46 protein-coding genes and 4 pseudogenes (1 of these 50 running past the window's edge) are annotated in these 43731 nt (G+C 61.0%); 37 read left to right on the top strand and 13 right to left on the bottom strand.

Annotated elements, in window-relative coordinates; all coding sequences use genetic code 11:
• Positions 1 to 216 precede the first annotated feature (216 nt).
• The gene (locus CFB82_RS39585; RefSeq protein WP_175810128.1) at positions 217 to 921 is read left to right on the top strand and encodes an IS110 family transposase; all 705 of its coding nucleotides are present in this window, start codon (positions 217 to 219) and stop codon (positions 919 to 921) included.
• Positions 922 to 1011: 90 nt separating this feature from the next.
• Here CFB82_RS39585 and CFB82_RS39580 read toward each other — a convergent pair whose 3' ends face one another.
• From CFB82_RS39580 to CFB82_RS39570, 3 genes and pseudogenes are all read right to left on the bottom strand, one after another.
• On the bottom strand, positions 1012 to 1962 hold the full coding sequence (locus CFB82_RS39580; RefSeq protein ID WP_089487672.1) for an IS481-like element ISBcen26 family transposase: 951 nt from the start codon (positions 1960 to 1962) through the stop codon (positions 1012 to 1014).
• A gap of 257 nt (positions 1963 to 2219) precedes the next feature.
• Positions 2220 to 2477: pseudogene (locus tag CFB82_RS39575) on the bottom strand (transposase); the annotation flags it as partial.
• Between the two features lie 82 nt (positions 2478 to 2559).
• Positions 2560 to 2898 (bottom strand): annotated as a pseudogene (locus CFB82_RS39570) (integrase core domain-containing protein); the annotation flags it as partial.
• On the opposite strand from CFB82_RS39570, the pseudogene CFB82_RS42745 reads away from it, so the two are divergent.
• Positions 2891 to 3040, top strand: a pseudogene (locus CFB82_RS42745) (IS3 family transposase); the annotation flags it as partial. The pseudogenes CFB82_RS39570 and CFB82_RS42745 overlap by 8 nt on opposite strands.
• 3 nt (positions 3041 to 3043) lie before the next feature.
• On the opposite strand, the gene CFB82_RS39565 reads toward CFB82_RS42745, so the two are convergent.
• The 5 genes from CFB82_RS39565 to CFB82_RS39550 form a co-directional block, all read right to left on the bottom strand.
• The gene (locus tag CFB82_RS39565; RefSeq protein ID WP_089487671.1) at positions 3044 to 3802 is read right to left on the bottom strand and encodes a polysaccharide deacetylase family protein; all 759 of its coding nucleotides are present in this window, start codon (positions 3800 to 3802) and stop codon (positions 3044 to 3046) included.
• Positions 3803 to 3825: 23 nt separating this feature from the next.
• Positions 3826 to 3975 (bottom strand): hypothetical protein, encoded by a 150-nt coding sequence (locus CFB82_RS43595; RefSeq protein ID WP_175810067.1) that lies wholly within the window; start codon positions 3973 to 3975, stop codon positions 3826 to 3828.
• The gene (locus CFB82_RS39560) at positions 3966 to 5120 is read right to left on the bottom strand and encodes a glycosyltransferase (RefSeq protein WP_089487680.1); all 1155 of its coding nucleotides are present in this window, start codon (positions 5118 to 5120) and stop codon (positions 3966 to 3968) included. Before CFB82_RS39560 ends, CFB82_RS43595 begins: the two co-directional genes overlap by 10 nt.
• A 342-nt stretch (positions 5121 to 5462) precedes the next feature.
• The gene (locus CFB82_RS39555) at positions 5463 to 7325 is read right to left on the bottom strand and encodes a clostripain-related cysteine peptidase (RefSeq protein WP_226136174.1); all 1863 of its coding nucleotides are present in this window, start codon (positions 7323 to 7325) and stop codon (positions 5463 to 5465) included.
• A gap of 214 nt (positions 7326 to 7539) precedes the next feature.
• A complete protein-coding gene (locus CFB82_RS39550; RefSeq protein WP_143751045.1) occupies positions 7540 to 9261 on the bottom strand; it encodes a hypothetical protein in 1722 nt (573 codons plus the stop codon).
• A 496-nt stretch (positions 9262 to 9757) separates the two neighbouring features.
• On the opposite strand from CFB82_RS39550, the gene CFB82_RS39545 reads away from it, so the two are divergent.
• The 3 genes from CFB82_RS39545 (at position 9758) to CFB82_RS39535 (ending at position 14186) form a co-directional block, all read left to right on the top strand.
• Positions 9758 to 10495 carry a response regulator transcription factor gene (locus CFB82_RS39545; protein ID WP_089487668.1) on the top strand — a complete coding sequence of 246 codons (738 nt, stop codon included), beginning with the start codon at positions 9758 to 9760 and terminating at the stop codon, positions 10493 to 10495.
• Between the two features lie 218 nt (positions 10496 to 10713).
• Complete coding sequence (locus CFB82_RS39540) at positions 10714 to 11493, top strand: response regulator transcription factor (RefSeq protein ID WP_089487667.1); 780 nt, start codon at positions 10714 to 10716, stop codon at positions 11491 to 11493.
• Positions 11490 to 14186, top strand: coding sequence for a hybrid sensor histidine kinase/response regulator (locus tag CFB82_RS39535; RefSeq protein ID WP_089487666.1), 2697 nt, complete (start codon positions 11490 to 11492; stop codon positions 14184 to 14186). Before CFB82_RS39540 ends, CFB82_RS39535 begins: the two co-directional genes overlap by 4 nt.
• Before the next feature lie 109 nt (positions 14187 to 14295).
• Here CFB82_RS39535 and CFB82_RS44310 read toward each other — a convergent pair.
• Positions 14296 to 14745: pseudogene (locus CFB82_RS44310) on the bottom strand (transposase); the annotation flags it as partial.
• 51 nt (positions 14746 to 14796) lie between these two features.
• Positions 14797 to 15273, bottom strand: coding sequence for a hypothetical protein (locus CFB82_RS39525; protein ID WP_226136165.1), 477 nt, complete (start codon positions 15271 to 15273; stop codon positions 14797 to 14799).
• A gap of 586 nt (positions 15274 to 15859) precedes the next feature.
• Here CFB82_RS39525 and CFB82_RS39520 point away from each other — a divergent pair.
• The 16 genes from CFB82_RS39520 to CFB82_RS39450 all read left to right on the top strand — a co-directional run bounded on the left by CFB82_RS39520 (position 15860) and on the right by CFB82_RS39450 (position 26232).
• Positions 15860 to 16687: a DUF932 domain-containing protein gene (locus CFB82_RS39520; RefSeq protein WP_089487664.1), complete on the top strand. Its 828-nt coding sequence runs from the start codon at positions 15860 to 15862 to the stop codon at positions 16685 to 16687.
• A gap of 73 nt (positions 16688 to 16760) precedes the next feature.
• On the top strand, positions 16761 to 17426 hold the full coding sequence (locus CFB82_RS39515; protein ID WP_089487663.1) for an LPD29 domain-containing protein: 666 nt from the start codon (positions 16761 to 16763) through the stop codon (positions 17424 to 17426).
• Positions 17427 to 17449: 23 nt separating this feature from the next.
• Positions 17450 to 17731: a hypothetical protein gene (locus tag CFB82_RS39510; RefSeq protein WP_089487662.1), complete on the top strand. Its 282-nt coding sequence runs from the start codon at positions 17450 to 17452 to the stop codon at positions 17729 to 17731.
• Positions 17732 to 17839: 108 nt separating this feature from the next.
• Positions 17840 to 18301 (top strand): hypothetical protein, encoded by a 462-nt coding sequence (locus CFB82_RS39505; protein WP_089487661.1) that lies wholly within the window; start codon positions 17840 to 17842, stop codon positions 18299 to 18301.
• 460 nt (positions 18302 to 18761) lie between these two features.
• On the top strand, positions 18762 to 19415 hold the full coding sequence (locus tag CFB82_RS39500) for a DNA methyltransferase (protein ID WP_089487660.1): 654 nt from the start codon (positions 18762 to 18764) through the stop codon (positions 19413 to 19415).
• A gap of 23 nt (positions 19416 to 19438) precedes the next feature.
• A complete protein-coding gene (locus tag CFB82_RS39495) occupies positions 19439 to 19945 on the top strand; it encodes a hypothetical protein (RefSeq protein WP_089487659.1) in 507 nt (168 codons plus the stop codon).
• A gap of 49 nt (positions 19946 to 19994) precedes the next feature.
• Complete coding sequence (locus tag CFB82_RS43590; protein WP_175810126.1) at positions 19995 to 20162, top strand: hypothetical protein; 168 nt, start codon at positions 19995 to 19997, stop codon at positions 20160 to 20162.
• 53 nt (positions 20163 to 20215) lie between these two features.
• Positions 20216 to 20404 carry a DUF6900 domain-containing protein gene (locus CFB82_RS39490; RefSeq protein WP_006481578.1) on the top strand — a complete coding sequence of 63 codons (189 nt, stop codon included), beginning with the start codon at positions 20216 to 20218 and terminating at the stop codon, positions 20402 to 20404.
• Between the two features lie 699 nt (positions 20405 to 21103).
• Complete coding sequence (locus CFB82_RS39480; RefSeq protein ID WP_089487657.1) at positions 21104 to 23233, top strand: ParB/RepB/Spo0J family partition protein; 2130 nt, start codon at positions 21104 to 21106, stop codon at positions 23231 to 23233.
• 736 nt (positions 23234 to 23969) lie between these two features.
• Positions 23970 to 24260 (top strand): hypothetical protein, encoded by a 291-nt coding sequence (locus CFB82_RS39475; RefSeq protein ID WP_227745824.1) that lies wholly within the window; start codon positions 23970 to 23972, stop codon positions 24258 to 24260.
• Between the two features lie 14 nt (positions 24261 to 24274).
• Positions 24275 to 24541, top strand: a complete 267-nt coding sequence (locus tag CFB82_RS39470) for a hypothetical protein (RefSeq protein WP_089487655.1) — start codon at positions 24275 to 24277, stop codon at positions 24539 to 24541.
• A 46-nt stretch (positions 24542 to 24587) separates the two neighbouring features.
• Complete coding sequence (locus CFB82_RS39465) at positions 24588 to 25067, top strand: hypothetical protein (protein ID WP_244138048.1); 480 nt, start codon at positions 24588 to 24590, stop codon at positions 25065 to 25067.
• Positions 25055 to 25333 (top strand): DUF3717 domain-containing protein, encoded by a 279-nt coding sequence (locus CFB82_RS39460; RefSeq protein WP_373558927.1) that lies wholly within the window; start codon positions 25055 to 25057, stop codon positions 25331 to 25333. The genes CFB82_RS39465 and CFB82_RS39460 overlap by 13 nt, the downstream gene beginning before the upstream one ends.
• A gap of 56 nt (positions 25334 to 25389) precedes the next feature.
• The gene (locus CFB82_RS43585; RefSeq protein WP_176016870.1) at positions 25390 to 25533 is read left to right on the top strand and encodes a hypothetical protein; all 144 of its coding nucleotides are present in this window, start codon (positions 25390 to 25392) and stop codon (positions 25531 to 25533) included.
• A gap of 104 nt (positions 25534 to 25637) precedes the next feature.
• Positions 25638 to 25931, top strand: a complete 294-nt coding sequence (locus tag CFB82_RS39455; RefSeq protein ID WP_089487652.1) for a type II toxin-antitoxin system RelE/ParE family toxin — start codon at positions 25638 to 25640, stop codon at positions 25929 to 25931.
• Between the two features lies 1 nt (position 25932).
• Positions 25933 to 26232 (top strand): addiction module antidote protein, encoded by a 300-nt coding sequence (locus CFB82_RS39450; RefSeq protein WP_027811056.1) that lies wholly within the window; start codon positions 25933 to 25935, stop codon positions 26230 to 26232.
• Between the two features lie 162 nt (positions 26233 to 26394).
• Here the strand turns inward: CFB82_RS39450 and CFB82_RS39445 are convergent, their stop codons facing one another.
• Both CFB82_RS39445 and CFB82_RS43580 read right to left on the bottom strand, forming a co-directional pair.
• Positions 26395 to 26706: a hypothetical protein gene (locus tag CFB82_RS39445; RefSeq protein ID WP_089487651.1), complete on the bottom strand. Its 312-nt coding sequence runs from the start codon at positions 26704 to 26706 to the stop codon at positions 26395 to 26397.
• Between the two features lie 247 nt (positions 26707 to 26953).
• Positions 26954 to 27358: a hypothetical protein gene (locus CFB82_RS43580; RefSeq protein WP_176016869.1), complete on the bottom strand. Its 405-nt coding sequence runs from the start codon at positions 27356 to 27358 to the stop codon at positions 26954 to 26956.
• Positions 27359 to 28468: 1110 nt separating this feature from the next.
• Here CFB82_RS43580 and CFB82_RS39435 point away from each other — a divergent pair.
• The 5 genes from CFB82_RS39435 (at position 28469) to CFB82_RS39415 (ending at position 35785) form a co-directional block, all read left to right on the top strand.
• Positions 28469 to 28870 (top strand): hypothetical protein, encoded by a 402-nt coding sequence (locus tag CFB82_RS39435; RefSeq protein ID WP_089487649.1) that lies wholly within the window; start codon positions 28469 to 28471, stop codon positions 28868 to 28870.
• The gene (locus CFB82_RS39430) at positions 28863 to 30965 is read left to right on the top strand and encodes a type IV secretion system DNA-binding domain-containing protein (protein ID WP_089487648.1); all 2103 of its coding nucleotides are present in this window, start codon (positions 28863 to 28865) and stop codon (positions 30963 to 30965) included. The genes CFB82_RS39435 and CFB82_RS39430 overlap by 8 nt, the downstream gene beginning before the upstream one ends.
• 6 nt (positions 30966 to 30971) lie before the next feature.
• Positions 30972 to 33866 carry a MobF family relaxase gene (gene mobF, locus CFB82_RS39425; RefSeq protein ID WP_089487647.1) on the top strand — a complete coding sequence of 965 codons (2895 nt, stop codon included), beginning with the start codon at positions 30972 to 30974 and terminating at the stop codon, positions 33864 to 33866.
• Positions 33867 to 34328: 462 nt separating this feature from the next.
• Positions 34329 to 34805, top strand: coding sequence for a cupin domain-containing protein (locus CFB82_RS39420; protein WP_227745825.1), 477 nt, complete (start codon positions 34329 to 34331; stop codon positions 34803 to 34805).
• A 167-nt stretch (positions 34806 to 34972) separates the two neighbouring features.
• A complete protein-coding gene (locus CFB82_RS39415) occupies positions 34973 to 35785 on the top strand; it encodes a VUT family protein (RefSeq protein ID WP_227745826.1) in 813 nt (270 codons plus the stop codon).
• On the opposite strand, the gene CFB82_RS39410 is transcribed toward CFB82_RS39415, so the two are convergent.
• Entirely contained in the window at positions 35772 to 36389 is a 618-nt protein-coding gene (locus CFB82_RS39410; RefSeq protein WP_089487645.1) for a helix-turn-helix domain-containing protein, read from the bottom strand. The genes CFB82_RS39415 and CFB82_RS39410 overlap by 14 nt on opposite strands.
• Before the next feature lie 282 nt (positions 36390 to 36671).
• On the opposite strand from CFB82_RS39410, the gene CFB82_RS39405 reads away from it, so the two are divergent.
• The 11 genes from CFB82_RS39405 to CFB82_RS39355 all read left to right on the top strand — a co-directional run.
• Entirely contained in the window at positions 36672 to 36923 is a 252-nt protein-coding gene (locus CFB82_RS39405; protein ID WP_034192245.1) for a hypothetical protein, read from the top strand.
• A gap of 528 nt (positions 36924 to 37451) precedes the next feature.
• Positions 37452 to 38138 carry a lytic transglycosylase domain-containing protein gene (locus tag CFB82_RS39400; RefSeq protein ID WP_227745827.1) on the top strand — a complete coding sequence of 229 codons (687 nt, stop codon included), beginning with the start codon at positions 37452 to 37454 and terminating at the stop codon, positions 38136 to 38138.
• On the top strand, positions 38135 to 38524 hold the full coding sequence (locus CFB82_RS39395) for a hypothetical protein (protein ID WP_089487644.1): 390 nt from the start codon (positions 38135 to 38137) through the stop codon (positions 38522 to 38524). Before CFB82_RS39400 ends, CFB82_RS39395 begins: the two co-directional genes overlap by 4 nt.
• A gap of 179 nt (positions 38525 to 38703) precedes the next feature.
• Positions 38704 to 39102 carry a hypothetical protein gene (locus CFB82_RS39390; RefSeq protein ID WP_027811065.1) on the top strand — a complete coding sequence of 133 codons (399 nt, stop codon included), beginning with the start codon at positions 38704 to 38706 and terminating at the stop codon, positions 39100 to 39102.
• A gap of 12 nt (positions 39103 to 39114) precedes the next feature.
• Entirely contained in the window at positions 39115 to 39402 is a 288-nt protein-coding gene (gene traL, locus CFB82_RS39385) for a type IV conjugative transfer system protein TraL (RefSeq protein ID WP_089487643.1), read from the top strand.
• A 4-nt stretch (positions 39403 to 39406) separates the two neighbouring features.
• Positions 39407 to 40018, top strand: a complete 612-nt coding sequence (locus CFB82_RS39380; protein WP_089487642.1) for a type IV conjugative transfer system protein TraE — start codon at positions 39407 to 39409, stop codon at positions 40016 to 40018.
• The gene (locus CFB82_RS39375; protein ID WP_227745828.1) at positions 40015 to 40761 is read left to right on the top strand and encodes a type-F conjugative transfer system secretin TraK; all 747 of its coding nucleotides are present in this window, start codon (positions 40015 to 40017) and stop codon (positions 40759 to 40761) included. Before CFB82_RS39380 ends, CFB82_RS39375 begins: the two co-directional genes overlap by 4 nt.
• Entirely contained in the window at positions 40730 to 42076 is a 1347-nt protein-coding gene (locus CFB82_RS39370) for a TraB/VirB10 family protein (RefSeq protein ID WP_252996728.1), read from the top strand. Before CFB82_RS39375 ends, CFB82_RS39370 begins: the two co-directional genes overlap by 32 nt.
• A complete protein-coding gene (locus CFB82_RS39365; RefSeq protein WP_176016868.1) occupies positions 42069 to 42920 on the top strand; it encodes a hypothetical protein in 852 nt (283 codons plus the stop codon). The genes CFB82_RS39370 and CFB82_RS39365 overlap by 8 nt, the downstream gene beginning before the upstream one ends.
• A complete protein-coding gene (locus CFB82_RS39360; protein WP_089487641.1) occupies positions 42917 to 43345 on the top strand; it encodes an HNH endonuclease in 429 nt (142 codons plus the stop codon). The genes CFB82_RS39365 and CFB82_RS39360 overlap by 4 nt, the downstream gene beginning before the upstream one ends.
• Positions 43342 to 43731: the 5' portion of a hypothetical protein gene (locus CFB82_RS39355; RefSeq protein WP_089487640.1), read on the top strand. It continues 69 nt past the right edge of the window; the window shows 390 of its 459 coding nt (coding positions 1–390); the start codon lies at positions 43342 to 43344; its stop codon lies off the right edge, out of view. Before CFB82_RS39360 ends, CFB82_RS39355 begins: the two co-directional genes overlap by 4 nt.

Here is a 43731-nt window from a genome sequence, read left to right as displayed (position 1 = left end):
CCCGCCTCCACGCGCTTGAGCGCATCCATGATCTGGCTGTCCGTGAATCTCGACTTCTTCATTCTGTAGAACTCCCTCAACGAGAAAATTCTACTTCTGATCCCGCCGGTTCTGCGGGGGGATTACCCCCAATGAATCCGCCCACCGGCATGTCCTCGCCCGCGCCAGAAACACAGGGCGCCGCAACGATGACCGCACCGCTTTTCGATCGCCGCGGTGGGAGCTGTCAATCCCCTAGAGAGGGCCGCGCTCGCGAAACTCGTAGACCAAAGGAAAGTTGTCACCGTTTGCGAAGGAAAGATGTCACTTCGTCGGTCGTCGTTGAGCGAACGATGCGAAATCCACACCGGCATCGGCATGTTCCGACGCGATGCGATTCGCATTCTCGCGGACGATTCCAACGATCTGACGCCGAGTATGCGACAGCTGCTAACGGATCTGTGGTCTGACTTCCTGCGTATCGATGAGCGCGTCATCGCACTTTCCAGTCAGATCGAAGCCTCCGCCAAGCACGATGACGTTGTACAGCGCCTCACGACGATTCCGGGAATTGGCCCGCTTGGGGCAAGCGCTCTGTGCGCAGCCGTTGGAAACGGCAAGCAGTTCCGCAGCGGACGTGACTTGGCTGCGTGGATCGGCCTCGTTCCGCGTCAGCATACGACCGGCGGCAAGCCAACGCTCTTGGGCATCAGCAAACGCGGCAACACGTACCTGCGCCGCCTACTTGTATTGGGCGCTCAGTCCTGTCTGATGCATCTGGATCGCTCAAGAGATCGGCTCGGGCGATGGATCGATACGCTCGAGAGCAGGATGCATCACAACAAGGTCGTGATAGCGCTGGCGAACAAACTTGCTCGCGTCGCGTGGGTTGTGCTCACGCGTCCGGGGGCCCTGTACGAAAAAATGGATCCTCGCTTTTAGAACCGAACCGACCTCAAGTTTGCAGGGACGTGGAATCGAGATGACGCAACAGTTGACTGGCGTGCTGTAAGCCTTGGTCAAAAAAGCGGGCTAGGTGTGAAGCGTCAAGAGGTTGTTTCTCGACGCGGGAAGTCTGGCCATCGGCGCAACGCCGCCGATGGCGCTATGGGCACGATGCCAGTTGTAGTGGTGCTGCCAACTCGCCAAGGCTTCGATGCGATGGGCCGAGCTCTGGTATGTCCATGCGTAGGCCCATTCGCGTAACGCTGACTGGATGAAGCGTTCGGCCTTGCCGTTGGTCTGCGGACGATACGCCCGCGTAAATTTGTGCCGGATACCCAGTTCCTGACAGGCTCGCGCAAACTCGTGTGAGCGAAACGCCGAACCGTTGTCGGTTAGCAAGCGATGCACACGCACGCCGAGTCCGGCGTACCAAGCCACTGCATCGCGCAGGAACTGCACGGCACTGCGTTTCGTCTCGTCTGGATGCATTGCCGTGTAGGCAATCCGGGCGTGATCGTCCACTGCGACGAACAGGTACTCCCAGCCAACGCCGTCCACTGTATCGCGCCGATTGCCGGTGACACGATGGCCAGGACGCGCGATACGGCCAAGCTTCTTGATGTCGATGTGCAGCAAATCGCCCGGCGCCTCGTGCTCGTAGCGCTGAACCGGTTCACGCGGTTGCAGGTCGCTCAACCGAGACAGTCCGGCACGCACCAGCACCCGACTGACGGTCGAGGCCGACACTCCCACCTGTCGAGCGATCTGACGTTGCAGCAAGCGCTGCTGGCGCAATTCCACGATCAGTAAGGCCGTCGACGGGGCGATGGCGCGTGGAGAGCGAGCCGGTCGAGAAGAAGCGTCAGCCAGCGCAACCGCACCGCCGGCTAGGTAGCGTCCAAGCCATTTGCGCACAGTCGGTGCTGTCACGCCGTGATCGGCCGCCGCTTGCGACACGCTCGAACCGGATTCGGTGATCTCCTGAACCATCTCAAGTCGACGTGCGAAAGTGAGTCGGGCATTCTTATGGGTGTTCATCCGGCTGGGTTCCTGGAAGGTTGGGTGTTTGGCGACTTCCAGTCTCCCAGACTCAGTCCGGATGAACCATCGATACAACCTATTGAAGCTTCACAGCTAGGAAGCCCGAGCCAACTTATTAGGAACGGTACGCGCAGATCTCATCATGGCCTGAACGCCAAAAGCGTTCGACTCGCGAGAGGCCGGATACATTTACGCAAACTGACATGCGTCGGATTGACAACGCTCGCCTTGCAAAGCCGGGGCGGACCATACATTTTTGACAGCACATCCTGCAGCATGGCCTTGTCCAGCGACAGATCGGCCACGAGCCGCTTGAGCTTCGCGTTCTCTTCCTCAAGCTGCTTCAGCCGGCGCAGCTCTGAGGGCGATAGCCCGCCGTACTTCGTCCGCCAGTTGTAAAACGTCGCGTCGCTGATCCCCATCTTGCGGCAGACCTCCGCGACAGGCGTGCCCAGCTCGGCCTGCTTCAACGCATATGCGATCTGCTCTTCGGTGAACTTGCTCTTCTTCACGGCATGACCTCCTGGTCTCGATGACAACGTCATGCCGGAATCTTCAACTTCCAAATGGGACAGTTTTGTGGGCTAGGGTCATTTAAACCAACTCCTGGAAAGCGGCAGGAGCATCCGCGGTTGCCCGATGTTTCGCCGCAAACTCTGACGGCGCAGGGTAGTTCAGTGCGCTGTGCGGCCTTTGCTCGTTGTAGTCCTGACGCCATGCCGCGATGACAGCCCGAGCGTGCGCGAGTGTCGTGAACCAGTGCTCGTTAAGGCATTCGTCGCGGAACTTGCCGTTGAACGATTCGATGTACGCATTCTGCGTTGGCTTGCCCGCCTGAATCAACTTCAGCGTGACGCCGTTCGCATACGCCCACTGGTCAAGCGCCCGGCTCGTAAATTCGGGGCCCTGGTATGTTCGCACCGCCTTGGGATACCTGACGGCGCAGGAAGCACATCGGGACATCAGTCATTACCTGATGCACCGGTACAACTGGATACGGCCGCATCAGTTCAATGACGGACTGGCACCGGCTGTCGCGGAAGAAAAACTTAACGCAGTGTCCGGAATGAGTTGACCACTACACTTCTCGACGCGACAGAAACATTGCGCCCTGACCTAGCGATACCCGCACACACTTGAACCACAGCCTCGTAGCCCCGACCCCGCCCGCGACCGGAATCCGCGGCAACAAAAACGGATCGTCGTTCGCACCGGCGCATCCGCGCCGGGTCGTCGTCGCGTTGCCGTAACCGGCAGCGATGACCTCATCGCGCACGCGCGCATCGAGATCGCCGTACGGATAGCAGAACGATTCGACGCATTGGCCGCTCAGCATTTCGAGTTGCCGCTTCGATTCGGTCAATTGAAATGCCGAGACAGGTGTCGGCACATACGACAGCGCAACGTGATCGAGCGTATGCGAGCCGATTTCATGGCCGTGATCGCGCCACGCGAGCATGTCCTCACAGGTCATCAGCGGTGAGCGCTTGGTCGGCGCGCCAGCATCCCAGTCGTTCGCGCCGCCGAACCGGCCGGCGACGAAGTAGCAGGTCGCGGTGAACCCGAGCGCGTCGAGCACGGGCATCGCATGCGTGAGCACGTTGCGAAAGCCGTCGTCGAACGAAATGCCGAAGACCTTGCCCTGCTGCTCTCCGCGCAGGTATGGCTGTAGTTCGCGCACGCTCAGGCCACGGTAGCCGAGCCGCTTGAACAGCGCCATCTGGCGGCGGAATGCGTCGGGCGCGACGCTCAGGCTGCGCAGCCGGTCGGTCGTCGGCGGTAGTTGGCGGATCTGGTGATACGTCAGGATCGGATAACGTGGGGTGAGCGCAAGCATCGGCGGATCGCAGGAAGGCGGGATTACGCAGCCTCGCGGAAAATCCGCATGGTCTTGAAGTCTCCGACCTCAGTAAAATCGGCAGTGGCGGCCCACCGCGCGGTGATCGGTGCGGCATTCCAGTAGGCCAGCGGCTCCTTGTGGTGCAGGTCCCGGTACTTATTCACTGCCATTTTGTAGATATCAATGAAGTCACCCAGCGGTAGGGGTTGTGCCGAATCGATTCGTGATAAACGGACAAGGTCGCGTCGACGAACGCGTCAAACGAGAATTCGCGCTTGCCTTTCAGCCGCGCGCTGCGCCCCATCGCACGGACGCAGCCGGGTTCCTGCACGATCGCGCGCAGGATCGCTTCGATCGCCGCGGGCTCGCGCGGCGGGACGACCCAGCCGTCCACGCCCGGTTCGACGTTCTCGGGCAGCCCGCCCACGCGCGTCACGATCGCGGGGCAGCCGAGCGACATCGCTTCGCGGCACGCATACGACAGGCTCTCGTGGTACGACAGCACGAACGACACGTCGATGATCGAGAACGGCGCCCGCACATCGTCGAGGCGCCCGGTGAACGCGGTGCGCGACGCCATGCCGTGCCGCGCGAGTTGCGCGCGCTGCTCGCCGGACGGCTCCGCGCCGACCAGCAGCACGCGAAACCGCTCGCGCTCGGCTTCGGGCAGGCGGCCGAGCGCGGCGATCAGGTCCATCCAGCCTTTTTCGGGCGCTGTGCCGGCGCTGCTGCCCAGCACGATCGCATCCGCGCCGGACGCGCCGAACAGCGCGATCTTGCGGCGGCGGATTTCGTCGGCCGCGAGTCGTTCGGCAGCGGGCCGGCGCACGCCGTGCTTGACGACCGTGACGTTGCCGTACGGCGAGCGCAGCGCGAGCATGCTGGCGACGTAGTCGCTGACCGCGATCGTGTGGTCGGTGGCCAGCCGGGCACGCAGCAGGTTGCCCAAGCTGTCGGCGCGATAGGTGTTGTGCTTGGTCAGCACGACCGCCGGCCGATACCGGCAGCCGAGCAGCGCCAGCATCACCTGCCGGTGATCGGCGGACCCGTTCACGTGGATCACGTCGAAGCGCTCGGCGGCGATCCGCTGGCGCAGCCTGAGAATCTCCCGGCACAGCCGGTTCCAGCGCGGCTTGAATTCCATGTCGAAGATCGCCACGTCGGGACTGTCCTTCAGCAGTCGCGACAGGCGGCTGCCTTCTGGCGACGCCACGGTCACGCGGTGATGGCGGCTCATCGCGACGGCGAGATCGCGGACATAGGTGTCCTGGCCGCCGCCGTAATCGCCGTGGAAGTTGGTGTACAGAATGTTCATCATGCGTAGCACCTATTCACCAGTGCACATTACAGGACCCAAGATTCAGACAATGAATGATTCACCATCAAACTTGTCAATAACGCCATTTGCGCGCTACCAATTCACCATGGGAACGACGCGAGACGTGACAGATACGTGAAGCGGGGCCGTCTCGGAGTCTGATACCCGTTACAAAAACTTTGCGTGTCCAAAAGCAAATGCTATTTGCGTTTGGACACCCCAGCTGCCGTGGCACAGAAATACCCTGCTACACATCAATGGTGGATACATGGATTCGCTTAAGGCACGTGGCCCGCCTCTACCATTCGGCTTACGGCGGGCCGCACCACACTTTTCAGCTCAGGGGTTGCGCGGATAAATGTCCGTAAGCTTGACATTCCATGTCGAATCGGTCGCCATCAATGCCTGGCTCAAACTTCCGTGCACCGGGGCCAACTGGAGATCGAAATTCGCCAGGCTGAACACGGGCGTCGCCGGAACGAGATCGGTTGCCCTCCCTGTCGTCGTGTCGAGCTTTACGGCAAGGATGCGCACCTTGTCGTCCGCGGCCGGTAACGGCATCAGTCGGGGTACGCGATCCGAGAGCGAGGATGTCGTGCCCACCGCAGTCCACTGCGGCGCCGCATCGGCAGGATCGTCGTTGAGCTGATACAGGAGATAGGTCAGCTCTCCGTTCAGCTCGATGGGAACACCCCAGTATTTATTCTTATCGTCAGCATAGAGATAGCCGAGAATCACCGGGTAGCCATCGAGCGTGGGCCAGTCGCCCGACAGCGGCACATTGAACGACTGCGATGCGCTGAATCCACTTATCTCGCGCAGGGGGCTGCTGCCTACCAGTGTGGCCGTACCATCCGTTCCGACATTGGAAAAAAGAAGATTATCGAGAGAAAGAATCCCGGCGTCACTGGAGACGCTCCCGGTAATCGCCCCTCCCCTGACGACTGCATTGATATCGCTGATATGCGGCTTGGACGCGATGGCGGCAATATATTTGCTTGTGAAATCGCGGTACTTCGGCGAAAAATCGATCGCCTGATACTGTGACTGTGTTGCGCCAGATATGAACGATCGAGACGGAAAGTAGACCGACAGGCCAGACGCGTTGCTGTAATTCGCACTGGTGTTGCTATATACCACCGCCTGACTGATCGCATTGGCCAGCGCAACGGAACCCTGAACCTTGTCCGCGATGTTCCGGGAGAATTGTTTCAGATCGACCAGATCGAGGGACGGGTTACTGTCGGTGCCGCTACCATTGCCGCCAAAGCCCAGTGAGGTCGCCCGCATCCAGGCGACCCGGGCCCAACTGTCATCCGAACCGGAAATCGCCGAGAGCACGGTTCCCGTCCATGATTCGAGGGTAGTCTGAACGTTAGCGATCTTGCTCAGATCGATCAACGAGAGCGTACTGAATTCCCGCTCGCCGTCCTGTTTCTCGATGTACGAATCGGCAACCGACTTCCCAAACGTACGTGCGTCTTGCGTCGCGGAGGCCACGACAGTAGTCCAGTTCCAGCCGCTGCCGGGTTCGAGTTCCTGCGACGCCAAGAGATAGTCGGCATATGGGCTCAGCGCGCTCGCGACTTCAACCGTCGCCATCAGGCATGCGTCGAAGCCGATCAGATCAAAGCGAATATTCGCCGCTTTCTCGCCGTCCGCAATCGCCTTCGACAAATTCGGCAATGTCATCTGCGACTTGTTGAAATTCTCATCGCCACCATATCCCGTCCAGCCGCCCCCGTGATCCCACAACAGCAGCTTGTAATTGCCGGCCGGGTACTTGCTTTTCGTCCATGCAATGAAGTCGGACAGGGTTGACGGCGCCCCCATATCGACCTTGCCCAGATCCGCGACCTGCTGAAGCTTACCGTTGGCAATGACATGGCGCTTTACATTGATCCAGTTCGGCACGAGGCGGGTGGGGTCGTTGACGACATTCGCACCACCGGTTTCGATCACGATATTGGCATTGGGCGGCAGGGTTGCCTTCAACATCTCTTCGAGGTTCTTCGTAGCATTTCGACCCGCCTCGTCGTTTCCACCACCACTCTCAAGATCGGAGCCGAGCATATAAACCATCACGGTGGTAGCGGCTTGCGGCTGGGGCTTGGGTTGGGGCGACGCTGTATCGTCGCCACCGCACGATGCCAGAAACACGACAAGCGAGAATGCCGTCACTTTCATTGATAACGATTTCACGATATCTACTCCATTTTTTAACAATGAATTCGAACTCCAAATTGGAGAACGACATTTTTATTCAGTGATATTTTGCCGCGCGACCGGTTCATTATTAATAAACTGGACACGTGTTCAGATAGCTCGGTCAATATTCGTAATGATCGAGCCAATCCCGGAAATATTTCGCCTGCGAATGCGTTCGGCAAATGCGAACGATCGATGTCCCCGCCTGTTACTGGACGACCTGAATCGGTACGGCGATATCCTGGTTGCGCATCGACGCCGCGGCCGCACGCGGACTCGTATTGATCATCACGTAGCCGAGCACGCCCGGTGTCGCGTTCGGCCGCACCGTGACGGTGACACGTCCATTGCCGCTGTTGACGCTGCCTTTCTCGACCGACGCCACCAGCCAGTCAGGCAAATTGGTGACTTGCCAAGCCAGCCTGATCGGCGTGGAGTAATCGCCCGCGGAAATCTGCAGCTCCGTGGATTCCCCCGCCTTCAGGCGTATCGCGTTATTACGTCCGGCAGGGACTGGTCGGGTCGTGCCGTCGTCGTTCAGAACCTTTACACCGAATGCCGGAGTGGAATAGCTGACGGTGTAAGGCTTGGCCAGCTTGTAGTCGTACAGATAAGTTCTCGATATCAGGTCATTGTCGGCCCTCAGACCGAAGTTGCCTTCGAATTTCGAAACCTTGATCTGCACGCTCTCTTCGACGGCGGGATCTCCCTCGGGCACGCTGAACAATACCCAGGCAACCGTCCCGGCCGTGCCGACGGTAGTGGGATCGGTTTTCCAGATATCACTGGCCGATGTCGCATGGGAAGAAATAAATTCCGCGATGCCATGTTCGGAAGACGAAATCAGATTTTGTGCAGAATAAGTATACGAAGTCGCAATTTCGCCGCTTACCGACGCAGTTATACCCTTGTCTCCAAAAGAAAGAGATCCGCCCATTTTTTGCGTCACCGTGGTGTTTCTCTCGACGGTTTTGGGCATGTAATTATCGACATTCCCCGGGATCACCACACCGCCCCTGATGACCGACAAGGAAAATGCCATATCATGGAGGTTGTTGTAATAACCGCAGTAGTCGCCCTTTACGCACGCATCCTTGCGCGTCGGATGCGTCTTATTGATGCGTGGTTGCGGCGTCGTTTCCCAGTTCGCCTTCACGAGGTAATAGTCGTTCTGCGTGCTTGAATTCAGGCGATACAACGAAAACTGGAGTTTCGCGCTGCCGGCTTTTTGGTCGGACTGCCACCAATTGTCTGTGTACGACTCTAGGCTGACTTCCTGCGAGCTGTTGCCGAGCAGGGTCCATGCGGAAGGGTCGGGATTGGCATTGCCGGCGATGCCCGCCGGAGAGTCCACCGTCGCGCGCACCATAGCCGACTGCACTGCGGATTTTGTCAGACGCTGCCGCGCCTGGCTCGCCCGAACCGGGTCCAGGCAGCGATCGATGCCGTTCCCGTCCGTGGTGCCGTCCTGTATCTGGCACTCTACCGGCGCGCCGTCGACGGCGGATTTCGCCAGGATGAAGCCCGACGACTGCTCGCTCTTCGTGGCGACAGGGATCGATGAAGCTACCGGTACCGTGCTGATGATGCCATCTGTGCCGCTTGGCTCCATTGCGGCGACGCCGCTATCGACCTTGAAGACCGGCATATCGTCGGTCGGTCCCCAGATGTCGACATCGCCGTCGGCCACGATTGCATAGCCGGCATCGTAATGCGCAGCTATTGAGCATTTGTCGACATTCCCTGGCTGTACCCTGTATACCGGATATCCGTCGACGCTCGGAACGTGAGCGGTACTGCTGCAGGTCGGGAATGCTGAAGCCTGCACATTCGGAGAAGCATCCCCGCCGCAGCCGGCCAATGCCGCACTGGTCAACAGCCCCACACCTAAAACCCGCGTACAGAGGATCGTTGACCTCTCATTTTTCATTGTCGAAATTCTCTCCATTTTTCGATGCGCTATTCGCATAGCTTCCCCGTCGGTGATTGGCCGCTCGCCGACTCGCCATCGACTTGCGACGCAAGCGGCGTATGCAGTATCGATTCGGTTGCGGGATGTGGAGTAGTCGCCACATCGTTGGAGCGGACGATACCGCGGAGGAATATGCAAGTGGGGGTCAGGCCTTTGAAAGACTGTCGCTAAGGTTTGCCGGGCTCGATAAAATCTTCGTCCGAGAACAGGGCTGGCGACGGGATGCCGAGATCCAGGGCGAACTGGGGTCGCACTCGGTGCTCCAAGGAGCCGACCATCAACTGCGAGCTCAAGTTAGCGGCGGATGTTGCCGTTAACCCGGAAGAAGAGAAATCTCGCCCGTAAACAGTCCGGCGCTCCGGGTAGATAAAGCCATCGGACTCTCTCGCCAATCGATTGCGAAATTTACATGCCACAAGCAATTGAACGATCACGCTCCAGTGACATTTCCGGAATGCGGATCCTGATCATTGACGATAATCCTGACGATCGACTGCTGCTGGCGGAGTACTTCGGCGGCATCGGTTGCCGCATTTTTGTCGCATGCGACGGCCAGGACGGCTTTCGCAAGGCGCTGGCCATTATTCCCGACCTGATCCTGATGGATGTAGGCATGCCGGTATGCGACGGCCTGACTACCACACGCCTTTTACGATCTGTTCCAGATACGCGCGCGATCCCGATTTGCTTCCTGACGGCGGCCGGCCAACCCGCCGAGCGCGTACAAGGGCTACGGTTAGGTGCCATCGACTACGTGTCCAAACCCTTCGATCTGAAGGAGGTTCACCTGCGCCTCAGCATCCATGCGCGTGCAGGTCGTTACGCATGCGGCAAAAACACTGCCGCGTGTCCGGGCGATACGCTGGATACGCGCTTGTTTCGAGATGCCCGCTACCATCTACTTGCCCGTCTTCACGAGGCATCTCCCGTTCCGTCTCTCGCGCGTACGTTGAGCACGAATACTTTGCGGTTGAACCTGGTCTTCAAACGATGCACCGGCATGACGGTCTCGCAGTTCCTGTTCGAAGCGCGCATGCAATATGCGACAAGCCTGCTTACACAAACGACTATCGACATCCAGACGATCGCCGAGGCAGTGGGATATGGAACCCGGCAGAATTTCTCGACGGCGTACCGAAAACGATTCGGCGCTTCCCCAAACGAGTCACGGATAAAGCAATTCGATGTATGACGCAGTGCAATACTTTGCGAATCGGTCTGTTTTGTTTGGTGCCGGATATTATTTTCGCCCGCCGCCGACGGCTGCTGGCTTCCGAGATATCCTCCCTGCGGTACATTGCTCCGCCGACGCGATGGTGACATTGCGGCACAACGAATGATCATTATTATCGGCAACACAATATGCATCCGTCCGATCTCTCCGCACGCAGCACATCGAGCAGCTGATTTATGACCCGCGTCCTTGTTGTCGATGACCACCTCGACGATCGTAGCCTGCTCGCCGAATTCCTCCGACAACAGGACTTTCGCGTATTCATGGCGAGCGACGGCCTAGACGGGGTGAACAAGGCACGTGCCGTCCGGCCGGACCTGATTCTGATGGACATCAAGATGCCGGGTTGCGACGGGCTCACTGCGTGCCGCAGACTGAAAGCGGATCCGACCACTTCAGACGTACCGTTGATTTTCCTGACCGCATCAAGCCAACCCGAGGAACGCGTTGCCGGCCTCGAGGCCGGTGCGATCGACTACATCACCAAGCCGTTCCATTTCGACGAGGTAAAGCTGCGCGTTGCCATGCACTTGAGATTGAATGGCATTGCGACCGAATCGGAACCGACAGCAGGCGTCCAGCCGCTTAATCAGGATGCTACGAATATCGACCTCGCGCTCTTCCGTCAAGTTAAGGCCATCGTGCTCGCCAACTTCGCCGACGAACCCGACGTCGAAGCACTTGCCGCTCGGACCGGTACTTCACCACGTCGGCTATCGCAAGCGCTCAAACGTTGCATCGGGCTCACAATATTCGACTACATTCGAGAAGAACGACTCAACGAGTCGAGGCGTCTGCTGCTCGAGAGCAACAGCGACATCGTGACCATCGCGCGTAGAGTCGGCTATACGAACGGTGCGAACTTCGCGACCGCGTTCAAGACACGTTTTGGCGTCTCCCCGAGTATGCTTCGCCGCGCGGGCAGCCACGCGAATGAAGCGCTGACCAATCCATGATCGGCCGACGCACGCATGCGGGGAGCCAGCTGGCACTGGCGTGGTTGCTGATGTTTTTCGCATTGACCGCGTTTTCGGCTGACCTTCGATGGCCGCAGGCAATCGACGTCGCATCAGGTCCCGGGTACCGATCGCTGGCGAACGACGTCATGCTGTTCGACGATCGCACGGCAAACCTCGCAGCTGACGCCGTCTTGCACAGCGACGGCTGGCAGCGTGCGACCGCGCGCACGCTATCACGAGGTTTCACGTCGTCGACCATCTGGATTGCAGGCACACTCGCAAATCAAGGCGCGCAAACTACCACGCGATGGATCTCGGTCGATCCAGTACGTCTCGAAGACGTCGCTTTCTACGTGGTCGATCAAGATGGTAATGCGGCCAAGGTGCGCTACCGTTCCGGAATTGGAGCGCCGATCGCGAACCGGCCGCTCGAAACCGTCAGTACCGCGTTTCCGGTCACGCTGACACCTGGCCAGCAAATGCGGTATCTGATCCGCGTGCGAAGCCGTTCATCGTTGACGCTGACCTTGCATCTCTGGCACCCGAGGAACTTCCACGTGGAAGCCCAGCGCAGCATCACCGCGCATATGCTGCTGACAGGCGCCATGCTCGCGATGGCCGTCTTCTCGGCAGTGCTCGCAGCTGTGTGGCGCGACCGTGTCTTCGTGATACTGACGGCAACCGTGGTGTCCGAAGTCATCTACGAATTAGCCTTCGAAGGCTATCTTTACGCGCTGCTTCTTCATCAGGGTGGCGACTGGCTCGTGCGCCTGCCGAGCATCGCGGGCAACATCAGTGTCGCTCTGTTCTCGGCGCTGCTGTATTCGTTCATTGGACTCGATAAATTCGGTGCATGGCGCTGGTCTTACAAGATCATGATTGCGGCGCTTGTCGCCGCCGCCGCCTGGACCGCGTTCGGGGACTATCGCACAAGCGCAGCGGTCGCCATCCAGGGCACACTCCTCTGCAATCTGGTGTGGATAGCATCCGTGGCTCATGCGTACCGGCGCAAGGTGGCGAACGCGCGCCTTATTCTGATAGCGTTTCTTCCCGACTGTGCGACGCTCTTCATTCGCCTCGGTGTGCTATCCGGATTCATTTCCACCAGTTTTAGCGCAGGCACCGCACAGATCTGGGACAGTATCGGCGTGCTGGTTTTGCTATCGATGATCGTCGGCGGCAGGTCGCGTCAGTTACTGCTTGAGCAACGACAAGTGCAGCGGCTGCTTTGGGCTGAACGCGAGGCCACTCAGGAGCGACTCGAGAATGCGGTCGCTACACGTACCCGCGAGCTTCGTAGCGCACTTGAGCAGGCCGACGGTGCGATACGGGCAAAGAGCGACTTCCTCGCCCGAATCAGCCACGACCTCAGGACGCCGCTCACATCGATTATCGGCTTCGCCGATCTCATCCAAGCGGATGGTCGCGAGGATGCGGAACGCGGTCGAGTCATCCGCCGCAGCGCCAACCACATGCTCGGTATGGTCAACGACCTGATCGACTATGCTAGGGGGCGCGAAGCGGACACGCTGTCACCCCAACCTGTATACACCTACGCTCTACTGGACGCCGTCTCACAGCATGGCGATGCACTCGCGAATCGCAGCGCTAACGAGTTTTCTCTAAACGTCGTCGGAGATCTACCGCCAGTCATCGAACTTGATGAACAGCGTATGCACCAGGTGCTTGGCAACCTTCTGGACAATGCAGCCAAGTTCACGAACCACGGCAGTATCCGGTTGACCGTCAGCGCGGATCCTGTCGACAGCACGCAGCGGCGCTGGAATCTGCGCTTCTCCATATCCGACAGCGGGTGTGGCATTGCTGTCGTCGATCACGAGCGCGTTTTCGAGCCGTTCGTGCGCGTAGGGGAACACAACCATCGGCCAGGTATCGGCCTGGGGCTTTCTATTGTCAAGCTATGGACCGACCGGATGGGGGCGACCTTGACATTCGACAGTACCCCAGGAATCGGAACGAAGGTTGTCATCGCGCTTACGGTCGATGAGGTGGACGAAGCGGGAGTCGACAGTCTGCGCATGCATGAATCGGCCGATGCGCTCCCGCTCATAGACGGAGGTGGAAAACTCGTCCTTTTGGCCGAAGATACAGCCGAGATCCGAGAGTTGTTGCGCGGAGATTTGCTCAGCCTCGGGTTCGAGGTTGAAGCCTACGATAATGGCGCGTCAGCGGTCCGGAGACTGATCGCGAAGGATTGCCCGATTCCGGCACTCATCCTAACCGATCGACTCATGCCAGAGGCATCCGGGCATGACGTGTTGGCCGCTGCACGAAGCTGCCATCCACATGTCCCAGTCGTTCTCGTTTCCGCTGTGCCGTTCAGCCAGGCAGCACGGCCGGATGCGAGTGAATGTTTCGACGCTCAGCTTCTCAAGCCAATCAGTCTTGCCGATTTGCGTAACGCAATCGCTACGCTGCTGAAGATACAACGTGAACATCGATCGGCGCAGCCGGCATCGCAAGATCCACCGTGTCTCGAACCACCCGCCGCGGTATTGCTCGACGAAGCACGCGTGCTGATCGAACTGGGCGCGATATCCGATTTGCTTGACTGGGCGGAAAAGATTGCTCAGGCGGCACCGCGGCATGCACCCTTTGCAGCTAAAGTCAGTCAATTGGCAAGAAGAGGTGAGTTGCGGGAACTCCAGTCAATGCTTGACTTTCCCTGAAGCGCCAATGCACCAACGTCAATCTGACGCGCTGGTACAAAAGAGTGGTTAGGTTCGAATGTAAGCGATCGATAAACGACACACCTCGGTCATCAAACGTGTAAGAACGCTCTGATACCCGGCTACGCAGTGCCATGCGCTCGGCATCAACGCGTCGGGCTCGCCCTCGGTGTGCATACAGACAAGACCGCGACACGTCGAATACCGCGCAGATCAGCTCGACCGATTCGCTTGCGCCAATCTGATCAATTACTTCGTACGTTCGATGCCTTCCGACATCAAGAGCGCGGTAGCCATTTTTTCAAATGGCCTTCTCACGCTCGAGGCGTTCGATACGCGCCTCGAGTTCCTGTATACGCTGTTGATCCGGCGTGATTGCCTTGCCCAGCGGCGTGACGCCCTGGCGCTCCATCTGAAGCTGCTTCACCCGGCGGCGCAGCACCGTCTCGCCGACGCCGACCGAGCGGCTTGCTTCCATATGACTATAACCCTGATCGAGCACCAGACAGGCGGGTTGCTGTTTGAACTCCGGGGAAAACGTACGTCGTTGCTTGCTCATCTGACACCTCTTCATGGCGACCACTCTTGCCTAAATCAGTGTCCGGATTCATTAGACCACTACACTATTGTTCGGCCAGCTGCTTGAGCTCTTCGCCTTTGGCGAAGAAATCTTGCTGTCCGGGAAGCGGCGCCGGCGGCCGGCGCACTGCGCGCGGCCGCGGATGGCCGGACCCTTCAGCGTCCGTGCGATCGCCTGCAGCTGCGCCCACACACGGTCCGCCTCGTCGGCCGACATGGTGTCGGCCGCGACTTCGAGTGCACTGACGAGCGATTCCAGTTGCGCGGGCGCCGAGGCCAGCATCGCACGCACTTCCGTGCGTGCCTGGCCTTCCCGGTAGACCGAGAGCCAGCTCGCGAGTGCTTCGCGTTCGTCGGGAGTTAGTACGGCGAGCAGCTCATGCGGTGCAGGCTCGTCGGCGCGAAACGTGCCGAGCACGTGTTCGCGCCGACGTCCCCTTGCACGCGGTTGCTTGGGAGGCTCGACGCGCAGCACCTTGATGAGGTTTCCCTGTTCTCGAATGAGCATCGACTCGTCTCAGATTTCACACGATCACACCGAAGCATAGCGCAACCGCGTGTCGCGAACGACCGCGACACGCGGCACAAGCTTGTCCAGTCTTGCGGCCAGGGCCGCAAAAAATGGCGCTCGCCGCGCGGCGAGCCGGTGCTGTCTAAACTTTGCGCATGCCGCCAGTCCCCTAAGCTCGTCGCCCCAAACGCGACCGTAGCCCATCGTCGTTCGCATTCAAGGGTGCGCTTCGCCGGCCGCGGCACCCGTTCGGTGCTCGCCCTTCGGGCTGCGCTCCGCATGCGGCTTTGCGACCGCCCTTGAACACGCCCGCCGGCAGGCTCCTCTAGTCGTGGGACGACGAACTCAGGGGACTGGCGGCAGCGGGTCTGCCGAAGTCAAGCCGTCACCGGCCCGAACCCCTACGAGGGGAGCGCCGAATCTTGGGGCCCGGGCGGCCAGCAATGCAAACCACTCTCGAACGGAGGTCACGATGAAATCGACTCGGCTTAATAATTAAATAGTAATCCTTAGATGTTCAGCGTAATTACCGACGAATTCCTGATTGACTCGCATCGAAGCTGAATCTTAAACGGAGAGAACCATGAAACTCGCAACAAAGTTTGGCAGCAACGCCCCGATCCGTCGCTCGAACACGCCGCTCGCCGATGAGCAGATTCGTGAGGTCGCGCCGTCGATCTTCGCCGCCGACAAGCACGACTCGCGGTCGGACCGCTACACGTACATCCCGACCATTGAGCTCCTCACGAAGCTGCGCGCTGAAGGGTTCCAGCCCTTCATGGTTTGCCAGACCCGCGTGCGCGTAGACGCGAAGCGCGAGCATACGAAGCACATGCTCCGGCTCCGTCACGCGTCGCAGGTCGCGTCGCCGGAAACCCCGGAAATCATCCTCCTCAACAGCCACGATGGGTCGAGCAGCTACCAGATGCTGGCCGGCTACTTCCGATTCGTCTGCCAGAACGGTCTCGTATTCGGCGACACGACGCACGACATCCGCGTGCCGCACAAGGGCGACGTCGTCGACCACGTCGTCGACGGCGCGCACGAGGTGCTCGACGGGTTCGACCTGATCCGTGAATGCAAGAGCGAGATGGAAGCCGTGCAGCTCGATGAAGGGGAGCAACAGGTGTTTGCGCGGTCGGTGCTGGCGCTCCGGTACGACGTGACCGAAGCGCCCGCGCCGATCACCGAGGATCAGCTGCTTCGCGCGCGTCGTACCGAAGACAACCGCCCCGACCTCTGGACCACGTTCCAGCGCGTGCAGGAGAACGTGATCAAGGGCGGACTGCGTGGTCGCTCGGCCACTGGCCGCCGGATGTCGACACGCGGTGTGGCCGGCATCGATCAGGATCTCCGCCTGAATCGCGCCATGTGGGTGCTCGCAGAAGAGATGCGCAAGCTGAAGGCCTAACTCTAACGCGCCGGCGGCCGCCGCCGGCGCCCTCGCCTCACGTTGTCCGGTACACCATCATTCGAGGTTCAACATGATCCATCAGATTGCAGATCGCCGTACCCAAATTTCCGAGTCCGCCCGCGCGCGGGGCAGCCGGGATTCCGCCACCGCGCCCGCGGTGCTGGCCGACGTGCTGACGCTTGTCGAGACCGCGCAGTTGGTGCAGACCGTGTTGCGTGAAGGCTTCCCCGCGACGTCGTTCGCGGTGCGCGTCGCGAAGAACGAACACGGCACGCAGCTGACAATCGACTGGACCGACGGCCCCCGAGACGTGCAGGTTGCGCGCCTTGTGATGCCGCTGCAGGCCACGCGTTTGGCCGACGGCGGCAGGGTTGAGCGGGTCGAACACTTCATGTTGACGTCCAGCGGGCGGCAGACGGTTCGTCTCGCTGCAGATCGGATCGCGCTCTCGCGACAGTTCAGCGATCGCGCGGTTGAGCGTGCACTCGCGCGGCTCGCGTCGCGCTACGGCGATCGGCTGGCGCCGGATGTGCGCGCCTCGATGACGGTCGATGGATATCGCGCAGGCAACCTGCAGCTGCTCGAGGTGATCGGCGTGCATCGGGCGGGCAGCGTTCGCTCGGGATCTAACGTGCAGATGGATATCGCCGCAATGCTTGCCGAGACGTCCGACGTGCATGGCTTTCCCCGTTCGGCCACGGCCGCGCGTCTGTTTGTACGGCGCGATGTCCACTGACCAGAATCCACGAGGAGCGAAACATGACAGCGATCGCAACTGCCGCAATTGAAGCCGCCCGCGCGTATGGCCTTCAGCTGCGCACCGTGCCGGATTGGAACGACGAGGATGGAGCCGAGTGGGCTCGAGCGGCCAGGGCCGGCCGCGAACAGCTTCTGACGGCCTTGGCCGCCTTGAGCGACGCAGATGCATTGCGCGTCATTCGGGGGAACCTTGGTGTCGAGCCTGACGGCGAGACCCTGTTCGAGCTCGTGGCGGTTCACGAGGTGCAGGCGTGGCGGGAGCGTCCCGACAGTTCCCGATGAGCTGCCGATCGTCGCGCACATGGTGATGATGGATGGTGCGCGATCTCACATTTTGCGGGCAGCCAGCCGTCGTGGTTCGGCTGCCCCGAGCACGACCAGGACGCCCCAATGAATCAGCTTTTCCTGAAGATGCCTAATCTGCATCGCGTCATCGACCGAGCGCACGCCGATCTGATTGCGCGCGGCGCGGCGATCGCCGCTGAATGTGGTCTAGCGCCTTGCGGGCCAGCGGGCTGGTCCAACGGCCTGCGCGACGCCGATCGTATCGCTCTGGTCGTATACCGGCCGAGGCACGGCGGCGGAGAACGGTATGGCGTAACACGTTTCTTTGACGGCCAGTACGCGTCGGCCGACTGCGTGCTGCCCGAGCATGCCACGCGTGCCCTTTTGGCCGCTACGCGTGCAGAATTCGAGCGTATCTGTGCGGCCGACGCCACGCGACGTGCGGACATTCGACTCGACGCGAGCGTCGGAGATCCCGACGGTGCATCGATCGAGCTGCTCGCGAGCGACGTCGACGTGCAGCGTCGAGATGTGCGCCTCGAGGCGCAGCAACTGGCGCTGTTCTGACGCTGCCGTACCTCAACCTGCTCGGCCGTCGTACGGGCAAGTTTGCGCGGCGGCCGCTCTCGCGGCCGCGCTGACGGAATCGCGATCGCGCCGCGCGATCGGAGATCGCCGCGTCGCTCATGACCGGGACGCCGCACCGTCGGTCCGCTACGTCCTGCAGGTCCATCCCCTTCCGTCGGCATTCCACAGCCGTCGACCTTTCAACCCGGAGCCCACGTTCGCCCGCCGTGTCCTGGCGGACGGACCGCTGCGCCGTGCGCGACGAATGTCGCACGGCGCCCCGCTCCTGCAAGGGGCTTTCGCGGCATATCCTCGCGCGCTTCGCGCACTCCGGTATTCCACGGTCCCCTTGCCCGCCATTCCCCTGCGGGCGCTCGCCAGCTCCGGGTAGCACGGTTTGCGAGCCAGATCGTTCTGGCTGTGCTCCGGCTGCCCCTATCTCAACTCTGAGGAGCTGACCGTGAGCTATTTGTACAACGGCGACTGCCTGGTCGCCATGCCCAAACTCGCCCCCGAATCCGTCGACTGCATCGTGACGGACCCGCCTTACCTCGTGAATTTCCGCGATCGCAGCGGCCGCTCGATCGCGAACGACGTCAACGGCGACTGGCTGGCGCCGGCGTTCGCCGAAATGTTCCGCGTCCTGAAACGCGATGCCGTGTGCATTTCGTTCTACGGCTGGAACAAGGTTGACCTGTTTTTCGACGCCTGGAAGGCCGCCGGCTTTCGCGTGGCCGGCCACTTCGTCTTCACGAAGTCCTACGCGTCCAAGGCCGGCCTGGTGAAGTACCAGCACGAATCGGCCTACCTGCTCGCCAAGGGGCGGCCCGCGGCGCCGGCGGCGCCGATCGCCGACGTCATGCCGTTTCCGTACAGCGGCAATCGCCACCATCCGACCGAAAAGCCGGTCGCCGCGCTGCGCACACTCATTTCCGCTTTTACGCAGCCCGGCGACGTCGTACTGGATCCGTTCGCCGGCTCCGGCTCGACGTGCGTTGCCGCCCGCGAGCTCGGGCGCCGGTATATCGGCATCGAACTGGACGCGACCTACTTTGCGGCCGCCAAGGCGCGCCTGACGGCGCCCGTCGCCGGCACCGCTTTGGCCGCGGCCTAAGACCCGAACAGAGGATATTCATCATGCGACTGATCGTTTCAGCCTATTCCGGTCTCGAGCAGCTCGACCATCCCCGCACGAACGAAAACGGCGACCCTGTCGACGTGTTTTGCGTCCGCCTCGACGCCGCGGTGCGGTTCCCGCACCGCGCCAGCGACCTGGACATGGCGCGAATCTATCGGTACCGGAATTCGTTCGAATTCAGCGCCGGCACCTACGTCATGCACGACATCTTCCGCGAGCGCCTGGCCGAGATCGCCGATTACCCGGCGATCTCGATCGGCGCCGCGCGAATCTGCCATACGAACGGCGCCATCGCGGCAAAGGACGGCCCGTTCAAGGAACTGATCGATTTCTCGATCACATCGGGAACGATCGGCACTCGGACTTCCGCAAAGCTGGCCGACGATTTCAGCCGGTTCCTTGGAGCAATCGACGCCGATTGCGATCACCTGTTCGCCGAGCTGTACCGAAATTGGTATTTCGCCTTCTGCCTGGCCGAGAACTGCGGCGCAGTGCAGCTCTCTTGACCACACGAGCGCCGGCCGCGCGCCGCGGCCGGCACACCTGGAGAACAGCATGCCCCGATATTTGATTGATGCAATTTTGGCCGCGATCGCGGCAAACGCCTTCGGTCCCGAGATCTCGGACGTATGGGATTCCGACACGGAAATCGAAGTCCTGCCGGCGTCGTTGCGTTACGCGATGCTGGAAGCGTTCCAGGCCGGCCAGTGCGCGCGGCGATAAATCCACCCGCCGGCCGCGGCTTTGCCCGGGGGCCGGCCTTTCCAGAGACACCCATGAACAAAGGCGAATTCGAAATGTTGCTGTTTGCGATCGCGCGTATCCATCTGAACATCGACACGCTCGAAACGCGTTACAGCGACCGGCTGGATTTCCACGATTGTGCCGTCTGGTGTATCCGTGCCGCATTGACCGCGGCGTACGACGCTGGCGTTATTGAAGGGCGTCGAAACGCTTCGAAGTGACGCGCGGCCGCCGGCGCGCGCCTGGCGCCGGCCGCGTTCGTCGCTCGACCATGTTCCACCGCCGGCCTGGCCCCGCAGGCCCGGCCGGCGACTGGAACACGGAAGGCTGTTTCCGTACCGCGAAATGTTCCACTGATACGGGGCGGCCCACCCCGCCCGCATCGAGCGGCCGGCGCGGGCGGGGACTGCTCGCCCCAGCCGGCCGCGGTGGATCTTCACCGTTCCCAATATCCAGCCGGCGCGCGGCACCTTGCGCGCCCGGCTGCGCCAGGCACGCAAGCCGCACGCACCCGCGCGCCAGAGAAACGGGCTGTCCGCTCCTGGGGCTCGGCCGCCACCGGCGTCCGGCCCCGGCGCTGGCCGCCCCGTCAGCCGCGCGGCGAGCCGCGCGGAGTTCGCGCTCGGGCCGCGCGTGCGGCCCGGCGCCGACGATGTCCGGGTCTCGGCAGCCGTCCCCGCGTTCCAGCCTCTCCCGTCGGCGCATCAGCTGCCATCGGGCCGCCTCATCCCGACGCATAGTGCGGCCCGCCGTCACCGCAAGGGTTCGCGTTGCCGCGCGCGGCGCCCGGTCGCCGGGCCTGACGGCCGCGGCGCTGCGGCCTTGCTCGCGCCCTTGCAGTGCCTGCGCGTCCGCACTCCCCATGCGTCGAGGCGGCTCCGAATGGCAGCTTTTTCCACCCCGACGTAAAGGAGGCTTTTATGAACGCAGTGACCACCGAGATCCCGGCCCTCGCCCACGATGCGGGCGTTCCCCCCGCACCCCCCGAGGCTCACCGAACGGCAGACGAGCTGCGCGACATTCCGCTTAAACGGCTCGTCGCGTCCCCCTACAACGTGCGGCGCGTGCCGCCCACCGGCATCAAGGAACTCGCCCTCAATATCTGGAAAGTCGGTCTGCTCCAGAACCTCATCGTCCATCCAATGAAGGTCGGCGCGCGGAAGGCGCAGACGTTCGGCGCGGCCGCTGGCGAACGCCGCCGCCTCGCGCTCATCTACCTGTTCGAACACGACTACATCCCCGCCGACCACCCGGTGCGCTGCCGGGTCGTGCCGGTCGAGGACGCCGTGCTGCTGTCGGCAACCGAGAACGAAATGCGCGAGCCGATGCACCCTGCCGACGCGTGCGACGCTTACCGGATTCTGGTCGAATCCGGTCGGTCGATCGAGGAGATCGCGGACCTGTACGGCGTGCATCCGAAAACCGTGCAGCGCCGCCTCAAGCTCGCGCGCGTGTCTCCGAAGCTGGTCGACCTGTTCCGCACCGGCGAGATCAAGCTCGATCAAATGCAGGCGCTCGCGCTGTCGGACAGTCACGACGAGCAAGAGGCCGCGTGGTTCGACGCCGAGCCGTACAACCGCGACGCGCACGCGATCCGCCGCCGCTTCGTGCGCGACGAACAGTCGTTCGTGAGCAACCGCGTCGCGAAATTCGTCGGCGTCGAGGCGTTCGAAGCGGCTGGCGGTGCCGTGCGACGCGACCTGTTCTCCGCAGCCGAGGATGCGTGGTATCGCGATCATGCGCTGATGCTGCGCCTCGCGACCGAGCAACTGGAAGCACTCGGCGCGTCGGTGCTGGCCGAAGGCTGGGCATGGGTGAAAGCCATGCCGGAACGGGACCATGCCACGCGGTCGCAATTTCGCCCGGTGCTGCCGCGTCGGACGGAACCCACCGATGAGGTGGCGAAAGAACTGGCGGCGATCGATCAGCGGCTGGCCGAGATCGCGGCACAGTGGGAAGCCGACGACATGGACGACGAAGCCGCCGAGCGGCTGGAACTGGAAGAAGGCGCATTGAGCCTGCGTCAGGACGAGATCGAGGGATCATTGCTCGTCTACCATCCCGACGACATGGCGCAGGCTGGCGCGCTTCTCTCGCTCGATGCGAACGGCGAGCCCGTGATCGAGCGCGGACTCGTTGCGCGTGAGCCGGTTGCAGCCGCGACGACCGAAAGTGACGAGAATGGTGACGACGATGACGACGACTCGTCAGAAGATAAGCCGGCGCGCGTCGCCGCGCCGAATGAGAAGCCCGCGAAGGGCCCGCACTCCGAACGGCTGACGCTGCGCCTGAACGCGCATCGCACGGCGGCCGTTGCCGCCGCGCTTGCGCAGCAGCCGCACGTCGCGCTCGCCGCGCTCGTGCACCGGCTGCTGGCGGGGGAGTACGGCCACAGTACCGAGGGGAGCGCGCTGGACGTGACGTTCCGCGACCACTCCCACAACCTGACGAAGCATGCGCCGGAACTGGACGACGACCTTGCGTTCACCATGCGCCGAGAGCAACGCCGGGTTTGGGGAGGCGTAATCCCGAACGACAGCGACGCGCTGCTGCGCTGGCTGATCGAGCAGACCGACGAGCGCCTGCTGCTGATCCTCGCGCAGTACGTCGCGGCGAGCGTGGACAGCGTGCGCCCGGATGAGCGGCCGCACGCGATCAACGCGCTGATCCCGGCGCTCGGGCTGAATCTCGCGGATGCGTGGCAACCGACGAAGGCGGGCTACTTCGACCACGTTTCGAAGGATCGGATCGTGGACGTCGTGAGCGCGGCCGTGTCGCCTTCCGATGCGATGCGCGTGGCGAAGCTCAAGAAGGGGGACGCGGCGACGGAGGCCGAACGGCTGATCGCGGGGCGCGGTTGGTTGCCCGAGCATTTCGTCACGGCCGAAGCCGTGCGGATGAAGCTGTGGGACGTTCCGGCGAAGGCGTCGGATGCCGAGGCGAGCGCCGATGAAGCGGAGGGCGCCGCCCCTGCTCTGGCCGTGTCGGCCGACGACGTGCGCGACGATGCCGCTGTAGCGGAAGGCGAAGGCATGCCGCCGCGAGATTGACCGGATCGACGCCAGCGGGTGCGTTACGCCCGCTGGCGCAGCGTGCCGGCCGAAGTCCGTCGGGGGGCGGACGCCGTGATGATGATCCACTCCCGAAAGTTCTCACTTTCCGATTCTCTGCCGCTCCCGTAAAGGATCACCTTTCCGATGCCGCGCATGCGCTCGTCGCTGTGGCGCATGCACTGGTGGCACTTTCCTGACTCGCTGCCGGGGCGTCTCCCTCCGCTTCGCTCCGGGCCGGGCTTTCGCGCTGCGCGTCGAGCCCCGCTGCGCGTGTCTCGCCCCTGACGGGCTTCAATCCCTGACGTCTACGCGCCGTGCCGGCGCTGCGCGCGTCGCTTGCTTGTGGAATACGCGCCCGCTGCGCGCGGGCGGACAGCAGGTCTAGCGGCCGGCTACGCCGGCCGAGGGGGCGCGCGGCTGGCTGCCCCGCGCCGTGTGCGCGATCCGGTCGTGGAAACCGCGTGGCTGCGCTCCATCCTTTTGCGCCGGGTTAAGCGCGTGGATCTGCCATTGGGAGCCGCCCCTTTTCGACGCATAGCGCGGGCGGGCACGGGCGCAAGGGTAAAGGCTGCGCTTCGCTCCGCCCACGTCCTCACCCGTTCGGTGCTCGGCTACGCCTGCGCTCCGCATGCGGCCTCCGGGCGCGCCCTTGCACCCGTGCCCGCCCGCGCTAAACCCGCGTCGAGGCGGCTCCCAATGGCAGATCCACAACCCGACACAAAAGGACGAAATCGTGAGCACAACCACCCCCGACCGAATCACGCACACACGCGCGGGCGTTCCCCCCGCACCCCCCGAGGCTCACCGCCAGGCAGGCATTCGACACACGAAAAATCGCCTGCGTGCCACGGCCGCGCATTGGTTCGAATGCCCGTTCGACGCGCCGATTCGTGTCCTGCACCGCTGGACCCGTCCCGATGACGATGCGCGCGCCGTGCGACTCGAAACGAACGTAGCCGGTCGCGTGCAACGCATCACCCTGTTCCGCCTGACGTCCGGCGCTTGGTCGCCGGTTTGGCAATAACCCGGAGATTCACGATGAGCTACGAGACTGACGAACTGATGATCGACGGTATTACCGAAGGTTTCTTCGCAATTGCGTGTTCTGAACGTGCTGCGTCCTCCATCGCGGTACATCATGGCGACGATGGCGAACTGGCATTTACGCTGCCCACGATCGACTGGACTGCGTGGCAAATCAATGTCGCGATCATGATCTACGAAAAGGCGTACGCGCGCGGCGAGCGCTACGGCGCCGCGAGCGCTCAACGCGTCGTTCGTGAAGCGCTCGGCATCTTCCATTGACCCACTTGCCGGCGCGCAGAAGCTGGCGCGCCGATCGGAGCGAGCTGTGAAAAATGATCGCCCTCCCATCGACAGTTTCGATTTTGCCCTCGAAGCGCGCATACCGCTTGCGCTGCACGGCATCGCCGCGATTGCCGGAAACCAGTGGAACGCGGAGCAGCACTTGATCGACGCCGTTATCTGCGCCCGAGAGAGCGGTGTGCGCGCGTGCCGCGAAGGGTCCGACATGTCGCTGATGCTGGCGGACGAGCCCACTCTGCTTCCGTATTGGGATGGCGGCTTCGAAGCCGAGGAACGCGGTCGGGTCGTCTGGTTTGGAGAATGGCTCAGCGACATGGACGGATTGAACGAAACGCGCCCGAGCGTGAGCCTGACCCGGCACGGCTATGTCCCCGCCCTCGAAGTGTCTCATCGTGGCGGCGATTGCGAGCCGAACACCGGCCATCCGCGCGAGACGCTTCAGGAGGCGATCGGTGCCGCCAAGGAAATGGAGTCGCGCTGGCACTTCGACGAATGTATCGACTAACCTGCGTGCGCCGTGTACACGGCGCACTCCACGGAGCGAAACCGATGAACAGCACAACAGTTTTGCATATCGAGCAGATCGAGCGCGCGATCAACATTTGGCGCGCACGCCAACCGAGCGTAGACGGTGATCCAATCCTGTGCCGCGAAGCGCGGATTCTTGCCGAACCCTACGCGCTGATGATCGTGAAACGAGCGACGCAGATCGACGCGGCGCACTTGTCGGACACGCAACGCGCCGCGTTCGACGGCGCGTTTTCGCAATAACGCGTCATCGACGCGACCCGCATTCGATTTAGCCGGAGTTCGCGAAGGAGAATGACATGCAGGCACAGTGGGCGATCACCTACAAGACAGAGACAGGATTCGACGTCGAGATCATCGACGCAAGCAGCTTCGAAGAGGCTTGGAGCCGTGCGGAATCGCTTTTTGGGTCGCAGCTTGTAGAAGTCGAGCGCGTCGCGTGAAAACCGTACCCCCTTCGACGGGCGCATTTCGTGTCGCCGGGGCGTTCAGCCGGCACCCAGAATGCACCTTGAAATCGTGTATCCTATGGGATACTATATAGGATATGAGAATCGAGCAGACAGACGACTTCGCGAAATGGTTGCGCGGCCTACGCGATCACATCGCGCGCGCGCAGATCGCCAAGCGGATTCAACGGCTCGCGCGCGGCCAGTATGGGGACGTGAAGCCGGTGGGTGCCGGAGTGAGCGAAATGCGCGTGCACGTCGGCCCCGGCTATCGCGTCTACTTTGTCCAACGAGGCTCAACGCTCGTCGTCCTGCTATGCGGTGGCGACAAGTCAACGCAGCAGCGCGACATTGAGCGTGCTATCGCGCTTTCGGCGCAATTGGGAGATTGACATGGGTATCAAGACAACGCCGTTCGATGCGGCCGAATACCTCGACACGCCCGAGGCGCAGGCCGAATATCTGCGGATTTCGTTCGAGACCGGCGATTCCGCCGACATTCAGGAAGCCATCGGCACCGTGGCGCGTGCGCGTGGCATGACGCAGATTGCGCGCGACGCGGGCGTCGGCCGCGAAAGCCTCTACAAAGCGCTGGACGAGCACGGCAACCCGGAATTCGCGACGATCCTGCGTGTTGTGCGCGCGCTCGGCCTCACGTTGACCGTGACGACGCCCGTACACGAGCACGCCTGAGCCGGGATTTTCGCGGCGTCGCGGGCTGGCGGGCGCTCGCCGCTACGCCGCGACCACCCGCCAGCCCGCGACCAATGCGTTAGCCAGTTTGCGCGCTGCGCAAACGAATCGGGGCAATCCCGCTCCGCGCACACTTCGTGCGGCGCCGGATTGCCCCAACGATTACACCGACGCGCCGTCGGCGACAGCGGCGGGCGGCACGCCCTGGGCGGGTTTCGCCGGCACCGGGGTCTCGCACGGTTTCGCGAGTGCGACTTTTACCGCATCAAGTCGCTCTTTCCACTGTTCCGCCGGGATCTCGTCCAGCCCTTCCGCGCGCAGCAGCTCGAGCACCGCCTTATGATTCCGCTCGCGATCCCTGCGGATCATCTCGCGCTGTTGGTCCTGCAGCTTTCTCAGCTTCGCCGCCGCCCTCGCGATCTCGTCTTCGATCGATCGCGGCTTGCGCGCTGTCTTCCCTGCATCTGCCGTCATGGCCTCTATCACTCCATCTTGCCCCTCCCCCTTGCCGCGAAGTGTAACGGAATTCGGCCGCGCAACGTAAAGCACTGAGGCCTGATACCCCGCTGTCGCACCGCTGCCCCGCGCGTCATCCGTCGCGGCGCAATTGCCCGCTGCGCAACTCGCGCGCAGCGGCCGGCACCGTCGCGGCCGCCGACGCAACCGCTCCGAGCGCTGATCCGGCGCCCCCGCATTTTTCCTGCTGTCGCCGCGCGGGGCGTCACCCGCGCCATTCCGCGGCCACCGCCCCGCGCGGACCACCTAGCCAGAGCGCAATGCTCGCATAGCGCAGCTCGAGCACGGCGGCCGCCACCGTCGCGACCGCCGGCCCGACCAATCCGCTCGCCGAGCCCCCGGCCCCGCGACTTTCATGCTGTCGCCGCGCCGGGCGTCGCCCGCGCCATTCCGCGGCCGCCGCCCGGCGCGGACCACCCATCCAGTGCGCAATGCCCGCATTGCGCAGCTTACGCACGGCGGCCGCCACCGTCGCGGCCGCCGACTTCACCGACCGCGCGCCGAGCCCCCCTTCCGCGTTTTTCCGGCCGTCGCCGCGCGGGGCGTCGCCCGCGCCCTTGCGCAGCCGTCGCCCCGCGCGGACCACCCATCCAGTGCGCAATGCCCGCATTGCGCAGATTTCGCCCGGCGATCGCCTCCGTCGCGACCGCCGGTTCGGGCAACGCCGCGCTCCCTCACAGCGTTTTCTCTCTGGCTGCTGCTTCTAACCCCATATATCCTCGACCGAAATCAGCGCACGCCGGCAGGTTTCCCACATACCCACCGGTCCCCGCGCTTCTCCCGTTCCCCACAACCAACACCGTTGTGGAAAACGGCGCGCGGCCGACGCTCTTGCGATGTAGATGCATCGCTGCGTCGGTCCGGACCCGTGGATATGTGGAAAACCTGCGTGGCATAACCACCCTCGTCGCTCCGAATTTCCCCCTGTCCGCTCCCTGCCTCCGTTCGACCTCCCTATTCCGTTTTTTCCCTGTGCGGAACGGATCGACGCTCGCCTCGTTTTTCTCTCTTTCGTGTCGGTGACTCAACCTTCACTTTTCTGCAAAATTTTCGCGGTGCTCCACCCAGGCGAACGCCTCAACGGAACGAAATCCTCGCTCTTGCTGGCTGCGATGCCGATCGCCACGCCTGCTGAAAAACCGGTGGTGCCCGGACCCGTCCGGGCACCACCATCCAGATACCGTCCGTTCAGGGGGCGACCCGTGGGGCAAGCCCCACCCCCCGACCAGACGGTCACACACCACGCAACTCCGTTGCGGGTGCTTAAAGCCTTGCTGCGCAAGCCTTTAAGCGGTACGACGCCTAAAAGCGCAATATCGCTAAGCTAGCGCCGAAACTCAAAGCTGGATAAAGCGTATGCCGGTATGACGCCCGTAAAACCCCTTTAATACCGTTGGACCTACGATCGAAAGCTCGCGTGACAACGGCTATATGCGTATTACACCATTGGCGTCACGGTAGTACACCTAAATTCAATGAAGATCCAGATATACAGAAAACGATAATTAAATCAGTGCTTTAAAGACGCGAGGCGGATGTTGATGGAGAAAACAATGCGAAACGGCAAGATTGTCGCCGTTCCCAGAAAAACACATAGCCGTATGACGAAACAGCGTGACCATGTGCTAACATCTTCACACGACGGAAGCGCGTATCGGCAGCTCAATCCGCAACTAACCACGGCCACAAAAAGGTAAGGATCTCTCGCTACGAGGTCTTCATGCCGCGTCTCAAAACGCCGGGAAAAGGTGCGTCCAAACCCATCTCCTTCAAACTCGATCCCGAGTCGGAACGCTTCTATCGGCGCAAGGCCCAGGAGAACGGTGTCTCGCTGTCCGACTACATTCGCAAGCAGCTTGCGCTCGGCGTCGTCACCGAAAATGTCTCGCTCATCGACCAGCGTCTCAAGGCGCTCATTCAACAACTGAGTGGGCACACGCCGTCCGATGGCGGCCCAGGCAAATCCGTCCAATCGCTACCGTCCGAACTGGTTCAAGCGGTGTTCTTCAGCCGCGAAGTCCTGACCAGCATCATCAGCGACAGAAACATCCAGTTCTTCCATCAGGCACAGGATCGCGCCGAAGCCGCTACCAAGAAACTGCTGGGAGAGCTCAATGGCTGATCAACGCTCACCCAGCGGACTCGCCACCTTTTCGCGAGGAACTGCCCTCTGGTGGCAACAGGCAAAGCTTCTCACCAGTGCGATTGTGGCGGTTTTCATCGCGGCAATTCTCGTCGGTGCGCTGGCCGGCGGTGCATACCTGTATTTCGTCACGTCGGCCGAAACTCGCTATTTGACGATCAAGCACGTTGAGGCGGAAATCCTCACCGTCGTTCCGATGGCGAATCCGAACGTCTCGTTCCATCTCGGCAACGACGACACGGCACTGCCGCCCGGTGCGGCGCTGTCGTTTACCGAGGATGCGGCCGACGAGTTCTTCGTCTATGCGCGCAATGCTGCCCTGTACGCTGTTCTAACGGCTATTGCCGTCACGTTCCTTTCCGTCCTGTTTTGGATGGAGTACGGCCGCGGAAAACTTACCGACAAGCAGGTGCGCGGTGCCAAGCTCGTGAAAGCAAAGGAGCTCATCAAGGAACTGGAGGCTCGAGACGACGCCAGCCCCTATCGCATCGCCGGCGTGCCGATGCGGAAGAAGGCCGAAGTGCTCGGCACACTCTTTTCTGGTGCCCAAGGCAGTGGCAAGTCCCAGCAGTTTTTTGCGCTGATGGATCAGGTGCGCGCCCGCAAAAAACGCGCGATCGTCTATGACCCATCAGGTGAATTCACCGCTGCGTATTACCGCGAAGGGAAGGACGTCATCCTGAATCCCCTCGACGCGCGGAGCCCGAACTGGAATGCCTGGCGCGAAATCCAAAGCGAGATCCATTACGACGGGCTGGCTGAGGGGCTCATCCCAATTCCGCCGAATGTTGCGGACCCATTCTTCGCGATTGCGGGGCGCATGGTTTTCAAGGGGGCGATTCGTGCGCTTGGCGGCGACAACAAACGAACCAACGCAGCGCTGTACAAGGCTATCGCCCATAGCAATCTCGAGGAATTGCACGCGATCCTAGCGAACGAGTCCGCGGCGACCTACGTCGATCCAGTCACTGAGCGTACGGGCATGAGCCTCAAGATGACCGTGCAGAACCAGCTCGATTGCTTTCGTTACCTGCACGACGAAGGCGAGCCATTTTCGATCCGAGAATGGATCCAGAATGAGGATGAAGAGGACGATTCCTGGCTGTTTATTACCGTCAACGAGGAGCAGAAAACCGCCCTGCTTCCGCTGATCAGCCTCTGGTGCGATATCGCGATCCGCTCGCTGTTGACGCTCAAGCCGATTCATCGCGAACGTCTCTGGTACTTCTACGACGAGCTCCCCACTCTGCAAAAGCTCGAGATCATGAAGCTCGCCGTCACCAACATTCGGAAATACGGCGGTTGCTTCGTGCTCGGCATCCAGGACTTTTCCCAACTCTTCCAGATCTACGGCGAGCACTTGGCGCGCACGATCATCTCCGGATGCCAGACCAAGCTCCTGCTTCGCGTGACAGATGGTGATGCGGCCAAGGCGTTGGCCAACGCGATCGGACAGGCCGATTTGGACGAAAAGGAAGAAAGCCTGAATCTCGGCATCGACGAGCGGCGCGACGGCATGAGCGTTTTTGCGCGACGCAATCTCCGTGATCTCGTCCTCTCATCCGAAATTCTGCACCTGCCCGACATGCAGGGCTATCTGGTCACACCGAGCGACTATCCGGTTGCCCGGGTCAAGTACGAGTACGTCCCCCATCCCCAAACGGTGACGCCGTTCGTCCCGCGCCAAACGTACGATCTCTGGCTACCGGCAAGCGCTGCTGCTGACGGTCCGGCTGCCTCGGAGCGGCGATCCACTGTGCTGCCTCCCCCGCCCAGCCCGACGGAGAAATCTGGTACGGACCCGTCCCGCTCCCCGTCACCCAATCCTTCGGACGCTCCGACTGCGACCGCCGAGTACTCGTCGACCAACCCCGCCTCTGCCGGCCCGGATGTTGATCCGGCCGCGCCGAGCACTTCTCGTTCCGTAGCACAGCCGTCCAACGTGATCTCGCTGTCGACTGGCGAAATCGTGGACGGTGACACCGGCGAGGTTCACGATACGTCGGCTTCCCGCGAGCCAGGCGCCGGCGAACGGCCCACCGGCCGCGCCGGCCTCGGTGACCTGTTGGGGTGACACGCCATGATGAGCATGCACAATGTCGGCAGCGCCAGCCAGGCGCTCCACTATTTTTCGAAAGACAACTACTACACCACCGATCAGGGACTCGAACATTCCGCCTGGTTCGGCAAGGGGGCGGCCACCCTCGGTCTGAACGGGCAAGTCGATCGGAACGTGTTTTTCAAGCTGCTGTCTGGGCAGGTCGGCGATCAGCAACTCGGTCGCGTCGTCCTGGACGAGAATGGCGAGCCCGAGGTCGTGCATCGGCCCGGCATCGATTTGACGTTTTCGGCACCGAAGAGCGTCAGTATCGCTGCCGAAGTTTTCGAAGATCGCGAGGTCCGTCTCGCCCACGAGGAAGCCGTCAAGGAGGCGCTCGAGTACGTCGAGGCGTATGTGGCGCAGGCCCGCAAAACGGTCGATGGCGAGACGCTGGTCGAGCCGACCGGCAATGTAGTAGCCGCCCTCTTTCGACACAACACGAGCCGAGATCTCGACCCCGATACGCATACCCACGCCCTGGTCATGAACGCGACCCAACGCGCCGATGGCGAATGGCGATCGCTCACCAATGACGAGTTGTACGTGCAGCAGAAGGTGATCGGGGCAATCTACACGTCCTCGCTCGCGCGCGGGTTGCAGAAGCGCGGCTATGCCATCACGGCACCCGACGAGAACGGGAATTTCGAACTGGTCGGCGTCACTCGAGAGCAGATCGAACACTTCAGCCAGCGCTCGGCAGCGCGCGATCGATGGCTGCGGGCCAACGGAATCGATCCTGCAAACGCCACGGCCGCCGAGAAGGAGCGTGCCGTGCTCGCGACCCGCGAACGCAAGGTCGGCGTCGACCATGAGGCCTTGTCGGTTCAATGGCGTGAGCGCGCACAAGCAGTCGGCCTCGACTACAGCGTCATCCAGCAGAAGGCTCGGGAGGCGCGGGAAGCGGGAACGGATGCACGGGTCGTCAAGTTGTCCGGTATTGAAGCCCTACGGTTCGCTGCGTCTCACCTCGGTGAGCGCGAAATCGTGCTGAACCAATATGACCTCGTCCAGACCGCGCTCGAACATGCGGTCGGCCGAACGTCTCCGAATCAGATTCTCGATGCCTACAAAAAGCTGGTCCATCAAGGCAAGATCGTCGACCTTCCGGACGGCAACATTACCACCGAGAAGATGCTCAACACGGAGCGCTGGACGGTCGAGAACGCGCTCGCGCAGCGAGATGCGACGCCGGCGATCGCGCCTGCCGAATTAGTCCGGTCCAGAATCGAACAGGCCATCGCCACCGCGCGTGCGGAGCGGAACGATTCCACCTTCGACTACACCCCCGGCCAGCGAGGCGCGATCGAGCATGCGCTGACGAGCAGAGACCGGATCGTCGCGGTGCAGGGGCTCGCCGGCGTGGGCAAAACCACGATGGTCAAGGGAACAGTCCAGGTCGCGCACGAGCAGGGTTGGCTTGTACGAGGGATGGCCGCAACCGGGCAGGCTGCCAAGCAGCTCGAGAACGACTCCGGTATCCAGGCCGATACGGTTACGATGTTCGAGATTCATGAGCAGCGGCGCCAGGATGATTTGAAGGTCCTGCGCGAGTATGTGCCGGACCTATCACGAGAGCGCGAGCTCTGGCTCGTCGACGAGTCATCGTTCCTCGCCCAACGGCAAATGGCTCGCCTATTTAAGATGGCGGAACGAGCGGATGCGAAGGTCATCCTCCTTGGCGACCGCCTCCAGCTGCAGGCCATCGAGGCGGGCAAACCGTTTGAGATCCTGCAGGACGAGGGCGTGACCACCGCTCAGATGACCCAGATCCAGCGCCAGAAGAATCCCGAGTTGCAGCAGGCAGTCGCGATCACCGTGGGCACCGCCGACCTTGCACCGGATGAGCCCCTCACCGACCTGAACCTCGCACGTAACGCTCGCGCCTTCGACTTTCTCGAGCGAGCTGGGCGCGTGACGGAACACGAGGATCCGCGAGACCTGATCGACCTGTTGGCGCGCCAGTACGTCGACCGGGGACCACGAAGAAATCAGACGATCATCATCACCCCGTTTAACGAGGACCGCGTCGAAATCAACAATGCGGTTCGGGCGGAGCTGCAGGAGCGTGGCGATCTCGATGTCAACGACTCGGCACACACCATCTTCCGGTCCGACGGCGATATGACCCGGGCCAAGCAGAAGGAGGCGCAGTACTACAGCAAGGATATGACCGTCCGGTTTGGTCGTGACTATCAGAAAATACTCGCCTCCCGCGGCGAATACATGCGCGTTGTGGGCACTCGACCCGACGAGGGTATCGTCGTTCTGCGGAAGTCCGACGGGTCTCTAATGGAATGGGAACCGAAGAAGTACAACCGGGTGGAGGTGTATCTCTCGGAAACGAGGAATCTCGCCGCGCGTGACGTCATCCGCTTCACCCGCGGCGACGAGCTCGTCAAGAATGGCCACGAGGCGACCGTCGTTTCTGTCAACGAGAACCAGGCGGTCCTGCGGCTCGCGGATGGCAAGGAAATTCCTTGGGATCTCGACGCGCAGCGTCATTGGGATCACGCGTACGCGGTGACGGTTCACGCAGGCCAAGGCGCGACCCGCGAGCAAGCCATGCTGCATATCCCTTCACACAAAATGGAGCGTGATCCGGAAGATGCTCGGCGCCAGTCAGACGTCGCGATGACGGTGCGTAGGATCTTCGGCGACCGGAGCTTCTATGTCGGGCTCACCCGGGCGGTCGAGGATCTCCAGATTTTCACGACCGACGCAATTCTCGCTCGAGCGGCCGTCTCACGCCACCAGGACAAGTCAAGCGCCATCGAGACGCTGCGTGAGCATGAGTTGGGCGAGCAGGCGAATACCCAGCCGCAGCGCCAGCGACGTCAACAAGCTGCGCAACAGATGCAGATCGAGCCGGACTGAGGTTGCGGCGCGCGCCCGCGACGCACGCTGTTCCATCGCCTCGCCGTTACGGTTATAGGGACGTTGCTCGGTCGCCGGCGCGCTGCGCGTTCAAATTAAATCAAATCGAAAGAATTCTGTTGGAGTCTCGAATATACCTTTCGATTTGTTGACATCTGTTCGCCGCGGGAACCTCCGTATTGCAAAGCGGTAAAGAATTTCAAATCGATGTCGATATCATCGTGTAGGATCAGCAGCGGTACTATTTCCCCGTGCACCTGCGGTCTCGCGATGTAGTAGAAATTTCAACTAAAACCACATCGTATGTTTGCGAAAAACAATAAATTTATGTGTAGAGGGCCGAAGGGGGTGATTCCAAGAGTCACCTTCGTTTCGATTTTTGTAATAATTTTCATGATATCTGCGGGAAACGTTATGTCAAATTCAAATCGCAGCAGACCTCACGAATCTAGGGAATTCTGGATGGGGAAACTCGGTCTGGAGCCTCATCCGGAAGGAGGCTATTTTAGATACGCGTTTGGTTCTGACATTTATCGAAAAACGGCGAGCGGCGCTGAAAGGAAAAATTATAGCGGAATCTATTTCATGGTGACCCATGATAGCCGGTCGCACTTCCATCAGATGATATCCGATGAAATATGGTACTACCACGCTGGCGACCCACTTACCATGCACGTCATCGATGAAACGGGAGCATATCGGACGGTCCGTCTCGGCCCGAACGTGGAACATGGGGAGGTACTTTCTGTAGTTATGCGCGGAGGATGGATCTTTGGGGCGTCGGTCGATTCAGGTGATTACACTTTGGTCAGTTGCACTGTTGTGCCGGGATTTGACGATGCTGATTATAGAATTCTTACTCAGTCCGAGTTGCTGGGAAAGTATCCGCAATATCGAGATATCATATTGAAGATGGCGTATCAGAATCTGCCCAAGTGACGTGAGTGTTCGGCTTTCCATGGTAGGCCGGTGGTGCTATTGGTTGTTTGGTGGATCGATTTTGAACAGGCGCAATTATGGTAACGGCAAATAGTATCCCGAGATGCCAGGTAGAGGCGATTCTTCCGAAGGATGGTGAAAAGCGATTTTCGGTCGCGAGAGTGCGCGTGAATGATACGGGTATTTCGATGAAGCTACCCGTTGGTGAACTGTTAGAGGCGGATTGGATTGGCAAATTCTCTGCCAACGATGTCGCATTGCTCGCTACGGTGAATGCTAACGACGTCAATATCCAGAACATCACCGAGCGAGTGCCGCACTTCCCTTACGGGATTATTTATCTTACGGCACTTTTCAGCGTCATGTTGGTCACTACCAATTTAATTGGAGATAGTATCACCACCATCAACCTGCCGTTCCTGCATGGGTACAGCGTCCTCTTTCCGACCGCGCTAGTCGTTTTTCCGTTGACGTATTGCTTTGGGGCTTGCATAACGGAGACGTATGGATTTGTTGTAAGTCGCCATGTGATATGGGGTGCGTTTTTAGTGAACATCCCGGTTATTATGATTATTCTGTCGCTCGAGAAGGCGGGATGGCTGGGCGGTAGCGTTCTCGGAGTGTCCCATCAAATGATGAGGGCGCTGGGCGCGTCGGCTGTCGGCTACTTCGCAGGCGAGTTATCTAATTCGCTGGTCGTATCTAGGCTGAAGATCGCACTAAGAGGCCGCGCCCTGATTCTTCGTTTTCTTGCGGCCAATGCAGTCGGAGCAGTCGTCGATAGCGTTCTATTTGGGACACTATTGTTTTACGGTGTTGTGCCGTTGACTGTGCTTCTCAAGATCGTCCTTGCACAAATCACGATAAAGATGCTGTACGAAATGGCGTTCTCTGTCTTGTTTTCCAGAATCGTTCTCTGGATAAAGTCGCGTGATGGTGTCGATCATTACGACTATAAGGTGAATTTCATTCGGAGCTAGCGCCCATTATGATTTCCACAACTTTTCCGATGATCGCTTGCTCATTTATCAATATGGGCCGGCGCTTTGAGGTTGATTCTATGTCGTAACCGATGAGTTTTTCGCCATCCGTCAACTTGACGAAGGTGTAAGTTTGTTCATCTACTTCGACAAATGCAAAATCGCCTGAATCAAGAGAGGCATAATCTCCGATGACAAGGATGGCATTGTGCGGAAGCGGTTCGGTGCGGCTCTTGGGGGCGAGTGCAATCGCAAATCGACTCGAATTTGCGTTCGATACCCTGATCCACAGCTGACCGTGGCGCGGCGCCGCGGATACTTTTCGCGCGTCGCGCAGACTCCGCTGCTCATAGACAGGCACGAACCCCCTGCTCTCTTCGCCGAAGAGGGACGACATCGGAACGGCGAAAAACCGGGCGATTGCTGAAATCGTGCTCAATCTCGGATCGATAGTTTCACCCGACAACAGGCGGCTGAGCGTGCCCCGGTCAAGATCGATCGCGCGCGACAGTTCCGAGTCGTTGACGCCGGCCTCCTGCTGCAAATGTTTGACCGTTGCCACAAACGTGGCCGCTAGGCTTGCAAGTTCTTCCTTTTTCTTCACGCGTTTTGTCCGACCCTAATTTTTGTTCAACGAAGGAGTTGAAAATTTTCAACATCCTGTTACAGTTGGTAACGTCATTTGCTGGTCAACCGATCGGCGCTGGTCAGGGTGAGAGGAAAAGATCGTAGTCTCCCGCTGCGTCTTGCAAAATATGTTGTTTTGCAATGCAATTCATGTTCTAATGCAGTGCAATACAGGTAATGTTGGTAGAAATTGAATCGAACCATCCGAATCGGTAGCTATCGCTTTACTATCCTCCAGTTGAGCACATTGGAGGGTGGGTTGAGCAAGATTACTGAGGCGGAATTTCGGGATGCCGCGAAGAACAACGCTATCAAGCACGCATCGGTTTTGCGCACGGATAGGGGCTATCTCTTCGTCGTCGAACTGTCTTGGAAAGAGGGCTTGCACACGTTGTATACGTTCCGCAATGAACCGAGAACATGGGCAAGCCTGGATAGCATGATGAAGTACTTTGAGAAGCACGAGCTGAACGTTAACGTGATCACCCTGCAGTGGAATCCAAAGGGATGAGCGGTACGAACCTGGTAGATCCAGGTAGCGGCAGTCGCCAGGTTTACCGATGCGAAGTCGGCCCGGCCTCTGAGCCGCTCGCGCGAAAGCGTAATGAGTTCTGAGCGCTGCCCACGTGTGACTAGCTGTTCTGTACGCGATCTTGGTCAATTGACCGCCGTGGGTTTTGAAGTGGACAAAAAAACATGTGCGGCGCTTCGAATATCGTCACGCCGCAGATTCGGAAAGTCTCCGAACATTCATGTCTGTGTTGTGCAGTTGTAGTTAATTAAGACGGACATACAGGGTGCGCCAACACCCCATATGTCCTGACCACAAGCAAATAGCTGGGAAAGCTGAGAGAGACCACTCGTGGCTACAGATATTGTACGTCAATCCTTCGGGGTTGACGCGTTCGATGCGTCCCTTTTTAAGGCGACGGCGATACGCCTTGTCCACCGCACTGGAATATCACGCGCGAGCAACACATTCGATCGCTGTTCCGCGTCAAACCTCCTCCGCAGCGGCATGTCTTGCCCTGCGGGTTCGGTGTCACGCATCTATTCGGACAGACCCCCTTTTTGCTCCATGTTGCTCTTTCGGTACGAGCAGCTTTCGCTCGTATCCCGCCTGTCGCTTTTTTCTCTCAGTGCCTCGACTGCAGGCGGTCTCGTAGCGAACCGGGTTGACCCGGTTCGCTACGTTTTTTATTCCGTGCGTCGCCACTCATCGCGTGCGATGCGCACCTTCTGCGTGGCAGCTGCTGCCACGATCGCCCTGCTCTCTGCTGCGCCAGCGATCGCGGACGTTTGCACGGGGAATATCTTCAATGAGGCTGCAGCCCTCTATCACCTCGATCCCGATCTCCTGCGGGCGATAACCTGGGTCGAATCCCGTGGCGTGCCCAGCGCCATTGGGCCGCGCTTGCCGGACGGCCACAGGGCATGGGGAGCAGCGCAAATCAACGATGTCCATCTTCCCGAACTCGTCAGCTACGGCGTCACCCAACGCGACCTCCTGAACCCGTGCGTGAACCTTAAGCTCAGCGCGTGGGTGCTCGCCAACTGCATCCAGGCCAAGGGCGCGACCTGGGCCGCCGTCGGTTGCTACAACACAGGGCCCGGTTCCACGAACATCGCCGCCCAGGCGCGCTATGTCCGGCTGGTGCAGCGCGCATATGCGGGCTATCGCGCCCGGTCGGCGCTCGGCAAGGTCGCCGAAGGAGGCGCGCGATGATGCGCCTCGTCCCTCTTCTTGGCCTGATTGTCGGGACCCTTACGCAAGCCTGCTTTGCGTCTTCCCGTCTTCCGGACTACGACGTCACGCAGATCGGCGAACCCGGCTCCGGCCGCTACGTGTTCTGTTCCGGCGACTCGTGCCCTGAACCGACGATCAAGCACCTCGCGGCGCCGACGCCTGTCGTTCAAGAGAATCTATCGCTCCCTGTATCGGCCGCAGAAACCCGGCCCATTCAAGCGCTTTCCACGCCGATCGCCAAGCGCCACCGATCCCTGCATGCGCGAATCCGACATGTCCACCGAGTCGCGAAGGTGGCGAATCGAACGCTTTGCACCGCGGGCGCCGCGGTCGGGACGGCGTCGAAGCACCTGGCGGGCCGTTAGTCCGCGCAGCTCACCGATTCACCACTCGACCAAGGAGGAAACACAATAGTAAGTAATCCGTAACGAAATTTCGATTGTTCGTTTAACTACTTTCCCCCTGAATCGTGCTCGCGCTGCATATAGCGGCGCGAGCACAACCCCCGGCCCGCGCTGCTGGCTAGCTACCACATGAGGACTAGATGAATACCGCTCAATTCAACCAGCTCGAGATGCTCGAATATCGAGCCGCGAGCGCCCTCGTTGCTTTCGAGGATCGCGCGAAGGCGCTTCTGGAGAAATCCGAAGTGCGTGAAACGCTGAACTTCGTCGTTGCCGTGATCCTCGCGGTCACGCTAATGATGGTCGCCCGTTACGCATTTGGAACGGACGGCGTGGAGTTCCAGCAAGGGTCGACCACCCTTGAGGGATGGGTCAAAGGCAATCCCGGAAAAAGCTGCGCACTCGCTGGTTTGATGTTCGGGAGTGTGCGCGCGATGTTCGTGAAGGACTACGGTGCTTTCGTTGTCCCGTCGGGAATCGGCATCCTGACCGGGATAATCGTCGGCATCATCGACGCCAGCTATACCGCGACGATTTGACCGGGAGCGGCGATGTCGGATGATCTCAGTCACTACGTACCCAGTCGCCTTGACGACCCGGAGAAGTTTCTGTTCTTTCGCAAGGATGTAGCAGCGATCGGGCTCACTGGCACGATCGGCGGTGTGTTGCTTAACCACACCCTGCTTGGTCTAGTCGCGGGCGTTGCGGTCGCGGCGCTTTGGCAGAAGTTCAGCTCGGGCCAGCATCCCGGTATGTCGGCTCACGTCATGTACTGGGTATTGGGTCAGCCAGCGCCGAAGAAGTTTCCGCCGTCCGATCTTCGCGAACTGAACGGGTGATTCGATGACACCCGGTAAAGCCGCCCAATCACGCGAACAGCTGCAGGCCGAGAACCGCTTTCTGAAGAAAGTGCTGCTCGGAAACGGCACCACCAGTGTGGTCATCGCGCTCACCTGTGCATGGCTGGTCGTCACGCAGCGCGTCATCATCATGCCGCCAGCCGTTCGCGGCACCTACGTCGTCGGAGCCCGGTATGCAAACGACCAGTACCTCGCCGATCAGGCCGCGTACGTGCTTTCCCTTTCCAAAAGTGTCACGCCGACCACCGTCGACAACAACGTACGGATTCTCCTGTCCATGGTCGACGACGATCGGCGCGCCGCGCTCAAGACCGAATGGGAGGCCGACGCGCTGCAGATCAAGCACGACGGCGTGACGAACGTCTTCGAGCCGATGGGGGTAGGTGAGGTGGACTTCCGCAACAAGGCCGTGAAAATCACCGGCACCTTGACCACCTACATCTCCGGCAAACGCACGAGCTCGGAACAAAAGACTTATGAGGTCTATTTCGGAATCACCGTCTTCGGCCGCTTGGTCCTCCTCGACATCCGAGAAGCCACGCGCGGCAAACAAGGCGTCGAGCCGCTGGTCACAACGGAGACTCCCGCATCATGAAATTTGCCTTCAATCGACAGTCGCCGAAATTGTGCACGGCCTTCAGGCCGCGTCTCGTGTTTGCCGCCGTGCTGTTCCTGACTACCGCTAGTGCGCATGCGATCCAGGTCGTCAAGGGAGCGGATCGGCAAGCGCAGCAGGTCTCGATCTCCGCGGCGGAATACAACGTTCTGTCAATGTCCGGGGGGCGCAGCTTTTCGAAGATCGTGCCAGCCGTACCAGGCTCGATCTCGTGGACGCAAGACGACGGGAAGCTCTGGCTCATGCCCGCGAATCCCACCGCGCTGAATGAGTCGATCACGGTGTTCGTGATCGATGACGCTGGCACCACCTACCGTTTGTTGCTCGTACCTGGTCCGCGACCGGCCGAAGATATCCGTATCGAACCGCCTGCAGCGCGCTCGACCCAAGCGCTCCAAGCATCGGCCTTTCAACGACGGGTGAAACTCATGATGCTGGCGATGGCCGGTGGTCGGGGGGCACCGCAGCTGTCGTACACGTCGCTCGACACTGTCGTGCCGCTCTGGAAGGAGGCTGTATTGACGCTGGTCCGTCAGTACAGCGACGGCGATTTCATTGGCGAGACCTACACGCTCTCGAATACCTCGCACACCGACATGGCCATCGACGAGCGCGAACTCTACGCGCCAGGTGTGCTCGCCATCGCAATCGAAAACGCAAACCTGCCGGCCGGCGCCAGCACGATCGTCTATGTCGTTCGTGAGCGGGGCGACCATGAGTGATGTCAATCAAGCAACCAAGCGCCGCCAGCGGATCCTGACCGTGGCCGGTTTCGCCGTCCTCGCTGGCCTCTTCGCCGTTGGTATGTTTTTCACGCAGAGCGGGCCGGCCAATCGTCAGTTCACCACGAAGGTGCCGTTTACGAGCCTCGGCGACCAGAACGATCGCAATGCCTGGCGGGCTCACTCCGAGGCGCAACTCGCAGATCTTACGCGCAGGATGTCGAGTATAGATTCGCGCGCCGACGATGCCATGTCGCAGATGAAAGCCTTGTCGAAAGCCCAGGACGAGCTCAGCAAGCGGATCGACGCGATGAAGAGCACGCCGGCAAGCGCGCCCGCGCCCGCGTCCGGAGCGACGGCAGACCACGCGGCCCTGGACAAGCCAATTCCCCTCAACGGGGCCCCGGCCAAGACGGGCGCAATCCTGAATTCGCCATTCGGCAAATCCGGCAAGCCCGGTGTCGACATGGCTGCCGCCCCTCCAAAGCTCGCCATCATTCAATTCAATACACCGATCGGCAACGGGGCCGACTGCGTCGACCCCCGCTACTCGTCGTTGCCGTTGGATCAGGCGACACGCGCACAGCAGGACTGCCTGAAGGCCAACGGCAAGAAGAAAGTCAGCTTCATCCCGGGCTCCTCATTTGTTCGCGTATTCATGATGAACGGTGTCGACGCCCCAACGGGCGGTGAGGCGCAGCACGACCCCCTTCCCGTGTTCCTCCAGGTATTGGACCCAGCCAATCTGCCGAACAGCCGGAAGCTCGACATCACGGAGTGCCGGATTCTGACGCAGGCGTATGGCGATGTGTCTAGCGAGCGCACTCACATGCGCGGCGAAACGCTCGACTGCATCTTGAAGAACGGCCGAACCGTGGAAATGCCGATCAAGGGCAACGTGATGGGCGAGGACGGCAAGGAGGGTGTGCGAGGGCGGCTCGTCTCGAAGGCAGGATCGGCATTGGCCATGTCGGTGTTCGCCGGTATCTCGTCCGGGATTGGGCAAGCGTTCAATCAGTCCGCCAACACCCTCAGTAACACCGCCCTTGGGTCGACCTCCATTATCAATCCGAGCCAGGTCGGCCGTGCTGCTATCGGCAGTGGCGTCTCTGGAGGCGCCGACGCTCTTAAGCAGTACTACATCCGCACGGCTGAGAAGCTTTTCCCTGTGATCGAAACGGACGGTGGTCGCATTGTCGAGTTCGCCGTGACAAAGGGAGCCGAATACGACGGCGCCCTCTCCGATATCAGCAACATCAACGATGGCTTGGCCAACGATGGCCGTGCTAACGATGGGGGCTACACCGATGATTGATGAAACGAAGAGCGTGACCATGGCCGCGTTCGAGGCCGCAATGCAGCGGTGTGCGGACGAAGCGGACCACGAAGCGTCGTTCAGGCAGGATGGAGACGGCAACTACCACCAACCGGAAATGCGCCGGGCGCTTGCCGGTTGGCTCGGTGCGGCTTTGCTCGTTGCCGAGCACGTGCGGGGATTCGCGGATATCGGTGCCGATCGATTTCGCGGCGATCCCGCGTTTCAATCGGGCTTCCTGGAATTTCTTAAGCAAGCTGCGGATCTGCTGGACCTCTCCAGCAACGAGCTTGGGTCGTCAGCCGTTACCGACGTGACCGACGCGAATCCGCTGACCAGTGCGGCAGCGTTCGACGACGCGGCACTCGACGGGTTCACCAGCGAGTTGAAAGCAAAGATGGCAGTGGGGAGAGCCCAGGGGCGTACCGGCTGGTGGGGCGCGCAACGGGATGACCTGTCGACGATGTTGCGCTCGCACGTCGACAAGGGCGACCCCATCGATATCGGCCTGCTCGCCATGATGCACTGGTACAAGGGCGAGGCCATCGCGCCTGCCCCTGCGTCGCCCGAGATCGTTGCAGGTGGCGAGCTCACGAAGATTTCCAGCAGTCCGGTCATGGGCGGCCAACTCGACATCAGGACGCCGGCCGGTGCCATTGGCATTACCGGCTTTCCGAACGAACTTGCGCGCGACTGCAAGCCCTGGCTCTGGGAACAGGTGGAGATTGTGATCCGTTCCACGGCCGAAGCGCGCCGCGCCGGCGCCGTCAAGCTGGACGCAGGCGCGGATCGTGGGGTCGGCTGCCAGGATGCTGCCGCACCTGCCGTGGAGCATAAAGCGTGAGCCGACTGACGAAAGCACAGCGCGATCGGCTCCGGCGCAAATACGACGGCCGCTGCGCGTACTGTGGAGTGCCATTGCCCGATCGGTGGCATGGCGACCATGTAGACCCGGTTGTACGCGCGGTCGAGACCAAGCGAACCGCGGATGGCCAATGGAAGCTTGTGAGCGGCCCGTCGAGGCATCCGGAGCGTGACGTCGAGTCGAATTACATGCCGTCCTGTCCGCCTTGCAACATCAGCAAGGGGCAGATGTCGCTTGAGCAGTGGCGCCAAGCGCTCATGAAGCATGTCGCCTCCCTCAACGCGTATCACCCGATCTATCGCCTGGCGAAGTGCTACGGGTTGATCGAGGAAACCGGGGCGCCTGTCGTCTTCTATTTCGAGCGGGTCGCTGCGCGCGCGGCCGTCTCTGGAGAACTTCAATGAACTCTCCCCGCGATTATCAACTTGTCCCGTGTCCGTACTGCGACCTTGACGCGGTCATGCGTGTTTCCGAGGCGATGTTCGGTGGGAGTTGCGTCGAACTCGCGTGCCCCGGCTATCAGATGGTGCTGCTCTTCAACGACGCCGCTGCCGCTGCAGCCGCCTGGAACCGACGCGCTGGCTCAGTACATCCGGACGATGTCGCCGTTGACCTCTTCGCTGCGCGGATGAAACGCAAGCTCGCCAAGAAGCGTCAAGAAGGCCGTAGCGGATGGCGCGACCCCGCGACCGTCTCGGCGATGACGCTCGCGAGCGAGCTTATCGAGGTCGTCGCGATGGGCGATCCCGTGGATGTTGCCAACGTCGCGATGATGCTCGACCAGCGAGGT

It is taken from the genome of Burkholderia sp. HI2714, from assembly GCF_002223085.1.
In the GTDB taxonomy this organism is placed as follows: domain Bacteria; phylum Pseudomonadota; class Gammaproteobacteria; order Burkholderiales; family Burkholderiaceae; genus Burkholderia; species Burkholderia lata_D.
The sequence above is the reverse complement of the archived record's forward strand: the minus strand, read 5'-3'. Positions and strand labels throughout refer to the sequence as shown.

Bases quoted from the DNA above. Each gene is read 5' to 3' on its own strand.
- CFB82_RS39580 (WP_089487672.1), bottom strand. From the start codon at position 1,962: ATGAACACCCATAAGAATGCCCGACTCACTTTCGCACGTCGACTTGAG.
- CFB82_RS39565 (WP_089487671.1), bottom strand. From the start codon at position 3,802: ATGCTTGCGCTCACCCCACGTTATCCGATCCTGACGTATCACCAGATC.
- CFB82_RS43595 (WP_175810067.1), bottom strand. From the start codon at position 3,975: ATGGCAGTGAATAAGTACCGGGACCTGCACCACAAGGAGCCGCTGGCC.
- CFB82_RS39560 (WP_089487680.1), bottom strand. From the start codon at position 5,120: ATGAACATTCTGTACACCAACTTCCACGGCGATTACGGCGGCGGCCAG.
- CFB82_RS39550 (WP_143751045.1), bottom strand. From the start codon at position 9,261: ATGAAAAATGAGAGGTCAACGATCCTCTGTACGCGGGTTTTAGGTGTG.
- CFB82_RS39545 (WP_089487668.1), top strand. From the start codon at position 9,758: ATGCGGATCCTGATCATTGACGATAATCCTGACGATCGACTGCTGCTG.
- CFB82_RS39540 (WP_089487667.1), top strand. From the start codon at position 10,714: ATGACCCGCGTCCTTGTTGTCGATGACCACCTCGACGATCGTAGCCTG.
- CFB82_RS39535 (WP_089487666.1), top strand. From the start codon at position 11,490: ATGATCGGCCGACGCACGCATGCGGGGAGCCAGCTGGCACTGGCGTGG.
- CFB82_RS39525 (WP_226136165.1), bottom strand. From the start codon at position 15,273: ATGCTCATTCGAGAACAGGGAAACCTCATCAAGGTGCTGCGCGTCGAG.
- CFB82_RS39520 (WP_089487664.1), top strand. From the start codon at position 15,860: ATGAAACTCGCAACAAAGTTTGGCAGCAACGCCCCGATCCGTCGCTCG.
- CFB82_RS39515 (WP_089487663.1), top strand. From the start codon at position 16,761: ATGATCCATCAGATTGCAGATCGCCGTACCCAAATTTCCGAGTCCGCC.
- CFB82_RS39510 (WP_089487662.1), top strand. From the start codon at position 17,450: ATGACAGCGATCGCAACTGCCGCAATTGAAGCCGCCCGCGCGTATGGC.
- CFB82_RS39505 (WP_089487661.1), top strand. From the start codon at position 17,840: ATGAATCAGCTTTTCCTGAAGATGCCTAATCTGCATCGCGTCATCGAC.
- CFB82_RS39495 (WP_089487659.1), top strand. From the start codon at position 19,439: ATGCGACTGATCGTTTCAGCCTATTCCGGTCTCGAGCAGCTCGACCAT.
- CFB82_RS43590 (WP_175810126.1), top strand. From the start codon at position 19,995: ATGCCCCGATATTTGATTGATGCAATTTTGGCCGCGATCGCGGCAAAC.
- CFB82_RS39490 (WP_006481578.1), top strand. From the start codon at position 20,216: ATGAACAAAGGCGAATTCGAAATGTTGCTGTTTGCGATCGCGCGTATC.
- CFB82_RS39480 (WP_089487657.1), top strand. From the start codon at position 21,104: ATGAACGCAGTGACCACCGAGATCCCGGCCCTCGCCCACGATGCGGGC.
- CFB82_RS39470 (WP_089487655.1), top strand. From the start codon at position 24,275: ATGAGCTACGAGACTGACGAACTGATGATCGACGGTATTACCGAAGGT.
- CFB82_RS39460 (WP_373558927.1), top strand. From the start codon at position 25,055: ATGTATCGACTAACCTGCGTGCGCCGTGTACACGGCGCACTCCACGGA.
- CFB82_RS43585 (WP_176016870.1), top strand. From the start codon at position 25,390: ATGCAGGCACAGTGGGCGATCACCTACAAGACAGAGACAGGATTCGAC.
- CFB82_RS39455 (WP_089487652.1), top strand. From the start codon at position 25,638: ATGAGAATCGAGCAGACAGACGACTTCGCGAAATGGTTGCGCGGCCTA.
- CFB82_RS39450 (WP_027811056.1), top strand. From the start codon at position 25,933: ATGGGTATCAAGACAACGCCGTTCGATGCGGCCGAATACCTCGACACG.
- CFB82_RS39445 (WP_089487651.1), bottom strand. From the start codon at position 26,706: ATGACGGCAGATGCAGGGAAGACAGCGCGCAAGCCGCGATCGATCGAA.
- CFB82_RS43580 (WP_176016869.1), bottom strand. From the start codon at position 27,358: ATGCGGGCATTGCGCACTGGATGGGTGGTCCGCGCGGGGCGACGGCTG.
- CFB82_RS39435 (WP_089487649.1), top strand. From the start codon at position 28,469: ATGCCGCGTCTCAAAACGCCGGGAAAAGGTGCGTCCAAACCCATCTCC.
- CFB82_RS39430 (WP_089487648.1), top strand. From the start codon at position 28,863: ATGGCTGATCAACGCTCACCCAGCGGACTCGCCACCTTTTCGCGAGGA.
- mobF (WP_089487647.1), top strand. From the start codon at position 30,972: ATGATGAGCATGCACAATGTCGGCAGCGCCAGCCAGGCGCTCCACTAT.
- CFB82_RS39420 (WP_227745825.1), top strand. From the start codon at position 34,329: ATGGGGAAACTCGGTCTGGAGCCTCATCCGGAAGGAGGCTATTTTAGA.
- CFB82_RS39395 (WP_089487644.1), top strand. From the start codon at position 38,135: ATGATGCGCCTCGTCCCTCTTCTTGGCCTGATTGTCGGGACCCTTACG.
- CFB82_RS39390 (WP_027811065.1), top strand. From the start codon at position 38,704: ATGAATACCGCTCAATTCAACCAGCTCGAGATGCTCGAATATCGAGCC.
- traL (WP_089487643.1), top strand. From the start codon at position 39,115: ATGTCGGATGATCTCAGTCACTACGTACCCAGTCGCCTTGACGACCCG.
- CFB82_RS39380 (WP_089487642.1), top strand. From the start codon at position 39,407: ATGACACCCGGTAAAGCCGCCCAATCACGCGAACAGCTGCAGGCCGAG.
- CFB82_RS39375 (WP_227745828.1), top strand. From the start codon at position 40,015: ATGAAATTTGCCTTCAATCGACAGTCGCCGAAATTGTGCACGGCCTTC.
- CFB82_RS39370 (WP_252996728.1), top strand. From the start codon at position 40,730: ATGTCGTTCGTGAGCGGGGCGACCATGAGTGATGTCAATCAAGCAACC.
- CFB82_RS39365 (WP_176016868.1), top strand. From the start codon at position 42,069: ATGATTGATGAAACGAAGAGCGTGACCATGGCCGCGTTCGAGGCCGCA.